The following is a 56,813-nucleotide window of genomic DNA, read 5'->3' as shown; positions in this document are numbered from 1 at the left end:
TCGAGCGATCGCACGGTCTTCGCCGGATGCTCGACCGGCGCCCGCCCGGAGACGATGAGCCGCATCCGCGGATAGATGCTCTGGAACGAGAGATAGATCGCCACCATCCGGCCCACCACCGGCGATCCGCGGTACTGCGCCTCCTCGAACGAGTCGATGACCAGCGCGAACGGCGGATCCTCCGGATGCTCCCGGTCCTTCCGCTCCGCCACCGCCCGCTTCAGCACCTCGGCGAGCCGGCGGATCAGATCGGTCTCCCGTCCGGCGGCCAGCGACTGGAACTGCTGCGAGGAGCGGCGCCCCAGCACGGCCCGGGTAGTGGCGAGTTCCTGTAGCTGGCTCACCCGCTCCTGCCTCTCCCGCTGGCTGCGGGTCGCCTCCTGGCACTCGTGCGCCAGCGCGTCCAGCTCGGCGCGGTGGGCCGGGAACTGGATGCCGAGCTGCCGGGCCACCTCGGCGATCAGCGTGAGCGGTTCCTGGATGGAGAGGGTGGGCCGCTCGAAGTCGATATAGGCGAACGGCAAGCAGCCGGCCGGGTCGTGGAGGGTGTCGAGCACGAACTTGGCGAGGAGGGTGGTCTTGCCCATCCCGCCGGGCCCGTGCACGACCAGCGGAGGGACCGGGCCCGGGTGCTGGGGAGTGCCGTCCGGCCGTGCGGCCGCCGCGGTCCCGCCGGGCGGGACGACATAGTCGCGCAGCTCCGCGAGTTCGCGCGTCCGCCCCTGGAACGGCGACCGTACGAGGCGCTTCAGCGGATCGAGCAGCCTGGCCCGCTCCAGGGTCAGCTGGAGCTCCGCGAGATCCGGAAGCCCGGTCGTGCCCGGGACCCGGGAGAGCCACAGCACCGCCTGGAGGGCGTCGGCCAGCTCGTCGGTGGTCAGCCGGTCCGTCTCCGGCGGGTGGCCGGAGAGATAGGCCAGCGCGAAGCGTTCCGGACCGGGTTCGCCGGGGAGCTGGTCGAGATGGCACGCCAGGACGTGCCGGGCGGCCGCGGGCCCGGCCAGCCCCCGGAGCGTCCGGTCCCTGACATCCGACTTGAGGGACCACCCGGCCTGGTCCTGCATCCCCAGGGTCGTACAGTCGTCGACCAGTTCCAGGACCGCGCCGCCGGTGGCGGCCTCCTCGCCGGGCAGCCGCAGCTGCTGGGGATCGAAACGGCTCAGCAGACAGACCGCCTCCCGGTAGGCGCGCCGGGCGTCGGAGACCTCCTGGGGCCGCTCCTCGCCCGGGTGCAGCTCCGCGCGTAACCGGGCGACGAACAACTCCCGAGCCGCGGCGGGGTCCAGCGGGCGACCGTCAGAGGGACTGGTAGACACGGATCGCCCCCTCCGCTGCCGTGCAGAGCTTGCGCATATAGCTCTCGCGGTCCGCCCCGTTCGCCCCGGTGGCCCGCAGCACCTCGTGCACGGCCGCGTCCACGAGCGTGGCGATGGCGGACTCCCGGAGCTGCCCCGTACCGAGCAGCTCCGGTGGCGACTCATGGAAGGCCTGGTCGAAGAAGCCGCGCAGATCGTCGGGTTCGGCGATCCGCGCGGTGTCCCAGGCCAGATTTCCCCGCAGGTCGTAGGGGAGTTGACGCATCGAGCGCCCGTATCCGAGGAGCACCAGCCGGGGTGCCTGGTCGCCGCGGACGGCGGCGTGTTCGTAGATGGCCATGCCGAGCTGTCCGATGAAGTCCCACACATCGGAGCTGGGATCGAGCTTGTCGCATTCGTCGAGGACCAGCCAGAGCCGCTCCTCGACGGCGGTGGCCCGGCCGGCCACCCAGTGCGCGGCCTCATCGACCGACGGCAGCGGGTCGTTGAGTTCGGTGGGATTCAGCGGTGCGGCGCCCTCCTGCGGATCGGCGACGAAATCGGCCAGCCGCCGTACGACCTTGGCGGCGGTGGCGGTGTGCGAGAGGGTGACCCGCACCGGACGGAATCCGGCGTGCTGGCCGATATGGCGGAGAAAGTTGTAGGTGTACGACCTGCCGCTGCCCGGCTCGCCGTCGACCAGCAGAATGAATTTGTGCGGGTCCGCGACGAACCGGCGCAGGGTCTCCCGCAGATCCTGGCGGTCGATGAAGGCCTCGGCGCCGTTCTTCAGTACGCAGGTACGGAAGTTGTCCCGCGCGGCATGCGCACGGAAGTCCTCCCGCAGCCGGCCCAGGAATTCCTGCGCCTTCACGATGTCCGGAAGCACGGCCAGCCGGTCGATGGCGGTGAGGGCCTCGACGAGCCGCAGCTGCCGCTGGATGTCCGTGCGGGACTGGTGCACGAGGGCGCGGGCGTTGTCCGAGCTGATCTGCGTCAGCCGCAGCCCGCCGATGAATTCCGGCGGGAAACCGTACTGGGCGAGCTGGGTATGCGGATCGGTGGTGTCGAGCAGATAGTTCCGCGCCCAGGTGGTGACCAGGTCCCACTCCGTTTCGGTCAACGGCATACCGCACCTACCCGGTACCGTCGAAGATCCGCTGAACCGGTGCCCTGACCTCGGGCTGCGACAGATATTCGCTGATGCCGTGGTGATTGCCGCTGTCATTCGTGACCAGCAGATCGGTGACCCGTTCCTGCGGGGCGTACTCCGGCCGCAAAGTGTGGTCGAGAGCCACCAGATCCCGCAGGTCCGAGGCGTTGTGCCAGGCCGAGACCCCGGCCGGGACCGCCGGCGGCCGCGCCAGATGGTCCTGCACCTCGGTGATCGCCAGCGGCGACCCGACGGTGACCAGCAGCTCCACCTCCCGCCCCAGCTCCATCAGCACCTCGTAGGCGAGGATCGTGCCCAGGCTGTGGCCGACCACCACCAGCGGGCCGCCGTCCACCCCCGCCAGCGTCTCCTTGACCACTTCCCGCATGGCCGGGCCCGCCCCGCCGAAGAAGTAGGCGTGCACGTCCTTGAAGGAGTGCTTGACCAGCAGCCGGAACACCGCCGTACGGCCGGACCGGGGCAACGGCAGCGTCTCCAGCGGCAGTTCCGCACCGGGCTCCTCGGGCTCACCGGCCTGTGCCAGCGTGTCAGCGAGATACGTCATGTTCCGCAGCCAGTCGACCAGCGCGCTCTCATCGGCCCCGGCCCGCCCCTCCAGCGCGATCTCCCCGGCGTCGAGCCGCGCTTCGCCCAGCGTGCGCGCCACGAAGTCCTCCGGCGGCTCCGTCGCGGCCCGGTCCACGGCGGCCGCGGACTCCTCGATCAGCTCCGTACGGCCGTCCAGCGGATCCGGCCGCAAGTCGGGGAGCGGCTCCGGATAGCGCACCGGGGCCCAGTACGCCATCCGCGACGCCTCGGCCATGTCCCGGCCGAACAGCGCCGTGTCCCACTGGGACTTGAGCAACTCCGCGCGGACCTTGTTCCCGTTCCCGTGGACATAGACGACCCTGGGTCGCATCGCATCGCTCCGCCTCCCGGCTCAGCCGCGCCGCAGCACGATGTCGTCGTGCGAGGCGAGCCGCTTCCAGCGCTCGGCCGGGGCACGGGTGACGGGCATCAGATCGGCGTCGGACAGCGGCCCCAGGTCCAGCGAGGTCAGCTCGGCGACATCCTTCACCGGCACCTGGTACGTCCGGAACGCGCCCAGCGGCGGCGGTGCGCCCGCCTGCGCCCCGGCCAGCGCCCGCTCCGCGTCCCGGGGCAGATCGGGGCTCTGGTCGAGGACATACCCCGTCGCCGCCAGCGCGCCGTCCCGGAGGAACGCCGCCACTTTCCAGAAGCGCAGCGGCACTTGAACGCCCCGGTACGGCGGGTCGGAGTCATGGAGGACCGGCCCGGTCAGCACGGCGAGCTTGCGGTCGAGGCCGGCGGCGTGGTCGAGCAGATGGTTCTCCAGGTCCTGCCACAGCTGCTTGTCCTGGTTGAAGACATCCGCCTGCGGGGCCGCATTCGTGTAGTGAAAGGTGTCCTCGTTGGCCTGTTCCGCCTCCGCGGCCGTACCCCACACGGGGTCCAGGCGGCGCACCAGATGGCCCTTGTCCAGCGAGTTGTCGCGGTACACGTCAGGGCCCGCCTGGTGGGCCTTGTCCAGCCGCGGATCGAACTGCCAGCTGCTCTCCCGTGGCACATGATCCAGCAGACGCCGGCCATCGATACAGACCGCGGTGGCCACGGCCATCCGCCGGTCCGGCCGCAGCACCACCGTGAAGTGGGTGTACGGCAGCACCACCGTCGCCACCTCGGGGCGGCCGGGCATCGGCAGCGGCACCGGAACCCCGAGGAAGTGCTCGTCATAGCCCGCACGGTCCGCCAGCGGCGGCCGGAAGGCGGTCCCGGCCGCCGCGCCGGCGGTCGGCGGGGAGTCTGATGCGATCATGGAACTAGCGCTTCCCGGTGGTGCGGACCGCCGATCGGTGCCCACCTCGAAGCCACTCGAACAGCCGGGCGCACCCCGGCGCCGCTCCGGCCGCGGCGGGTGGACGGGAGAGGCTGACGGGACACGGCGGACGGGACGCGCTCAGGGGGCGCGTCCCGTCCGCCGTCTCTCGGTGTGCTTACGCCCTCGGGCGAGCACGCGGCCTCAGTCGGCGGGGTAGATGTCTCCGCTGGCCATTCCGCTTTCCTGCTCGCTCTGGGACTTGAGCCTGCGCGCCTTCTCCCGGAGCCGCTTCTGCTCCTCCGGGTCGCCGGCCCGCTCCGCGGCCGCCTGGAGTTCCTGGGCCTTGTCGCGCATCTGCTGAATTCGTGCGCGTGATTCTCCTGATGCGCTCATGATCTGTCCTTGAACGGTGTATGGAGAGCTGCATTTACCAGCTAATCAGGGTCGACGGCCCTTGGCACCTCGGTAGTCACGCTCCGTACGGCCGGGTATCCGGGCGTAATTCCCGGAGCGGAACCAGAGCTGCTCATCCCCCTTTTCCGGCGTGTCCGGAACGGAAGCGATCCTGGCCGGTACATGACCGGCAACCGCGGCGCGCCCGGGTATTTCGGCGTGTCTCCACCGGATGGCCTTCCTGAATGGCGAGAGCGGTCAGTAGGGACGTTGGCTGAAGCACAGCACGCTCACAGTCCGCCGAGTGTCAGCGCTTCTGGTGTTTGACGCTCCCCTCGTTCAGTGGAGTCCCTCCATGTCATCCGAACCAGCTCTTTGTGGGGGCGACGCCGAACTGTCCTCGACAGAACCCGGCGAGCACTTTCCGCCCATGACCCCTGAGAAAAACTCGGCCCGCACACTTCTGTGGGAGGCAGTCACCCATCGGCCCTTGGAGGAAGTCGCCGCCCTTGTGGAACGGCTCAAGCGCAGTGGCGACGTCCCCAACCCCGGCGACGAAGCCCTGCGTATGGCGGTCGTTTCCCGGCCGGTGAGCGAGGTCGCCGCGCTCTTCGACATGCTCCGAGCCACCCCGCACACCGCGGAATCGAGCCATGAGGCCCTGCGCGCGGTGGCCGTCGACCGATCCGTGGAGGAGGTCGCCCAGCTGATCGAGCTGTTCGACCGGTCGAGAGACGGCGGCGCCGATGTCCCCGGCCTCGTCGAACAGTTCCCGCCCGGCCCCGGTGGCTTCGACGGCTTCGGTGGCCCAGGCGGTCCCGGCGGCCCCGGCGACCCCTTCGAACCGGAGCGCACCGCGTCCATGCACGTCCTCGACCCCGACGTCCGCCCCCTGGGCCGCGACGGGCAGCCGCTCTACGGCGCGCAGAGCGAGTCCGTGATGAACCAGCCGCCCAGCCGTCCCCCGTGGGCCCAGCGGCCCGCGCACAACATGCCGCAGGGCGGTCCGCGCTGGGCGCCCGCGGACGAGACGCCCCGCCAGCCGGGCTATGCGATGCCCGGTGTGCTGCGGTCCGTCCTGCGCTGGCCCGCGGCCCTGGCGCTGGCGCTGTGCGGGCTGAGCCATCTGCCCGTGAACTCGACGCATCTCCAGGGCGCCCAGGCGACCGCGGGGCTCTCGATGGCCATCGCCATCGTCTACCTGCTGCTGGCCGGCTGGCTGGCGATGCACGACACCGCCCTGGTCTGGACGGTGAGTGCCGCCGCGGCGATGATCATCATCGCCCTGCACGCCCTGTCCCGCGCCGGGGTCTTCGCCCCACTCGGCAGCGGGCTGGGCGACACCGGCATGTGGCCCGAACTGCTCGCGGTGGGGCTGGCGATCGTCAGCGCCGGGTTCGCGGGTGCGGCACTGCTCTACCGCCCGCGCCGTATGGGCGCGGCCGCCGCGGGCGTGTGACCGCCGACCGCACACCGCCGCTCAGGGCGCGGGCCGGGACCCTCACGTGGTCCCGGCCCGCGCCCTTGTCCATGTCGCGGCAGCTCACTCCCGGTCCGAGTACCGGTGCAGCACCCAGGCGGGCAGCGCGAACCAGCAGAGCATGAACCAGGCGACGAGTCCGGTGACGATCCAGGGGACGGCGGTGTCGTCCATGGCGATGCGCAGGATCAGCAGCAGTGCGGAGGCGACGGTCGCCAGGAGCAGCACGATCCCGACCATGGCCAGTCGCCCGGCCCAGACCACCGTCTCCGGCTTCAACCGGTGACCGGTGACCAGCCGGTGGAAGGTCACCGTTCCGATCAGCGCGCCGGTCGTGGACGCCCCCAGCAGGACCGTCACCACGTAGATGGTCCGGTCGGTATGGCTGAGGGTGGGGAAGCGCGAAGTGAAGGCGACGGTGAGCAGAAACCCGAAGAGGATCTGCACCCCGGTCTGCAGGACCCGCACCTCTTGCAGCAGCTCGTTCCACCGCCGGTCGGCACGCTCCTCCGGCGACTCATGGCGTCCCTCGGACGTCTCCCGCGGGCCCAGTGGAGTCACCCGGACTCCTGCTGCCGCTTGCCGGTACGAAACGCCAGCTCACTGGCGTCCACCTCGATGCGCACCTCGTCCCCGTTCGCCAGGGCGCCGTCGAGCAGCAGCCGGGAGAGCACGTTGTCGACCTCGCGCTGGATGGTGCGCCGCAGCGGCCGGGCCCCGTATTCGGGCTGATGGCCGCGGTGCGTGAGCCAGTCCACGGCGCCGGGGGTGAACTCCACGGCGATGTCCTGGGAGTGCAGCCTGCGGCGGGTCCCGTCGAGCAGCAGCTCGGTGATCTGGCGCAGCTGATCGTCGGTGAGCCGGCGGAAGACGATGATCTCGTCGAGCCGGTTCAGGAACTCCGGGCGGAAGTGCTCGCGCAGAGAACTCAGCGCCCGTTCGCGTGCCCCGTCACCGGCCTCCGCCCCCGAGATGTCCGGGCCGAAGCCCAGCACCCCGCGACCGCCGCTGAGCGCATCGGAGCCGAGGTTGCTGGTCATCACGATGACGGTGTTCTTGAAGTCGACCGTGCGGCCCTGGGAGTCGGTCAGATGCCCGTCGTCGAGGACCTGGAGCAGGATGTTGAAGACATCGGGGTGGGCCTTCTCCACCTCGTCGAGCAGCAGCAGCGAATACGGGTGGTGGCGCACCGCTTCGGTCAGCTGCCCCGCGTCCTCGTGGCCGACGTATCCCGGGGGCGCGCCCACCAGCCGGCTGACGGTGTGCCGCTCCTGATACTCACTCATGTCCAGCCGCACCATGCGCTCCTCGCTGCCGAACAGCGCCTCGGCGAGCGCCCGGGCCAGTTCGGTCTTGCCCACGCCGGTCGGGCCGAGGAAGAGGAAGCTGCCGATCGGACGGTCCGGGTCGGCGAGTCCGGCCCGCGAGCGCAGGATCGCGTCGGAGACGGCCGTGACCGCGTCGTCCTGCCCGATCACCCGGGTGTGCAGCCGTTCCTCCAGCTTGAGCAGCCGCTCCTTCTCCTCCTGGGTCAGACTGCTCACGGGCACGCCGGTCTGCCGTGACACGATCTCCGCGATGTCCTCCGCGGTGACCTGCACGATGTGGCAGTCGCTCGGCGGCTCCGCCTGACCGGCCTCGATCCGCGCGGTGAGGTCGGCGATCCGGTCCCGCAGCTCGGTGGCCCGCTCGTACTGCTCCGCGGCGACCGCCTGGTCCTTGTCCCTGACCAGCTGCTCCACCTCGCGTTCCAGATCGCGCACATCGGTGGCCTTGGCGCCCGTACGGAGCCGGACCCGGGCGCCGGCCTGGTCGATCAGGTCGATCGCCTTGTCGGGGAGGAAACGGTGGGCGATGTAGCGGTCCGAGAGCTCGACCGCCGCCACCAGCGCCTCCTTCGTGTAGCGCACCTGGTGGTGGGCCTCGTAGCGGTCCTGAAGGCCGCGCAGGATCTCCACCGTGTCGGAGACGCTGGGCTCGGGCACGAGGATGGGCTGGAAGCGACGGGCCAGCGCGGCGTCCTTCTCGATGTGCCGGCGGTACTCCTCCAGCGTGGTGGCGCCGATGACGTGCAGCTCCCCGCGCGCCAAGGCGGGCTTGAGCATATTGCTCGCTTCCAGGGAGCCGCCGTCCCCGCTGCCGCCGCCGGCCCCGACGACCGTGTGCAGCTCGTCGATGAAGACGATCAGCGATTCGGGGTGTGCCCGGACCTCCTCGATGATGCCGTTCATCCGCTCCTCGAAGTCACCGCGGTAGCGGGTCCCGGCGAGCACCGCCGTCAGGTCCAGGGCGACGACACGACGGCCCGCCAGGGTCTCGGGGACGTCCCCGTCGGCGAGCCGCTGGGCCAGGCCCTCGACGATCGCCGTCTTGCCGACCCCGGCGTCGCCCACCAGCACCGGGTTGTTCTTCCCCCGGCGGGAGAGCACCTCGATGGTCTGCTCGATCTCCTCGCCGCGGCCGATGACCGGGTCGATCCGGCCCGCGCGGGCCAGGTCGGTCAGATCGCGGCTGTATTTGTCGAGCGTCGGGGTGTCGTGCTTCGGTGCGACGCCGTGTTCGGCGCCCGGGTGCGGGGCCCCGTGGGCGCCCTGCGGGGTGCCCTGCGGCTCGAAGTGAGCGAGGTTGAGAATGCGCCCCGCAGCCGAGTCCGGATTGGCCGCCAGGGCGTCCAGCACATGCTCCGGGCCGATGTACGAGGCACCGTTGTCCCGTGCCAGCTCGTGCGCGCTCAGCAGGGCCCGCTTGACCGCGGGCGTCACGGCGACGCTGGACTGCTTCGGGCCCGAACCGGCCGCGCGGTCGATCTCGGCCGCCAGCGCGTCGGGGTCCGCCCCGGCGTGCTGGAGCATGCTGCGGGTCGGTTCGGACGCCAGGGCGGCGCGCAGCAGGTGCTCGGTGCCGAGCTCCGGACTGCCGTGCTCGGCGGCGTAGGCGGCTGCGGAGGTCACCAGATCCCGGGCGGGGGCGCTCATCATGCGCGCGATGTCCGCCTGCCGGGGCATGGCCTTGCCCTGCTCACCGCCGGTGGACTGCGCGGAACCGAAGAAGCGCGCGAGGAAGTCACCGAACGGGTCCGGGCCGTAACCCTCCGGACCCATGAATCCATTGCTCATGTGCGTCCGTTCCGCTGTCACGGCGGTACCGCGACATGCTGCCTTGTCGGGTGCCTTGTGCTGTTGCCGCGTGTTTCTCGCCCTGCCGGGTGCCCGGGAGACGCGATGCGACACGTCGTACGCGGCCCCACTGCTTCAGGATCAGGGCCAGCAACTCCATCCGCACCCGGGCGACGCGAGCCGGGCCCCCGCCCGGTGTCGGACGTCCGGCCCGGCGCGCACCACGCCACCGCACGGCGAGCGGCCGCGGCGGCAGTGCTCCCCGGGCCCGGCGGCAACGGCGTCACATCATCTCCTGGTGGAGATGGGTCAGACCGGCGGTCAGCGCGTCGAGCCAGATCACCGAGTCGAGCAGCAGCGCGGCGGAGACCGCGCGGGTCTCCGTGTCGGGGCCGTGGTGCGGGATGGCCGGAGCGACCGCCAACAGGGCGCGGATATCGAGCGGTTGCGGGCCGTCCCGGGGTGTGCTGCCGTCCGTGCAGAGGTGTTGGGCGAGGGACCGGTAGTCGGCCGCCGTCCGGTCGGCCGCGTGCCGCAGCCAGGCAGCGACCGCCGGTGAGGCGATCCGGCCCGGGCGGCCGGGCAGCAGCCGCTCACCGCGCCGCGCGTCCTTCCCGGCGACCAGCAGCGCCGGCCAGTCCGGTTGCACGGCGTCCTGCCGCGGCTCGGACTGGTACTGGGCCAGGCTCTCCTGCGCGAGGACGAGAGCCCGGTTGAGGGCGAAGAGTTCGGTACTGCCGGAGCGTTGGACGACCCGTGTGGTGGTGTGCCCGATGGTGTCGGCGATGGCCGAACACAGCGCCGCCATACTGCGGCGCACCTCGCCGCTCGCGCCCCGTGGCCAGGCCACCAGCCCGCAGGCCAGCCCGATGAGGCTGCCGACCAGCACATCCACCAGCCGCACCGGCGCCAGCTGCCAGGTGACGGGGGAGACCTGCGCGAACAGCGTGGCGACGACCAGCGTGAAGCCGCCCTGCGCCCAGGCCAGCCCGCGCAACGGCCCCGCGGTGAACGCCACCAGCATGACCACGGGCAGCACGACGGCGTACACCGTGTCCCGGTCGTGCACCAGCGCCAGCATCCCGCCGGCCAGCACCGCGCCGACCAGCGTGCCGGTCAGCGCCTGCCGGACCGCGGACCGGGTCTCCAGGCTGGTGGTACGGGTCAGGGTGAGCGTGGCGAGCAGGACCCAGAAGCCGTGCTGGAGGTCGAGGAGCCCGGCGATGGCCCGCGCCGCGGCCAGCCCGAGCGCGAACCGGCAGGCGTTCTGGAAGATCACCGAGCGGGGCGTGAGGTGCATGGTCAGCCGTTGCCACCACAGTTCGAGGGCACCGGCCCGCGCGTACGCGAAGGTGTGCCCGGCGGGGTCCCGTTCGACGGAACGGTCACCGAGCATCAGCCGGGTGGCCAGGACGAGGACGACGGCACAGTCGGCGGCCTGCACCACCTGCGACCTGCGCCGCAGATAGACCAGCCGGTCGTCGGTGCTGAGCCGTTCCAGGGTGTCCACGGCCCGGTGGGCCCGGACCGGGGCCAGCTCCTCCTGGAGCGCCGTGGCGGACGGTCCCTCGCCGGGCCGCAGCCCCCTCGTCCGCTGCCGCAGCGCGCCTGCCGCCTCGCGGGCCGAGACACTGATGCCCTCCAGCAGCGCCACCGTCTCCGGCTGGTACTCCCGCTGCGGCCCGGCCCCCGTGTGCAGGGCGTCCAGCCGGGCCAGCAGGGTGCGGACGGCCTCGGCGCCGTGCGCCATGGCCTTGTGGGCGACGCTGGGGGAGGCGGGCCGGTCGGCGGGTGGCACACAGGAGGGACGCAGCGCCTCCCCGGCCGTGCGCGCCCCGGCGAGCGCCTGTACGGGAGGGGGCCCGCCGTGGTGGTCCGCCAGGCGCGCGGCGGCGTCCGCGGCGTCGGCCAGCAGCCGGCGGAACGACGAGGTCTCCGGGTCGGGCATCACGAAGCGCTCGCCCAGGGCGAGCAGAATCGCTCCCAGCAGGAAGCCGGACAACCGCTGCCCCAGGGTCTCCGGGGCGTACGGCGGGAAGCACGGCAGGATGTAGAGCAGCTGCATCCCCGGCGCCGCCCCGGCGATCCGCGGGCCGGTGGTGCCCGCGTACGCCACCAGGAAGCCGATGACGAGCATGCCGACGACGGCTGCCCAGGTCTGGACGGCGAGCAGGGTGCCCAGCGTGATCAGTACGAGCCCGGCGGGGAGCGCGGTGAGGACGGTCGTGGCACGCTGCCGCCCCGAGCCCGGAATCCGGGCGAGCGCGCCGAGCGACACCACGGTGAAGGTCGCGTAGACCGACATCACGGTCAGCCCGAGCCCGTAGCGGCAGACATAGAACGCCGCACAGGAGGCGACCGTCACCCGGACCGCGTTGCCCACCACCGTGTGGTGCGCCTGCACTCCGTGTCTGCCGTGCTCCAGCAGGTAGCGCACCCTGCGCACCCCGGCCCTGACGGGCCCACCGGCCGAACGCCGCGGCCCGGACTCCGCAGAATCCTCCTGCTGCGAACTCACCTCTCCACTATTGGCCAGCGCGTCCCGCTCCGCACCGCGTGACGCCCGCCACCCTCACACTCCCGCCCCTCCCGCACCACGGCGCCCGGTACCGCACCGAGCCCACCTCCCCGCCGTATTTCCAACCGACATACCTCTAGCAGGAATGCCAAGAAGCGGAACGGGAGTTGGCGCTGAGCGGTCGGGCGCGGGACGGGTGCGGACCGTAGGATGCCGCACGTGATGGAGAAGAGGGCGGACGCCGCGGACACCGGCGATGCCGAGCGACCGGCGCTGCCGGCGACCAGTTGGGCGGTACTGGGCCTGCTCTCCTTCGGCGAGGAGCTGTCCGGATACGACCTCAAGAAATGGTCCGACTGGTCACTGCGCCTCTTCTACTGGAGCCCGTCCTTCAGCCAGATCTACGGCGAGCTGAAGCGCCTGGAGAAGGTCGGTTACGTCACCTCACGGATGGTCGCCCAGGAAACCGGCAACCGCGACAAGCGGGTCTACGTGATCACCGACGCCGGAATGACCGCAGTACGCCACTGGGCCCGCGAGGCACCCGTGGAGCCCCCCGTCCTCAAACACGGCGTCATGCTGCGCATGTGGCTCGGCCACCTCCTGGAGACCGACCGGATGCGCGACGTACTGGGCCAACACCGCCAGTATGCGGAGTCCATGCGCCAACGCGCCGAGGTAGACGCCGAGGACACCCGCGACGAGGAGCCCTGGACCTACCCCGCCCTCGTCCAGAAGTGGTCGGAACGCTACTACGCCGCCGAACGCGACCTGGCCGACGCGATGCTGGCCGATCTGGAGGAGCGGGAGCGGCGGCGCTTTTAAGGACTGTCCGGCGGCGCTGCCCGCGAAGTCCTGTTGCCCGACATTCTCTGGTATCGCATCGGCACGAGGGCACAGTTCACCGGAGGCCGCCGGAACGGGCGCAACCTGGTCGAGAACGTCGCTGAAGAGATACGACCCCGGAGATGAAGACGACGAGGGGGCGGTGGCGATGGCGGTGACGTGGCTGGTGCCCTCGCGCCGCTACCGGTAGCCGGGGATCAGCTCACCCAGCGGCCCCAAGAGTCAGCCGTCTTGCCAGTCGGCGGTGCCGGCCTCGGCCCATCGCAACATAGCCCTCGGGTGTCCCAACACCATGAGGGGCCGCGCCGGGCGTCTAACGACCACAGCCGGACCAACCTGCTGATGAACGCCGGAGTTGAGTGGGGGACCGCATCGACGTGCGAGACGTGACGAAGGCAGAGGCTGAGAAGTTCGTAGACAACTTCATCGCGAGGCTCACGCGGCGGTAGCGGCGCCGCTCAGCCGCGTTCGTAGTCCTGCGCCTTGATCACCCGGGCCGTGATCCTGCGCGAACCTTCGGGCAAGGAGGCGCGGCGGTGAAGTTGTCCGCGTGATGGCTGGAGGGGAGCATGCGAGGGATGCATCGAATGCTGTGCGGCCCTGCGGCAGGCAACAACTCCAGAGGTGTTCACGCATGCGGCTGAGCATGTGTTGGCTGGCGCCCGCGCGCCGCTACCGGTAGCGATAGGTCAGGCGCGCAGTGACGAAGGGGGCCGTGGCGTAGTTGGCGTGTCAGCAGGCAGGATCGCGTCATGAAGATTCTTGTATTGGGCGGGACATGGTTCCTGGGGCGAGCTGTTGCTCAGGCGGCACTTGAGCGTGGATGGTCAGTTTGGACATTCAACAGGGGCAAATCCGGCGCTGCACTGGAGGGGACACGTGAGGTTCACGGGGACCGCGGGGTGCAGGAAGATTTGGTGGCACTCGCACAGAACGGGCCGTGGGATGCCGTGATCGACACCTCAGCCTCCGAGCTCGCGCCCCGAGACGTGCTGGCTGGGGCGAAGGCGTTGGAGCCCGTAGCAGGTAAGTACGTGTACATCTCTACGGTCAATGCCTATCGGGGCTGGCCGAACGAACCATTGACGGAGTCTTCAGAGATTCTCGATGGGCCAGCTGATGCCGACGTCGACTACGGTCGTCTGCCCGCGAACTGGGATGGTCCGGACTGGTACTACGGGCGGCAGAAGGCGGGGGCTGAACGGGCATCGCTGACAGTCTTTGGCGCAACTCGCGTGTCGATTCTCCGCCCGGGTGTGATCTTGGGGCCTGGGGAGTACGTGGGGCGTCTTCCGTGGTGGTTGCAAAGGGCAGAGAAGGGCGGGGCAGTCCTCGCGCCCGGCGAGGCAGACAAGACGATTCAGCCAGTGGACGTCAGGGACGTGGCCGCTTTCGCACTTGATCAAGCTGCTTCGCCGGGCGGGGACGCATTCAACGTGACGGCGCCCATTGGCCGCGAGACGATGAGCGGACTCCTCACGGCTTGTCTCGAAGTTACTGGGCGGGCCGGTCACCTAGTTTGGGCGCCCGACGACCTTCTGATCGAGCACGGTGTGCAGCAGTGGACTGAGTTGCCGCTTTGGCGCACTAATGCAGGTGTGTGGAGCATCGACTCCTCTGCTGCGCAAGCGGCCGGCCTGCGGTGCCGCCCCTTGGCGGAGACGGTCGCTGCTACGTGGGAGTGGCTGCGGGGTGGTGGTACACCGGTTGAACATCCCCGTTGGGCCGAGCACGGCATCTCGATGGCAAAGGAAGCCGCGATCCTCGCGAAGCTGGGGAGATAGCCGTCAGCTCTCGATAGCCAATGGTGCGGCAGCTCCCAGTTTGTGTGCTGCTGCCGCCGCACTGAACTCCTCGATGCGTTCACCGAGCGTGCTCGCTTCGGCTGCACCAACGAAGTCGGGATGGCAAAGCCCGGAACGCACTGCGGCCAGGCGTTCCAGCGTCCCGGCCCCACGCCATTCGGTAGGCACGGAGAAGACAGGCTCAAGAGCTTCATGAGCGCCGTCGAGTTCGCCGCGAAGCAGCCGGGCGCGGGCGAGATCCACGGAAGCCTGGGTGGAGACAAGCAGTGGTCGCTGGTCTTCTGGCCTGCTGCTCAGAATACGCAGGGCACCGATTGCTGCTGTCTCAGCGCCCTCAGCCTCGCGCATCAGCAGATAGGTAGTGGCGTTGCTCATAGCCACACGGTCGCTCGGGAAGCCGAACTCGCCACCGATGTCATCGTGAAGCTCATCTCGTGCCCCCGTGTTCTGCTCAAGAGCACGGCGTACGGCACACTCTGCCGCCCGACGATCCCCCAAGTGCCCGTAGGCGCGACCTTCGATGACGGACAGGCGTTTGCGAGCAGTGTCGCCGATCCCTCCGAAACTCTGCGCAGTGTGAACGAGCCGGACAGACTCCGAGGGACGACCGCCCCAGTACGCCAGGAAGGCGAGCGCACCGTGAGCGTATGCCTGGAGCGGGCCGTGCTCAATGACCTGACCGTAGAGTGCTGCGGTTCGCGACAGCGACACGGCAGCAGGAAGAGACCCCAGATCGAAGCAGACCGCTGACAGAAGGGCAGCGGACTGTCCTGCTGCGAGGTACCCGCGCGTCCGCTGGCGGGGTACTTGGGTCCTTTCCAGCAAGGACTGGGCAATGTCCAGGAGTTCCTTGGCGCGCCGGTAAACCTCGATCGGCGACGTGCGATTGTAGCCGCGGGCCAGCGCCACGACATCGTCGTTGAGTTGGTCGAGCGTCATGTCCGGAACGCTGAGAGAAGCAGCGTCACCGGCATGTGCGGCAGCATCCCGAGCAGTCATCGCAAGTTCACTTTCGTTGAGCGCAAGTACGTGATTCGCAGGCGCATCCCGGGGCAGCTCGGTCGGCGGGTCCAAGAGCAGGCGTGCGGTGTACCCGAACATGTGCTCCAAAACCTGCGGCGCAGGCTGGTTCGGGAGTCCCTTGACGCGCCCTGAGGTCCATCGACGGAATGTCTGCTCCTCCACCGTCGCGGTAGAAGGGGGCTCACCGGCTGCTGTGGATACTTCTTGGGCGGCCTTCTCGTAAGCCCGCCTGAACACGTCGTACGTCCATCCCCGCTCCTGAACCAGCACTTGGAGCAGTGTCCGCGCGTTCATGGCCGATGTTCCTTTCCAGCCGATCCGTTAGTGGTCGGTCCCCTAGCGGCTGGGGCCCACAGCCACTATTGCCCAACTTGAGGCAGCGATAGAGACCTTGAGGGCAAGTGAGGCCCAGATGACGTGTCGGTGATACCCGTGTCACCCGGTGTTGTACGAGGTGGCATCTGTCGTGACATGGCGGTTCCTTCGCGGCGACGACAATCTTGGTCTCCCCCCGCCGTCCCGGATTCGCGTCTCGAAAGGGCCGGCGCAGGTCCGTCCATTGGGGAATCGGCGTCAGGACGATGGAGGAGCCATGGCCGTCATGGCAGAAGCAAGCACTCAGCAGTACCGACAAGAGCTGACCGTTCAGCCGCAAAACCTCGAACGCATACGCCGGATCGTCGGCGCGTACCTCCGGTACTGGGGCCGGGGCCAATTAGTCGAACGTGCTGCCATGTGCGTTACGGAGCTTCTTTCCAACGTGCACAAGCACACCGGATCAGCTGCTTGCGTTCTCCTCCTCCAGATCACGCCTTCGGGTGTGCGCATCGTCGTCAGCGACGAAAGCCAGGATCTCCCTGTCGTCCGTGAACCGAACTGGTTCGCCGAGAGCGGGCGGGGAATGTTCCTGCTCAGCAAGACGGCCGACGCTTGGGGCGCTGAGCCCACCTCGGACGGCAAGCACGTTTGGTTCGAGATCCGGGCCTCCAACAAAGGGGCCGCATGAACATCACATCGACTCGGGCGTGGCTCTGCCCGCCAGCGAGGCGTACGACTACGAAGGCGTCCGTGCGCGCCTGGCAGACCCGGACCTCGCCGACGCCGGCGTCGTGGTCGCGCTCCTCGCCCTCGTCGGTCGGCGCGCCGCCGGCTCGCCTCGTCAACGGACTCCACAGCCCGGCCCCGTCGCTGACCAACGAGCTCAGCCCATCAACTCCCACCCGCTGAAAGGTGCGTGACGGCCCTGATGGCGGGCGGGCGCACCACCCGCTCAGCAACCACTACCTCTGGAGGCAACGTGCTCACACCGACCACGTTCCGCAGCGTCGAAGGCGCCTACCTGGCGCTGCTCAGGCTGGCGACGAAAGAGCCCGAGCACCAGATCACCGCGCGCGGCAACGACGCGCGTGAGGTGGTCGGAGTCCAGTTCCGGCTTCCCGACCCCCGCCAGCGACTGCCGTACCTGGCGGTGCGCAGGGCCAACCCGGTCTTCCATTTCGCCGAGGCGCTCTGGTACCTGGCCGGCCGCCGGGACCTGGAGATGATCGGCTACTACGCGCCGTCGATGCGCTCCAGCTCCGCGGACGGCGTCAACCTCGGCGGCTCCGCCTACGGCTACACCCTCTTCAACCCGGCCTCCGGCGACACGGTCTCGCCGTTCGACCGGGTGCTGGAGCTGCTGCGCACGGAGACCGACAGCAAAAGGGGTTACCTACCGGTCTTCTCAGCCACTGAGCTGGCCGTCAGCGACAACCCCGATATGGCGTGCTTAGCCGGACTGCATCTGCTTGCCCGCGGTGGAAGCCTCCACATGGTGTGCAATATGCGAGCCAACGACCTGGACTGCGGTCTGCTGTCCGACGTGTTCAGCTTCACGATGATCCAGGAGTACGCGGCCGTACAGCTCGGCCTGGAGCTGGGGACCTACACGCACACCATCGGCTCGGCGCACGTCAACGACCGGAACGCCGAGCGCGTCAAGGAGGTGCTGTACGAGGCCGATGCCCGGCGCCACCCGCAGCACTTCCCGTTCCCGGCGATGTCGGCCGAGACCACGCCGGCCACCATCGCGCGGGTCCTGGAGCACGAGGAACTGCTGCGCACGAACCAGGCCCAGTACACCGCGGAGGACGTCGCGGGCCTGGACGTGGACATCTACTGGCAGCAGGCCGTGCTGCTGTTCGAGATGTACCGGCAGATCGAGCACGAACAGGCCGAATCTGTGCGCCGCGATGTGCTGGATGCGCTGCACCCCGGTCTGCGGTGGCTCGTCGGACGCCGCTGGCCGGCCTGTGTCACCGCCGGGGGCGAGCAGTGAACCGGAAGCCGCCGAGCGGCGGCGTGGTCGAGGGAGTCGACTTCGACCGCTGGTCGGTCGTCCTGTGCAAGCCGGACGCGGTGGGGCGCGGGCTCGTGGACGCCGTGCTCGAACGGATCGCCGCTGCTGGCGTGACCATCAGCAGCCGCCGGGACCTCACCGCGCAGGCGTGGCAGGCCCACGTCCACTACTGGGATCTGCTGGTGGACGCGGACTGGTTCCCTGACCGGGACATCCCGGCATGTCTGGACGCCATGTACGTTGACCGGCCCGTCACGGTCGCGCTCGCCTATGGCGAGCCCGGCTTTCACGGCCGACTGCGGCAGGCCCTCGGGCACTTCGACCCCACCGAGGCCGCGCCCGGCACGATCCGCGGCGACCTCGGCGACGACAGCCTCGAAGCCGCCCTCGCCGAGAAGCGGCTTGTGCGCAACCTCGTGCACACCTCGGACGACGCCCAGGCCGCGCGCCGTGATTTCGGCACCTGGTTCGGTGCCGGCCGCCGCGAACTGCTGGCGCACGTCCCGCTCCAGACCACACCCACTGACGCGTGACTCCCTTCGCCCTGCTCTGGAGGACCATATGAACGTCCCCGTAGCCCCGCACGGCCGCGCTCTGCCGATCTTGTCCCCGCAGAAGATCCGCGGCCTGAAGCCGTCGCTCGCCGACGTGATCGAGTACCGCAAGTCCGGCCTGAGCCTCAACTGGATCGTCGGCTGCCCGCTGGAGTGCGGGTACTGCGTCCGGCACCTCTTCGAAAATTTCGAGATGAAGGTGCCCCGGCGCCTCATGAGCGATGAGGAAGCCGTCGCCAGCCTCGTCCACCACAAGTACTTCGAGCCCCACCGCACTCCGATTCAGCTCCTGAACCGCGCCACGGACCCGATGCTGCCCGTCGTGAAGCCGCACGTGTTCAACGTGCTCCGGCACCTGGACGACCAGGGCCTGACGAATCACTTGTTGATCATCACGCGCTGGCGCATCGAACCCGAGGACTGCGCCGTACTCAACTCCTTCAAGAACCTGCGACTGACCCTCCTGGTCACTCACTCAGGCATCGACAACGAGAAGATCGAGCCGGTCGACTCCAACATCGCCGCGACCAGCCTGCGCACCCTGTTCGACCACGCCGAGCGGTACCGCACCGTGCTGTACTGGCGGCCGATCGTCCCCGGCCTCAACGACAGCGACGCGCACCTGGAGCGAGCCCGCGAGCTGTCCGCCCAGGCGCACGCCACCGTGTTCACCGGGCTGTTCTTCCGCAAGGAGATCGCCGCCTACTACGAGGCGCACGGCCTGCCGCTGCCGTACGAGGACACGGCCCGACGCAAGATCATGCCCCAGGCGGCCGAGAAGCGAATTCTCGACTCCTTCCACACGCCCGAACACGTCACCGCCCCCTGGGGAGCACTTTTCCGCAAGACGAGCTGCGCCGTGGCCTACTCCCACGGCGAGGCCGACTACAACGGCCACTACGGCATCAGGGAACTCTGCAACATCTGCCCCCGAGAGCAGCTAGCCCTCTGCCGACGGGCCTGGCGCAAGCCCGACCTAGCCGAAGTTACCGAGGACGCGCGGGAACTCGGCGCGACGGGCACGGTGGAGGTCACCGAGCGCGCCATCATCGTCGAGGGACTGGACGAACCGCCGCGCTACTTCCTCCAGCACGGCTACGGCTACCAGTGCCACGACCGCGCTAAGCCTCACCACCACCGCCAGCACGGCCGAGCCCCCATCGGCTGGAAGGCGGAGAACGGAACCACGACCGCATGAACTTCTCCTCCTGGCCCGCGCTCTTCGTTGTGGATGTCGAAGGCAACGGCACCAACCCGCCCGACTTGGTTGAGGTCGCCGCCCTTCCCGTATGCGACGGGCAGCCGGACAAGGGCACGGCGGGGGCGTGGCTGACCAGGCCGCGTCGCCCAGTCACCCCGGTGGCTGCTGGTATCCACGGCCTGACCAACGAGCGGTTGGCGAACAAGCCGGGCTGGGAGGAGATCGCTGATCAGGTCCACGGGCTCCTGGGCACGTCGTGGATCTGTGCCCACAACGCGCACGTCGACTACAAGGTCCTCGCCGCGCACCTCCCGCAGTGGCAGCCGGCCGGAGTGCTCGACACGCTCCGGCTGGCCAGGGCCACCTACCGCGGCCTGCCGAAGTACTCCCTCGACGCCCTCATCGAGCACGTCCAGCCGGACCTGGCCCACGCCCCGGCCCAGCGGCACCGGGCCACCTACGACGCCTACGCCACGGCGCAGCTCCTGATCGCCATGGCTGCCCACTACGACACCTGGGACCAGCTTGTCGCCGCGGCCGTGCCGCCCGGCCTGCCTGGTGCCCCCGAACCAGCAAAGGACCCCACGCTGTGGTGACACAGAAGCCCGTCTGCATCGGAGTGCTCGGCACCCACTCCACCGGCAAGACGAAGCTGTTGCGGCGGATCGAGATGGAACTGCGCGGCCACGGGCTCACCGTGGCCCGCACCGGCCGCCTGGCCAAGCGCGCCGCCGGCATCGGTCTGCCCAAGATGCAGCACCACACCGTCCAATCCACGGAGTGGATCATCACCCAGGGCATCGCCGACGAGATCGCCTGCGCTGCGCAGGGCGCCGACGTCGTCCTCGCCGACCGCGCCGCCTTCGACGCGCTGGCCTACCTCCGCGCCGCCCTGGAGCACCGCGGTGAACGCCTTCCCAGGCTAGAGAATGAGCGGCTGTTGCTCCTAGCCTCGACGCAACTCCCAAAGTACGAACTGCTCTTGGCCACCGTGCTGGATGAGAGCGTGCCGGCCGATGCGAGCCACGACTACGACGCTGGATACCGCCGCCTGGTCGACCGCCACACACACGGCCTTCTGGCCGGCGAGCAGATCCCGCATCGGCGGGTCACCAGCGACTCCGGCAGCCAGACAAGCGCCGTCGAGAGTGCCCTTCAGCTCTGCCTCCGGGAGGCCGCCGTATGACCTCCACGCCGCCCGCGGGCACCATCACCATCGCCGGAAAGGCCCTCTCCCGGCTCGGAATCGGCACCATGCGCCTGACCGGCCCCGGCACCTGGGGTGACCCCGAGGACCGAGACACCGCGCTCAGCGTCCTTCGGCAGGCCGTGCGCACCTACGGCATCACGCACATCGACACTGCGGACGCCTACGGTCCCCACACCGTCGAGCACTTGATCAAAGAGGCCCTGTACCCGTACTCGGAAGATGTGCTGATCGCCACGAAGGTCGGCCTGCTCCGCCCCGCCCCGAACGTGTGGGTACCGCACGGCCACCCCGCCTACCTCCGGGCCTGCGTCGAAGCCAGCCTGCGCCGCCTCGGCGCCGAGTCCCTGGATCTCTGCTACCTCCACCGCATCGACCCGCAGGTACCGATTGCCGACCAACTCGCCGTCATGCAGGCCCTACAAGACGAAGGCAAGATCCGGTACATCGGCCTGTCAAAGGTCACCCCCGAGGACATCCGCATGGTGAGCAAGGAACTCACCGTCGCGGCCGTGCAAAACGTCCTGAACATGACCGACCGCTACGACCCCGCGCTGGAGCTCTGCCGGGAGTTGGGTATCCCATACGTTCCCTACCGGCCGTTCAACGCTGGCAGCCTGGCCCGTGACAACGGAGTCCTCACCCCGCTGCACTGGCTGCTCAACCTCGGAGATCATGTCGCCCCGATCCCCAGCACCAGCAAGCCAGCGCATCTCGAACAGATCGTGGCCGCCGCGACGGTCGGGGCCCGCTGATGCCGACGATCACGGCACTCCTCACCTCGACTGAACGCAGCAGCGCACCGTCGCGGAAAACGGCCCCGTACGAGAACTGGCGACCGCCGGTCATCGGGGTTTCCTTACTCGTCCCGGTGGGGCCTGACGCTGTCGTGGTCGCTGACCTCCTCGGCAGCATCACGCTACCCACCGGATTAGTGCAAGACGGGCAGACTCCCGAGCAGGCCGCGCAGGACCTTCTTCGTGGAGGTCCAGGCGAGCTACTCATCCTGCGCCGCGTCGCCCTGGCCTGGCAGCAGACGCGCCGCAGGAAGGTCATCACGCACGTGCTGGCGACTGCGCCTCCGACCCGCGCGGCCGTCGGGCACCTGGCCTACCGCGACCCTCGGGCGAACGTGCGCGTTCTGCCCACCATGCGCGTTCTCAAGGACCTCAACGAAGTCGGAAGGCTACGGGCCTTGGTTGCGCTACAGGCCCTCGCCACCGGCGAAACGGCATATATCGAAGGGGGAGTTGTGCACCCCTCCGTACCGCCAAGCCTCACTCAAAGCACATGACGGCGTCCTCGGAGAGGCACGCAAAGGGGGCCCGCCCCCGTCTCACCCCGTGAGGACGCGGGCGCGGCAGGCGGCCGGGGTGCCCCAGGCGTCGCGCAGGGGGCGGGCCTTGCGTATCCAGAGGGAGAGGTCGAGCTCCTCCGTGTAGCCGATGGCGCCGTGCAGTTGGAGTGCGGTGCGTGCGGCGGCGTACCCGGCCTCGCCTGCCGCGACCTTTGCTGCCGCCACCTCCCGGCCCGCTGACGGGGCGCCGGCCGCCAGCGCCAGGGCCGCCGCATGGACCAGCGGCTGGGCGAATTCCAGACCGATCAGGGTGTCCGCCAGCCGGTGTTTGACCGCTTGGAACGAGCCGATGGGCGAACCGAATTGGGTGCGCTGCTGGACGTAGGAGACCGTCGCCGCCAGCAGGGCGCGGCCGAGGCCGAGGGACTGGGCGGCGGTGAGCAGCCGTGCGACCTCGACGGCGTGTGCGGCGGCCGCGGCCACCACGGGGCCCCGCACCAGCACCGTGCCGTCGAGCGGGCGGGCCAGACGCCGGGCCGGGTCGAGGGAGGACTGGACCGGGCCGTGGGTGTCCGTACGGGAGACCGTGTCGCCCTGTATGACGAGGACGGCATCGGCGGCGTCGGCGTCCAGGGCGTACCGGGCCGGGCCGTTGGCGTCCAGGGCGTAGGTCGGATCGGCGGCGTCCGCGTACGGGGCGTACGGGCCCGCCCCGGCGCACAGGCTGAGGACGGCCCCACCCGAGGCGATCCGCGGCAGCCATTCCTTGGCCTCCGCGTCCGCCCCGAGACGTTCCAGGAACGCGGCCGCCGCCACCGTCTCCACCAGCGGACCGGGAACGGCGTGTCGTCCCAACTCGACATAAGAGAGGGCCAGTTCGACCGGCAACAGCCCCGACCCGCCCTGCTGCTCCGGAACGGCGAGCCCGAACACCCCCGTCCGGGCGATGCGCTTCCACAGTGCCCGGCCCGGCTGGTGGTCGCCGGCCGCCCAGGCGCGGGCGACGGCCGGGGTGCCGGACGTGCTCAGCATGCCGTCCAGCGAGTGCGCGAACTCCCGCTGCTCGTCGGTCAGGAGGAACCGCATCAACGGCGTCCCTTCGGCAGGCCGAGCAGTCGCTCGGCGATGATGTCGCGCTGGATCTCGTTGGTGCCGGCGTAGATCGGACCGGCGAGCGAGAAGGTGTAGCCCTCGGCCCAACTCCCTTGTGAGGGCGCCTCGTCGGCGTCGTCGGCGAGCATTCCGTACGGGCCGAGCAGGTCGAGGGCGGTCTCGTGCAGGGCGAGGTCCAGCTCGGACCAGAAGACCTTGTTCAGGCTCGACTCGGCGCCGAGGCCGCCCGCTTTCGGCTGGGCGCGATCGGGGGCGGTCCCCTCGTCGGCGGCGAGCCGGGAGGCATGGGCGTAGGTGAAGAGCTGGTAGGCGCGGGCGCCGATCAGGGCGTCGGCCACCCGGTCGCCGAGGGCCGGGGCAGTCCCCTCGGGGGCCTCGTGCCACAGGGCGGCCAGTCGCTCGGCGGCCGCGGTGAAGCGGCCCGGACTGCGCAGCGTCAGACCGCGTTCCTTGCCGGTGGTGCTCATCGCGATGCGCCAGCCCTGGCCCGGCTCGCCGATGACGTCCGCGTCGGGCACGAAGACCTCGTCGAGGAAGAGTTCGGCGAAGGCGGGCTTGCCGTCGAGGCGGCCGATGGGGCGTACCGTCACGCCCGGCGCGTCCAGCGGGAACATCAGATAGGTGAGCCCCTGGTGCGGCCGGGCGGTGTCCGGGTCGCTGCGGAACAGCCCGAAGGCGCGGTCGGCGAACGCGGCCCGGGACGACCAGGTCTTCTGCCCGCTCAGCAGCCAGCCACCGTCGGTCCGTACGGCGGCCGAGCGCAGCGAGGCCAGATCCGACCCCGCCTCCGGCTCCGACCAGGCCTGCGCCCAGATGACCTCGCCATGTGCCATGGGGCCCAGCACGCGGGCGCGTTGCTCCTCGGTGCCGTGCTCGAACAGGGTCGGGGCGAGCAGGCTGATGCCGTTCTGGCTGACCCGTCCGGGGGCGCCCGCGGCGTAGTACTCCTCCTCGAAGAGCAGCCACTGCCAGAGCGAGGCGGCCCGGCCGCCGTACTTCTCGGGCCAGGAGACGACCGACCAGCGGTCCGCGGCGAGTTGGCGCTCCCACTCCCGGTGGGCGGCGAACCCTTCCGCGGTCTCCAGTGACGGCAGCGGGGTGGTGGGTACGTGGCCGGCGAGCCAGGCGCGGGCCTCGGCCCGGAACTCCTCCTCGGCGGCGGTGAATTGGAGGTCCATCAGGCGTCCCCCTCCGAGGGTGTCCAGGGGAGCGGCCCGGCGTGCGGGGGTGTCTTGTCGTGGGCAGCGGGCATCGCCATCGCGCTCCTTCTCTAACAAGTGTTTGGTAGGTTAACGTAGCGCCATGAGCAGCGTCGAGGCCCCACCGCTCGCGAGTGCCCGCGCTGCTCCGCGACCGGATCGCCCGGACCCGGACCGGCCTGGAGACCATCCGCTGGAGGCTCGCGTATGACACCGCCCCCGTACGTGCCCGGCCACCATCTGCTCGACGGCCGGACCGCCGTCATCACCGCGGCCGCCGGAGCCGGAATCGGCGGCGCCACCGCCCGCAGGTTCCTGGAGGAGGGCGCCCGTATCGTCATCGGTGACGCCCATGAGCGCCGGCTGAAGGAGAGTGCCGCGGCGCTCGCCGCGGAGTTCGGCGTGGGAAAGGTGGCCGCGCTGCCCTGCGATGTCACCGACGAAGGCCAGGTCAACGCCCTGCTGGAGCTGGCGGAAGAGCAGCATGGGCGGCTCGACATCGTGGTCAACAACGCCGGGCTCGGCGGCACCGCCGACCTCGTCGAGATGACCGATGAGCAATGGAGCAAGGTGCTCGATGTGACGCTGAACGGCACCTTCCGCTGTACCCGGGCCGCCCTGCGCCGGATGCAAGCCACCGGCGCGGGCGGCGTGATCGTCAACAACGCGTCTGTCGTCGGCTGGCGCGCGCAGCGTGGCCAGGCCCACTACGCCGCGGCCAAGGCCGGGGTGATGGCGCTGACCCGCTGTGCCGCCATGGAGGCCGCGGCATTCGGCGTCCGCGTCAACGCGGTCTCGCCCAGCCTCGCCCTGCACCCGCATCTGGTGAAGGTGACCACCCCCGAGCTGCTCGCGGAGCTGACCGAGCGGGAGGCGTTCGGCCGCCATGCCGAACCCTGGGAGGTCGCCAATGTCATCGTCTTCCTGGCCGGCGACTACGCCTCGTACATGACCGGGGAAACGGTGTCCGTCAGCTCGCAGCATGCGTGAGCCACGGTGGCCGGACCCGGACCCGGACCCGGACCCGGACCTGTACGCGCCCCCGCCGGGCTCCCGGGCCCGGCACTGCCCGGGCCCGCCGTACGGCCTCCAGGAGTTCGCCGCCCGCGCCCGCCGGCGGCACCGCCTTGCGGAATCGACCGGCACCTCCGCAGAATCTGACCAGGGAGACCACCATGTCCGAGGCCTACATCGTTGACGCGGTCCGCACCCCGGTCGGCAAGAAGGGCGGCGGGCTCTCCGCCGTCCACCCGGCCGATCTGGGAGCCCATGTACTGACGGCGCTGATGGCACGCACCGGCGCCGATCCCGCGGCCGTCGAGGACGTGGTCTTCGGCTGCCTGGACACGGTGGGACCGCAGGCCGGGGACATCGCCCGGACGTGCTGGCTGGCCGCCGGGCTGCCCGAGGAGGTGCCGGGCGTGACGGTGGACCGCCAGTGCGGCTCCTCCCAGCAGGCCGTCCATTTCGCGGCCCAGGGCGTGCTCTCCGGCACCCAGGACCTGGTGGTCGCGGGCGGCGTACAGAACATGTCGCAGATCCCGATCGCCTTCGCCAGCCGCCAGGCCGCCGCCCCGCTGGGACTGACCGACGGCCCGTTCGCCGGCTCGGAGGGCTGGCGGGCCCGCTACGGCGCGGCGCCCGTCAACCAGTTCCACGGCGCCGAACTCATCGCCGCCAAGTGGCAGATCTCCCGCGAGGAGATGGAGGAGTTCGCGCTCCGTTCGCACCGGCGGGCCGTCCGCGCCATCGACGAGGGCCGTTTCGACCGTGAGCTCGTCGCCTACGGGGACGTCACCACCGACGAGGGGCCCCGGCGCACCACCTCGCTGGAGAAGATGGCCGGGCTGCCGCCGGTCGTCGAGGGCGGCCGGCTGACCGCGGCGGTCTCCTCGCAGGTCTCCGACGGCGCGGCCGCCATGCTGCTGGCCTCCGAGCGGGCGGTGGCCGACCACGGGCTCACCCCGCGCGCCCGTATCCACCATCTGTCGGTGCGCGGCGAGGACCCGATCCGGATGCTGTCCGCACCGATCCCGGCGACGGCGTACGCGCTGAAGAAGGCGGGCATGTCGATCGGCGACATCGATCTGACCGAGATCAATGAGGCGTTCGCGCCCGTGGTGCTGGCCTGGCTGAAGGAGACCGGGGCCGATCCGGAGCGGGTCAATGTCAACGGCGGCGCGATCGCGCTCGGCCATCCGCTCGGCGCGACCGGTGTCCGGCTGATGACGACGCTGCTGCACGAACTGGAGCGCACCGGCGGCCGGTTCGGGCTACAGACCATGTGCGAGGGCGGCGGCCAGGCCAATGTCACGATCATTGAGCGGCTCTGACGGGCCCCGTACGACCACCCGCCGCCTCCGTACGGCGATCCGCCGCCCCCGTACGCCGACCGCTGCCCCGTGCCGTGGCCCGGCCGGAACCCGTTCCAGCCGGGCCGCCGCCACGACCCGCTCAGCCCCCACGATCCCCTCAGTCCGCCGCCCCCATCGGCAGCCCCGCCAGTGCCCGGCCCGCCTCGGCCATGATCCGGTCGACGAGGTCCGCGCAGGACGGCAGATCCTCGATCACCCCGGCGACCTGGCCGGACGCCATCACCCCGAGATCGGTGCGCCCCTCGACCATCGACGCCTTGAGCAGCATGGGGGTGTTGGCCGCCAGCAGGACCTGGCTCCAGGAGAGGTCCTTGCCGTGTTTCATCGCCAGACCGTCGCGGACCATCTGAGCCCAGCTCAGCCCGGACAGCTTCCTGAACGACGCGGCATGGCGCACCGCCCGGAGCAGCGCGGCGGCGCGCCCGGACCGCTCCAGCGTCTCGACCAGCTCGCTGCGCAGCATCCGGTGCGGCAGCCCGTCCACCTTCGTGGTGACGGTGATGTCCTTGGCGGCCGCCGCCAGATAGCGGGCCTGGACGGCCGGCGGCACGGTGCTGTCGGAGGTCAGCAGAAAGCGGGTGCCCATCGCGACCCCGGCGGCACCATAGGCCAGCGCCGCGACCAGACCGCGGCCGTCGAAGAAGCCGCCCGCGGCGATCACCGGGATATCGACGGCGTCCACGACCTGCGGGAGAAGTACGGTCGTGGCGACGTTCCCGGTGTGCCCGCCGCCCTCCCCGCCCTGGACGACGACCGCGTCCGCGCCCCACGCCGCGACCTTCTCGGCATGGCGGCGGGCCCCGACGGACGGGATGACGACGACCCCCGCGTCCTTGAGCCGGGCGATCAGCTCACGGGAGGGGGCCAGGGCGAACGAGGCGACCCGTACGCCCTCCGCCACCACGAGCCGCACCCGCTCCGCGGCGTCCCCCGCGTCCGCCCGCAGATTGACCCCGAAGGGTGCGTCCGTACGGGACTTGACCTCACGGACCGCCGCCCGCAGCTGCTCGACGGTCATGGTGGCCGAGGCGAGGATGCCCAGGGCGCCCGCGTTGGCCGCGGCCGACACCAGCCGGGGCCCGGCCACCCACCCCATGCCGGTCTGCACCAGGGGGTGGCGCACCCCGACGAGCCTGGTCAGCGGCGTCTCGATCCCGGTGGTGGCCGTCATGCCGGCGGCACCTCGCGGTCGCGCAGCCCGTCCGGGTCGAGGACCGTCCGGATCAGGCGCAGTTCGGTGGCGGTGGGCTCCCGGGTGAACGGCAGCGCGTCGGGCCGGGCGAGCGGGAACCCGGTGGCCGTCTCGACCTCCTCGGCCGTCACCCCAGGATGGACGGAGGCGAGCCGCATGGCACGGTCCAGGGTCTCGAAGTCGAGGACCGCGAGGTCGGAGACCACGCGCGGAATGCGGTGGTAGCGGGTCGCGGACGGACCGGCGGCGGCCGCGCTGTCGTAACCGACGCCGCTGATCATGTCGACCTTCTCGACGAAGACCCGCCGGGAATGCTTCGGCACCCAGTAACTCACCGGATTGTTGAGCGTGTTGACGGGCGCGCCGCGTACCCCGAGGAGCTGGCGGGCGGGCTGCTGCCAGTCGCCGATGCAGGAGATGTTCTGGTTGCCGAAGCGGTCGAGCTGGCTCGCGCCCATCATCACATGGCGTCTGCCACCGGTGACCATGGTCAGATGCCGGCGGTACGGCAGCCAGCCCTCGGGCGCCCCGTCGAGGCCCACCAGCGTCGCCTCGCCGTCGGTGAGCAGCAGATCGGGCGCGAAGGTGTGCTTGGCGAGCCGGGCGCCGATCGACGGGATCAGGCCCATCGGGCTGGCGAGCACCTCGCCGTTGTCGCGCCAGGCGTCGGCGCAGGCGATCACGCAGTACTCGGCGCGGGTCGTGGTGGTGGTCCGGCTCACGTCTGCTCCTCGTGCCAGGTCTCGACCGCGGACTGGTAGCTCTTCTCGTCCCCGCGCAGGAACCGCTCGGCGAACTCCGGCCAGGGCGTGGTCGCGTACAGCTTCTGGAAGGCCTCGTCCCGGCCGTAGTCCGGGACACAGGAGGTGAAGTGCGCGCCGTAGGGGGCCTCGACGACCCCGGTGACCGTGTGCCGGTTCACCAGCAGGGTCTGCGGGGCCGCGGCGGCGAAGTCGTCCACCAGCCGCTCGCAGGAGAGATACGCGCGGTCCGCGGCCTCGCAGAACAGATCGTCGAAGTACGGGTCGGGGCCCAGGTACTGGCCGTTGCCCAGGCGGTCGGCACGGTTCAGATGGACCAGCGCGGCGTCCATGCGCAGGGCCGGCACGGCGACCAGGGTTTCGCCGTCCTCGTACGGTGAAGTGACGGTCCGCAGGCCGGGGTTGACGCGCATCACATCCGAACCGAGACCTGCCCGAACGGGCAGGAACGGCAGCCGGTTGGCGGCCGCGTGCAGGCCCCACATGAACATCGCCTCGTCGATCTCCATCAGCTCGAACGCCCCGCGCTGCCGGGCCGCGCGGAAGTGCGGTTCGAGGGGGATCGAGTCCAGCGTCGCGAACGCCGCGACCAGCTTGCGGATCCGGCCCGCGGCGGCGAGCAGGCCGACATCGGGACCGCCGTACGAGATCACGGTGAGATCGGTGATGTCGGAGCGGAGCAGCGCCCGCACCAGCGCCATCGGTTTGCGGCGCGATCCCCAGCCGCCGATACCGAGGGTCATCCCGCTGCGCAGCCGGGCGACGACGTCCTCGGGCGTCATGGTCTTGTCGGTCATCGCTCAGCCCTCCCTGTCCGGTGCGCCGTGCGGCGTACCGAAGGTGTCGCGGACGCGGTCGGCGACCCCGCTGAGGTTCGCCTCGAAGGTGAAGCCCTGCTCGAAGCGGTAACTGCGCCGCACGTCGACGGGGTCGATGCCGTTGAGGGCGGCCTTGGCGAGCCGGAGGAGACTGCCGTCCTTCTGCGCGATCTCGCGCGCCAAGTCCCATGCGGCGTCCAGTAGTTCGGCGCGTGGGACGACCTTCCAGACCGACCCGTGCGCATGCAGTTCGGCGGCGGTGGCGGTGCGCGAGGTGTAGTAGAGCGCGCGCATCAGATGCTGGGGGACCAGGCGCGCCAGATGGGTGGCCGCGCCGAGCGCGCCGCGGTCCAGCTCCGGCAGCCCGAAGGTGGCGTCCTCGCTCGCCACGATCGCGTCCGCGTTGCCGACCAGGCCGATGCCACCGCCCAGACAGAAGCCGTGCACCGCAGCGACCACGGGCACCTCGCAGCCGTACACCGCCGAAAAGGCCTCGGCGCAGCCGTGGTTGGCGCCGATCAGGATGCCGTGGCCGCCGGCCGCGGTGTCCCGCTGCATCTCCTTGATGTCGACGCCCGCGTTGAAGCCGCGGCCGGTGGCCGTCAGGACGACACAGCGGATGCCGGGGTCGTGGCCGGCCGCGCGCACCGCGTCGGCGAGGTCGTACCAGCCCTGTACGGGAAGGGCGTTGACCGGAGGGAAGTCGACGGTGATGACGGCGATGCCCTTGTCCGGTGTGGAGGTGGAGACACCCATGAGGCGATCAGCTACCTTTCCACCAAGCGTTTGTTAGGTAGCGAAGCTAGCAGCGGATCGCGCGCTGCGGGAGGGGTGCCGAATGAGCCTGACCCTCGATCTGACCGGACGGGTGGCCGTCGTCACCGGCGGCACCCGGGGCGTCGGCGCGGGCATCGCCCGGGCGTTCCTGCAGGCCGGCGCGGAGGTTGTGGTCTGCGCCCGACGGCCACCGGACACCCCCGTCACCGCGGCCGGCCGCACCGCGCACTTCCGCCCCCTCGACCTGCGCGACCCGGCCGCCGTACGAGCCTTCTTCCCGCAGGTCGCGGCGGCGCACGGCGGGCTGGACTGCCTGGTCAACAACGCCGGGGGCACGCTGTACCGGCTGCTCGGGCAGACCGCAGCCGAACGGCACACCCGGGTCGTCGAACTGAACCTCCTCGCGCCGCTGACCGCCTCGCTCGCCGCGTACGAGGTGCTGCGCGACCGGCCGGGCGGCGGTTCGGTCATCATGATCGGCAGCGTCAGCGGCACCCGCCCCTCGCCCGGCACCGCCGCCTACGGGGCGGCCAAGGCCGGCCTGGACCACCTGGCCCGCTCCATGGCCGTCGAATGGGCCCCCGGGGTCCGGGTCAACACCCTCGTCCTCGGCATGGTGCGCACCGAACTCGCCGCGCTGCACTACGGAGACGAGGCCGGCATCGCCGCCGTCGGCGCCACCGTCCCGCTCGGCCGGCTCGCCGAACCCGCCGAGATCGGCGACGCCTGCGTCTTCCTCGCCTCCGACCGTGCCGCGTATCTGACCGGCGCCAGCCTGCTCGTCCACGGCGGCGGTGAGCGCCCCGCTTTCCTCGACGCCGCCACCGTCAACCACCCCACCTCGCCCGAAGTCCCCGAGGAGATCCGCCATGACGGAACAGGAGACCTGAGATGACCGGTAACGGAATCTGCACGGGACGCGTCGCCATCGTCACCGGAGCGGGCCGCGGTCTGGGCCGCGCCCATGTCCTGGCCCTCGCCGCGGAAGGAGCGGACGTCGTGGTGAACGACCTCGGGGTGGCTCCCGACGGAGCCGGCGCCTCGGCCGGACCGGCCCAGCAGGTCGCCGACGAGATCCGCGCACGCGGCGGCCGGGCCGTCGCCCACACCGGCGACATCACCACCACCGACGGCGCCGCCTCGCTCATCACCACCGCCCTGGACACCTTCGGCCGCCTCGACGCCCTCGTCAACAACGCCGGGTTCCTGCGCGACCGGATGCTCGTCAACCTCGATGAGGACGACTGGGACGCCGTCATCCGGGTCCATCTCAAGGGCCACTTCCTGCCGTTGCGGCACGCCGCCGCGCACTGGCGCGCCGAGACCAAGGCCGGCCGTACGCCCGACGCCCGGATCATCAACACCGGTTCGGGCGCCGGGCTGCTCGGCAGCGTCGGCCAGGGCAACTACTCCGCCGCGAAGGCCGGCATCATCGGCCTCACCCTCGTCGCCGCCGCCGAAATGGCCCGCTACGGCGTACAGATCAACGCCATCGCACCGGCCGCCCGCACCCGGATGACCGAGCGGACCTTCGCCGCGACGATGGCGGCGCCCGCCGACGGGGAGTTCGACGCGATGGCCCCGGAGAACGTCTCCCCGCTGGTGGTCTGGCTGGCGTCCGCCGGCAGCACCGGCGTCACCGGCCGGGTCTTCGAGGCCGAGGCGGGCCGGATCACCGTGATGGAAGGCTGGCGCCCCGGCCCCACCGCCGACAAGGGCAGCCGCTGGACCCCCGCCGAGGCAGGCGAAACCACCAGGAAGCTGCTGGCCGACGCCGAGGCACCGGAGCCGGTGTACGGGGCACGGTGAGGGGTCGGGTGGTCGCGAACTACCCGAGGAGAACGGGCGGTTGGATTCCTCCCGGCGGATCATGTGCACACTAGGCTGCGCCGACCTGGAGGACTGGGGGCCGACGCTGGCCGAGATGCGGCGCGTGCTCAAGCCAGGCGGCCGGCTGATCATGTCGGTGCAGCACCCGTTCGTGGACTACGCGATCCAGGACCCTCGGCCCGACTACTCCGCGACCACCAGCTATACCTCCGAGTTCATGTTCAGCGGGCAGTCCGTCCAACTGAGACTCTGGCGCAGGCCGTTGCATGCCATGACCGATGCCTTCACCGCCGCCGGCTTCCGCCTCGCCGTCATCAGTGAGCCGCAGCCCGACCCGGCCGGCCGTGAGCTGTTCCGCGACGACTTCGATGCCCTTTCGGGCAAAATCGGCTTCCTGTTCTTCGTCGTCGAGGTGCCGCCGCTGGGTACCGGCTCGGACGAGTAGCCCGTAGCGGGTCACGAGCGGAGTCGGAGCGAGGCGACGGTGCCGTGGAAGATGTGGGCGCGTTTCCGTCAGGCAGCGTCCTCCACCGCCACGGCGTGCGCCCGCAGCCGTGGGCGGCAGATGGCGAAGAGGCCGAAGGCGCCGAGGAAGGCCAGTACGGACGTGCCGCGCAGGACGGCCTCGATGGCGGGGCCGTCGGCGGCCGCGGTGGTGGGGGAGCCGCTGACGGCCTCCAGGACCGTTGCCGCGATCGTTACGCTCACCGCGCCGAACAGCACCAGCGACGTCAGGACCAGGCCCGATGCCGCGCCGGTCCGCTCCGCGGGGACATGTGCCTGGGTCGCCACATTCGTCAGCGCCCACCCCAGTCCGATGCCCACTCCGCAGATCACGAAGACCACCGCGTACCAGCCCAGGGGCCGCACCCAGGTCAGTGCCAGCAACCCGGCGCCGCTGGTGAGCATGCCGCAGGCCATCAGGGTCTCGGCATGCCAGCGCAGCGCCAGGTGCCCGGCCTGGTAACTCGCCGCTCCGACGCCGCAGGAGAGGGCCAGGAAGATCACCCCTGCCTGGGTCGGCGTCAGCCCCCGTGCCTGCTGTAGATAGAGCGCCGAGAGCACTGCGATCAGGCAATAGACCACATTCGACAGCGAGCCCGCGAGGGTGATCACATCGAACTTCACATTGCGGAACAGCGACAGCTCGATCAGCGGCTCCGGCGCCCGCCGCTCCACCGCCACGAACAGCACCAGGAAGGCGACCCCCAGCGCGAAGGTGGCCAGTGTGGGTGCGGAGGCCCACCCCCAGCCCGGCCCCTGGTCGACGGCGAGCATCAGACACGCCAGGCCGAGGGCGACGGTCGCCGCGCCGGGCAGGTCGAGACGGCGGGTCGCCTGTTCGTCGCGGCTCTCGGGGACGAAGCGCAGCACCAGCAGGGTGGCGGCCAGGCACACCGGCACATTCAGCAGGAACACCGCACGCCAGCTGACGTGTTCGGCGAAGACACCCCCCACGAACGGCCCGAGCGCGGTACCGATGGAACTGAACGCGAGCACCGTACCGACCGCGGGCCCCTGCCGCGCGTCCCGGAAGTAGCTGGTCACCACCGCCACGGACACCGGGAAGATCAGCGCCGCACCGGTCCCCTGCACGACACGCGCGCCCACGAGCCAGGGGGCGTTCTGCGCGGCGCTGCACACCACGGACATGACGGCGAACACGATGAGGCCGATCACGATGACCCGCCGTCGCCCGTGCACATCGGCGGTCCGGCCGCCGACGATCATCAAGGCGCCGATGGCCAGCATGTATCCACTGATCAGCCACTGGAGGTCGGTCGATGAGGTCCCGAAGTCCCGGGCGATGACCGGCAGCATCAGATCGAGCGCGAACCAGTCCATCTGCACGATCAGCATGGACAGCGCGGCAGCGGCGATCACTGCCCGGTCCCGGCGCGAGAAGGAGCCGACCGATGCGGACTCCTCGACCTTATTCGCCACGCGCACTCCTCTGCGTTCCGCGAAAGCGCCGAGCGGTCGCGTCTGGGTCTGCGTCTGCGTGTGCGGCTGCGTCGTGGCTGGTCGCGCAGTTCCCCGCGCCCCTTCGGGCGCACCGCTCGCCGGTCCGCGCACCGTTCTGCTCCAGAATAGAAGTGGGTGTCCCGGGCCGCACGGCGGCGGAGTCAGTCCGCTGACGGTGTCAGGCCCGCGGCCTCGGCGGCGTCGGCGAGCAGCTCGATGAGCATGTCGGAGGTGAGCCGGCCGGTGAACGTATTGCGCTGGCTGGGGTGGTAGCTCCCGAGCACCTGGAGTTCCCGCCGCCGGCCGGTGGCGGGCAGGGTCAGCCGCACCCCGTGGCCGAACGCGGGGCGGGGCCGGGGGAGTGGCCACCCCGTTTCGCCGAGTACGGGCAGCAGCGCCTGCCAGCCGAAGGCGCCCAGGGCCACCACCGCGCGCAGGCCCGGGCTGAGGAGTTCCAGCTCCGCCGACAGCCATGGCCGGCAGGTACGGCGCTCGGCGGTCGTCGGCCGGTTCTCCGGCGGAGCGCAGTGCACCGGCGCGGTGATCCGTACCCCGTACAGCTCCAGGCCGTCGTCCCGGTCCGTCGCGGTGGGCTGCGAAGCGAGGCCGACCGCGTGCAGTGCGGCGAACAGGAAGTCGCCGGAGGCGTCCCCGGTGAACATCCGGCCGGTGCGATTGCCGCCGTGTGCGGCCGGTGCCAGGCCGACGATGGCCAGCGCCGCGTCCGACGGCCCGAATCCCGGGACGGGGCGGGCCCAGTACTCCTGGCCCCGGAAAGCCGCGCGCGGCTGTGCGGCGGTCTCCTCGCGCCAGGCCACCAGCCGGGGGCAGGCCCGGCAGCGGACCAGCTCTGCGTCCAGCTCCGCGAGCCCGCCGCAGCGCCCCGCGTGATAGGCGGGAAAGCCGCTCTCGTCCGTGCCCGGCGGTGATCCCTCGGCCCCGGTGTCCTCCATCCCTCCACGCTAGAGGACCCGAGACCCGCAGCCGGTGTCTCCTCGCCATGACTGCCCGGACGGTACGGCGTCACCACGGGCGCGACCTGCGCCACTCCACTTCTTCCGGCGTCATCGGGGCGAGGATGTGGTAGACGTCGCCGACCCGCAGATCGTCCGGTGTGGCGTACTTTCCATGGGCCCGGATGACGGTGATGGATACCTGCGAGGTGGGCTGCCAGTAGACGCGGTAATAGGGCGCCTGCGAGGGAAAATCCGGAACCTCCACGAGGGGGGTGCCGCGCTTCTCCAGAAGCCTGCGGAGTTTCTCGAAGCGCAGCCGGCGGTCGAACCGCCCGTACCGGGAGCGGAGCGTTTCCCCGACGGCCTTTCGGCCCTGCGTGAGCCGGTGCACCTGGAGGGTGAAGTGGTGGCCGGTCCAGGGCGCGTCGGCGGATGCGCGCTGCCAGGAGAACTCCGCCAGACCGTAGTCGCGCCACATATGGGGATCGTCGGAGTCGGTCGGGGGGTTCTCCGCGTAATCAGTTCCGAGGGCTTGGGTGACCTCGTCGGGCGAGGCGGTAGGCGGCGCGCCGAGCAGCGTTCCGCTGGTGACCACCTCCAGATAGAACGCGAGGGAATAGGGGGTCAACTGCCGCTCCTGGAAACGGGAAAGGGGAAATGGGAGCCATCATGACCGGCTGCGGAAAGTGCGCTGCCCCCGGCTCGCTCAGGCGCGTTACGGAGGCGGGGTGGATCGCTGCCATCAGGCAATTGTCGCAACGTGACATTGTACGCTGGCAGTTCGCGGCCACTCGGAGGAGTGCGAGAGGAGCACGATGGGTGAATTCAAGCATCGCAGCCTGATCACCGCTCAGGCGCGGCTCCGTGATCAGGTCGCCCATCAGCTGCGCGCGGCCCTGGTCGCGGGGGAACTCCGCCCGGGATCGGTCTACTCGGCCCCGGGTCTCGCCGCGGACTTCGGGGTCTCCGCCACTCCGGTGCGCGAGGCGATGCTCGATCTGGCCCGGGAGGGGCTGGTCGAACCGGTCCGCAACAAGGGCTTCCGGATCACCGAGGTGAGCGAGCGCGACCTCGACCAGTACACCGAGATCCGGGCACTGATCGAGGTGCCGGTCGTCGGTCTGGTCACCCGCACCGCAGGACGCGCACAGCTGGAGGCACTCCGCCCGGCCGCGCTGGAGATCGTCGCGGCGGCCCGGGCGCATGACCTCATCGGCTACCTGGAGGCCGACCGCCGCTTCCATCTCGAACTGCTCGGCCTCGGAGGCAATGAGCGCCTCGTCGAGACCGTCGGTGATCTGCGCAAACGCTCCCGCCTCTACGGCCTCACCCGGCTCGACGAGCGCGATCAGCTGCTGCCCTCCGCCGAGGAGCACGGGGAGCTGCTCGATGTGATGCTGACGGGCGATGCCGCGGCGGCCGAGTCGTGTATGGCTCGCCACCTCGGTCATGTCCGCTCACTGTGGGCCGGGGACGGGGACGGGGACGAGGACGAGCCGCTGGTGCTGCGGCCCCACCTGCCGGGCGCGCGCCGGGCCTGAGGGCCGCCGGCTCAGGCGCCTGAGCCTCAATCCCCTCAGTCTCAAGCCCCGCCCGCGAGGAGTCCGGCCATCCACTCCTCCACGCCGTCGGCGGTACGCGGCAGCGCCGAGGACATCAGCCGTGCCCCGTCCGCCGTGATCACCAGATCGTCCTCGATACGGATGCCGATACCGCGCAGTTCGCGTGGCAGCGTCTCGTCGTCGGGCTGGAGATAGAGCCCCGGTTCGACCGTGAGGACCTGGCCCTCCGTCAGCACACCGTCCAGATACTGTTCCGCGCGGGCCCGGCCGCAGTCGTGCACATCGAGCCCGAGCATATGTCCCGAACTGCACAGCGTGTAACGCCGATACAGACCGCTGTCGGGGGCGAGCACCTCCGCCGCCGGGACCGGCAGCACACCCCAGTCGGCCAGGCCCTCGGCCAGGACGGTCGTACAGGCCCGGTGGAAGTCGCGGAAGCTCGCCCCCGGCTTGAGGGCGGCGATGCCCGCGTCCTGTGCGGCGAGCACCAGCTCGTAGACCCGGCGCTGGACCGGGGAGAAGCGGCCGGACAGCGGCAGGGTACGGGTGAGGTCGGCGGTGTAGAGCGAGTCGGTCTCCACGCCCGCGTCGAGCAGCAGCAACTGGTCCGGGTCGAGCGGCCCGTCGTTGCGGATCCAGTGGAGCACACAGGCGTGGGCACCGGCGGCGGCGATGGTCTCGTACCCCGTGCCATTGCCTTCGGCGCGGGCGCGCAACTGGAAGGCCCCCTCGATCCAGCGTTCCCCACGGGGATGGCGCAGCGCGGCGGGGAGGGCCCGTACGACATCCTCGAAACCGGTGACGGTGTGATCGACGGCCTGCTGGAGCTGCCCGACTTCCCAGGCGTCCTTCACCAGTCGCAACTCGCTGAGTGCACAGCCCAGTTCGGGATCGCGGGAGGCGTCCCGGTCGGCTGTGTGGCGTACCAGGTCGTCCAGGTGGGCGCAGCGGATGCCGGTGAACCGGGCGGCCTCGGTGAGATCGGGGCGGCGGCCCACCCAGAACTCGCCGTATTTGCGGTCCCGGTAGAACTCCCCGCCGACGTCCCGTGGTGAGCGCGGCCGTATGTAGAGCACCGCCTCGCCGTCCGGCTCCAGTACCAGCACATGTCCCGGCTGGTCCTCGCCCGTCAGCCCGGTCAGCCAGGCGTAGGCGCTGTGCGGCCGGAAGCGGTGATCGCAGTCGTGGGAGCGCACCGACAACTCGCCTGCGGGGACGAGCAGTCGCTCGCCGGGGAAGCGGGCGGCGAGCCGGGACCGGCGGTCGGCGAAGAGCGCGAAGCCGGGGACGCGGGAGCCGGCGGGGAGCGGGGTGGCGGCCCACTGGCCGGTCATGAAGTCGGCGAGAGCGTCCGGGACCGGCAAGTCATGGCTACCGGTGTGGAGTTGATCGGTACGCGTGGTCATGACGACGCCTCCGGGAAAGGTGGGTTCTGAAGCCTTGTCAGTGCAATTTCACATTACTATGTTATAGGTCACACCTCGTGGAGTGAAGGCCAACACCCCACCCCCACCCCCCACACAACCCCCCACCCCCTCCCGGAGGTTCAGGTGTCACATTCGCCCACGCCGCGCAGGATCCTGCTGGCCGCGACACTCGTCACGGCCCTCGCCCTGCCGGTCGTCCAGTCGGCCCAGGCCGCGCCCCAAGCGCCGGCCACCCCCGCCCAGCAGCTCGGACAGCGGGCCGCCGCGCCCACCCCCAATCCCTTCGACCAGGTCCAACGCCGCGCCAGAACGCCGAAGTTCGCCCCGCAGCCGGCGCCGGCACCCCGCTCGCTCACCGAGCGGGGCCGGATACCGGGCCCGCAGACCAGACCCACCGCCGTGCCACCCGGCTCCAGACCCGCCGTCGCCCCCTGCACCCTCGACGGCATCACGGGGCTGAGCCCCGAACAGTTCGCGGACTTCCTGGCCGACCCGGCCGTCACCGCCGACGACTGTCTGCGCAAGCTCGTGTGGACCTGGGACGCCCGGCTCATCCCCGTCATGTCCGACGCCCATGTCCAGGCCGTGGCCCGTCGCATCACCGGGCTGGCCGCCGCCCACGACGGCAAGAACTCCAGCCATCTGTACGAGATGTTCACCTATCTGCACGCGGTGGCCTACCAGGACTTCTCGCACGACGAGATCGACACCACCGACGGGCCCACCGTCGACACCATCCGCCGCGCGGTCGACGCCTTCGCCGGCGCGGCCCGCACCTTCGACGTCACCCGGACCAACGCCGACACCCTGCGCGAGGCCCTGAACGCCGCCAGCGCCCCCGGGCTGCGCCAGCACCAACTCGGCCTGATCCGCAAGGTCCTGGCGACCATGGACGCGTCCCACCCCGCCACCCACAAGGACCCCGCATGGGGGAACGCCGCCCTCGCCGCGCTCTCCGTCAACTACCTGGGCGTCTACCCCGGCAACAAGGACACCGCGTTCCAGGCCGCGGTCACCGCCGACCCCGGCTACCGCGCCGTCTTCAAGGGCTTCGTCGGGTACACCCACCTCAAGGGCACCCCCAACGCCTGGGTCGTCCGCGACGCCCTCAGTGAGTACGGCCGCTTCGGCGAGATCGCCTCGCTCAAGCAGGGCATCATCACCGACCTCGGCGCGCTGCTCCCCACCACCGTGCAGAACTACGGGGAGGGCAGCGAGCCCTGGGCCAAGATCGCCACTTGGCTCAACTACTTCGAGGCCTGCGCCCCGTACGGGGTGTGCAAGGCGGACATCGAAAAGCGGATCTTCCCGCGCACCTACTCCTACGACAACGGCGCCATCAAGGTCCGCACCGCCCTGGACCGCGCCACCGTCGACCAGCTCTACTATGCGTCCAAGCAGGTCAGGGCGCAGTTCCACCGGGTGGTCGGCACCACCGAACCGCTGGCCGGGGACCCCAACACCACCCTGACCATCGTGCTCTACGCCTCGCGCGCCGACTACGAGATCTACCACCCGCTGCTCACCGGCATGGGCACCAACAACGGCGGTGTCTACATCGAGCGCGGCGCCACCTTCTACACGTACCAGCGCCGCGTCCCCCAGGACTCCAGCCTCACCCTCGAAGAACTCTTCCGGCACGAGTACGTCCACTACCTCAACGGCCGCTTCGCCGTCCCCGGCTTCTTCGGCGAAGGCCCCTGGTACCAGGGCGACCGCACCACCGCGATGGATGAGGGCAGCGCCGAATTCTTCGACGGCTCGACCCGTGACGACGGGATCGCCGTACGACGCTCCCTCGTCAAGGGCATCATCGCTGACACCGCGGGCGGCGGACCGCGGATGAGCATCAACCAGCTGCTCCACGCGACCTACGACGGTGACGGCTTCCGCTTCTACAACTACGCCGGGACGTTCTTCGAGTTCCTGTGGCGCGATTACCCGGGGAAGCTCCAGGAGATGTACCGGTATCTGCGCGCCGACGATCCGTCCGGGTTCGACTCCTGGCGCAACCGCATGGGGTCCGACCCGGGGCTCCAGCAGCAGTACGACGCGTTCCTCAGCGCCCAGATCGCCATCGTCGACGACCTCTTCGTGCCGAAGACGAGCTTCGTGCCCAACGGCTCCCTGAAACTCTCCCGCCCCGCCGACGTCCAGAGCGCCATCACCGCCGCCACCGCCAGCCATCCCACCTGCAAGGACAGCGGCGACCCGGCCTACGGCCGATTCATCTGCACCGGCCGGATCACCGCCAACCTCAGCAACTCCGGCAGCCCCGACCAGGTCTTCAAGGACATGGCGGAAACGGTCGACTACTTCATCCTCGACCGTGCCGAGCCCGCGGCGAACAACTTCGCCGATATGAACTGCTCCTTCGGCCCCACCGAGGTCTGGTCCTCGGGCAAGGCCGGCACCGCGGACTTCAGTTGTGAGGGGCCGCTGCGGAGGTGATGGACCCGCCGCCTCCGGTGGTCCACGGCCCGTCGTCCACCGGGCGGGCCGTGTCCGGAAGGGCACCGAGGATGTCGAAGCTGCCGGTGAGACCGACGGCGTCCAGCGTGCGCAGGAAGCGCGGGTCGGTGATCACCAGGGAGAGCCGGCCGCCGTGCGCACGGGCGCGGCGGCGGGCGCGGCACAGTACCCCGATGCCCCCGCAGTCGAGGAAGTCCACCCGGGTCAGATCCAGGATCATGTGCGGACGGTGCCCGGCCGTCACCGGGTCGAGGCGCCTGTTGGTGCGCGCCGCGCTGGGGTAGTCCAGTTCTCCGAAGAGCGTGACGACGATCGGCGCGCCCATGGGGTGCTCGCGCCTGGGTGCCGTCGACTGCCGCATGGTTCTCACCTGTCCGCACGATTCCGGCCTCCGGGCCGCTGTCACCATGAAAGGCGGCGGACGCGCCCGGCAGGAGGGCCGGGCGGGCCATGACCGATAGGGCCCTTCGGCCCCCTCAGTCCCCGGGCAGGTCCAGCCGCCGGGACGTACCGGGCGCGAGGGTGAACGAGCGGTCGCGCAGGTTCACCCGTACCGCGGCGTTCTCCGAGGCCGGTACCGCGATTCGTACCTGCTCGGCGCGGATGCGCAGATCGATGTCCCAGTGGCGCCGGTAGCGGATGCGTACCCCGAACTTGGAGAGCTCGCGCAGCGGCGCGGGATCGAGCCAGAGTGCCTGCTCACGGGTCTCCAGCCCGGTCATCCCGCGCTGGACGAAGTCCAGGGTGCCGGCCATCGCGCCCAGGTGGATGCCCTCCGCGGTGGTACCGCCCTGGACGTCCGCCACGTCCCCGGTCAGGGCCTCCTCGCAGTACGTCCAGGCGTCCGGCCGGTGCACCCGGGCCAGGACCCAGGCGTGGACCAGGGCGCTGAGCGTCGAACCGTGACTGGTGCGGTGCAGGTAGTAGTCGACGGTGGCGTGCCAGGTGTCCTCGTCGAGGGGGTAGCCGAGCCGGCGGAACACCGTGGCGAGCTCCGACGGGGCGAAGAGATAGCCCAGCATCAGGACATCGGCCTGTTTGGAGGCCTGGTAGCGGTTGACCGTGTCGCCCTCCGCCTCCAGGATCCGGTCCAGCCGCCGGATGTCGCCGTAGCGCTGCCGGTATCCGTGCCAGTCGAGCTCGGCGAGCTCCCCGTACCCGGCGAACTGGCTGATCACCCCGCGGTGGTAGGGCACATGGAGCCGGTGCGCGATGTCCTCCCAGCGCTCGGGCTCCTCCGGGGCGAGCTGGAGCTGTTCGAAGAGCTGCCGCTGATGGGGCTCGGGCAGCGTGCGGCAGAGGTCGAGCGCGCGCATCAGCACCCAGGCCGCCGTGACATTGGTGTAGGCGTTGTCGTCCACCCCCGGTTCGGCGGCGTCCGGATAGCCGTCGTGGTACTCGTCGGGACCGACCACCCCGCGGATGCGATAGCGGCCGAGGGCGGCGTCCCAGTCCGCGGCCGAGGCCCAGAAACGGGCGATCTCCAGCAGCATCTCCGCACCCCTGGAGTGCAGGAACTCGGTGTCGCCGCTGGCCTGTCCGTACTGCCACACGTTGTAGGCGACTGCCGACCCGACGTGGTGCTGGAGCCGGGAGTGATCGGGCAGCCAGCGCCCCGAGCGCGGATTGAGATGGAGCTGCTGGGTCTCCTCGCGGCCGTCGCCCGCGCTCTGCCACGGGTACATCGCCCCGGTACGGCCCGCCTCCCGTGCCGCGTGGCAGGCCGCGGGCAGCCGCCGGTAGCGGTAGTCGAGCAGGGCCCGGGAGACCTGCGGGAGGTGCAGGTTCAGGAACGGCAGGACGAACAGCTCGTCCCAGAAGACATGCCCGCGGTACGCCTCGCCGTGCAGGCCCCGGGCCGGCACCCCGACATCCAGCTCGGTGGTGTGCGGCGAGAGGGTCTGGAGCACATGGAAGAGGTGCAGCCGCAGGATCCGGCCCGACTCCCCGGGGACCTCCAGCTTGGCCTGCCGCCACAGGTTCTCCCAGGCGCGGCGGTGGGCGGCGCGCAGCTGCCGGAAGTGCGGGGCGAGGGCCACCGCGTCCACGGCGGTGTGCCGCGGGCTCTCGATCGCCGGGTCGCGGGAGGTGTACAGCGCGACCGTTTTGTCGACGACCGCGGGGGAGTCGGGGGTGAGCGGCAGTATCAGGGTGTGGAACGCCCGCAGGGCGGTCAGCTGCGGCCGGGCCACCCCGTTGTGGCCGCCCGGGACCCGGGTCCGTGCGGCCAGCGCGAGACGGATGTCCGAGTCGAGGGTGCGGCAGCTCAGCCACACCGTGTCCGGCTGCTCGGCGCCGGTCTCCCAGCCCGTCAGATGCTGGTCCGCCAGACCGCGGTAGCGCGCGACGCCGGCATTGCGGACCGCCCCGTCGATCCCGGACTCCACCTCCACCGCGCCCGTCCACCCGTCGCACGCGAAACAGGTGCGCAGCGCGGCCAGATGCGGCTCGCCCATGTGCACGAGGCGGCACTGCTCCACGGTCAGCCGCCGTCCCGCCTCGTCCTCGTAGACAGACCAGCGGGTCAGGGTGCCGTGCCCCAGGTCCAGGGTTTGCCGGTGCTCCGTCAGATGCGGGTGGTCGGGGGAGAGCCAGGGGCCGGGGGCCGCGTCGGCGGGGCAGATCCGGTAGCGCAGCGGGAGCCAGTTGGGGAGGTTGACCATGTCCTCGTTCTCGACGGAGCGGCCCGCAACGGTGGACAGGAGCCGGTTGTAGCAGCCGGCGGCGTAGGTGCCCGGATAGTGCACGGGCCCGGCGGGCACCTCGGACGCCGCGCCGCGGGTGGCGAAGTAGCCGTTGCCGAGGGTGCACAGGGTTTCCCGCAGCCGCTCCGTATCCGGGTCGTACCCCTCGTACGACCAGGTCCAGGAGTGGGTCATCCGCCCGCTCCCGCCGTGAGCAGCTCGCCGGGGTCGGCCACGACCACATCGGCGCCGCGGCGGCGCAGGGCGGTCGCGCTGTACGGGCCGGCCGTCCGGTCCACGCCCACCACCAGGCCGAATCCGCCGCGGCGGCCGGCCTCGACCCCGGCCAGCGCGTCCTCCACCACGGCGGTGTCCGCGGGCGGGATCCCGAGCCGCCGGGCCGCTTCCACGAAGAGCGCCGGGTCCGGTTTTCCCGTCAGGTGCAGCCGGTTCGCCTCGTTGCCGTCCACCACTGCCTGGAAGAGCGGGCGCACCCCGGCCGCGGACAGCAGCTCGGTCGCATGGCGTGAGGCCGAGACGGCGGCACACGGCACCCCCTGGCGCCGCAGTTCCTCCAGCAGGCGCACGGTGCCGGGGAAGGGGGCGACGGGGTCGTTCCGCAGGTGTGCGCTGAACAGCTCTTCCTTGCGGGCCGCGACGGCGCCGACGGTGTCCGTGCCCGGTGCGTCGTCCGGGGTGCCGGGCGGCAGGTCAAGGCCCCGGGAGCGCAGGAAAGCGGCCGCGCCGTCCTGCCGGGACCGGCCGTCGACATGGCGCAGATAGTCGTCCACCGGGTCGAAGGGGCGCTGCCCGCCCACGGCCGCGAGGCAGGCGTCGAAGGCGTCCTTCCAGGCCGCGGCGTGTACCGCGGCGGAGTCGGTGATGACCCCGTCGGTGTCGAAGATGACGGCCCGCAGGGAGTGCAGGCACGCTGCCAAAGACGGCGCGCCGGTCATGGTGACGGTTCCGTTCGTCGGTGTCCCTTCCATGGCACCACGGCTGCCGTCCCTGGGCGCGCCGCACGGACCGCCGCCCCGGCGGCAGCCCGCCGTGTCACGTCGCCCGCTGCCCCCAGTGGGGGTCCGCCGCCGCCCACTCCCGCTCCCACTGGGCGTAGCGGTGGCGGTTCAGCAGGGCGCGGCCGGAGCGCTGGGCGCCGAGGAGCAGCAGCCCGGCCGAGGTGCCGGCCACGGTGCCGACGGCGATGCTCTCGCCCGTCGCCTGCCTGGGGGTGACCGGGTCGCGCACCAGCGCCCCGTGGCGGTCGAGCCAGGCGGTGGTGTGGTCACCGGCCCGCAGGTCCGGCGACACCGTCGTGACGCCCGTCCGGGCGGCGCCGTCGGCGGCCGTCCAGCGCACCGTCGCGTGCACCCGCGTGCCGACGCCACCGGAGACGTCCACCCCTATCCGGGGCGGGGGATTCTCGGTCAGTACGGCCGATACGCTCTGCCGGCCCTGCCGTTCCTGGCCGGTGCCGTCGTCCACCGCATGCGCGGCGGCCAGCCCGGCGGCCGGTGCGCCCAGGGCGATCAGCACGGCGGTCACCAGCACCAGCCAGCCCTCCGCGACATCCGAACGCCGCCGGAGCGGGCTGCGCCGCCACGGCCGGAGGAACTCGCTGCGAGCCATCACACACCCCCTGCGCCTTGGCCCCGACCGTCGCACGCGGCACGAGGCCGGCAGGAGGGGCCGAACGGCCCTCGCGGGGGGCCGGTCGGGGTCGGCCCGGCGGGGGCGGCGGCCCCGTTCGGCCCTGGTGTGCGCACCGTGGCAGGACGACGATGAGAAGCACCGCCGCACCGCACGAGGAGAGCGTGGAGGACGCCATGGGCGACGTACGCGAGTTCTCACCGCAGCGGCCGATCCGGGTGTTCCTGCTCGACGACCATGAAGTGGTGCGCCGTGGTGTGCGGGACCTGCTCGACGCGGAGCCCGATATCGAGGTGGTCGGCGACGCCGGCACCGCCGAACGGGCGCTGGCCCGCGGTCCGGCGCTCGGCCCGGACGTCGCCGTGCTCGATGTGCGGCTGCCGGACGGCGACGGGATCAGCGTCTGCCGGGAGTTGCGGTCGCGGCTGCCCGGACTCGTATGTCTGATGCTCACCTCGTTCGACGACGACGAGGCGCTGCTGGACGCGATCATGGCGGGCGCGGCGGGCTACGTCCTCAAGGAGATCAAGGGGACCGACCTGGTCGCCGCCGTCCGTACGGTCGCCGCCGGCCGCTCGATGCTGGACCCGGCGACCACCGCGCGGCTGATGCGCAGCCTGCGCGGCGTGGACACCGGCGAGGCACCCGCGGCGGACGCGCTGTCCGGGCTGTCGCCGCGGGAGCGGGAGATCCTCGGGCTGATCGGGGCAGGATTGACGAACCGTCAGATAGGGCAGCGGCTCTACCTCTCCGAGAAGACGGTCAAGAACCACATCTCGCGGCTGCTGGCCAAGCTCGGTGTGGAACGCCGTATCCAGGCGGCCGTCCTCGCCGCCCAGGGACCGCCGCCGGCCGCCGGGGACTCCGGACCGTACCGGCTCTGACCCCGGGAGCGGCTCAGGCCGACGGGAGCGGCGCCTGCCACAGCAGGAGGGTGCCACCCTGCGACGGTGCCGCCAGCGTCATCTCGCCGCCCACGCTCTCCGCCCGCTTGGCGAGATTGCTCAGCCCGCTCCGCCGGCCGTCGCGCGGCAGGCCCACCCCGTTGTCCGTGACGCTCAGGCTCAGCGCACCGCCGCCGACGGCCAGCGAGACCTCGACCGTGGTGGCGTGCGCATGCCGCGCGGCATTGCTCAGCGCCTCGCCCAGCACCGCCACCACATGCTCCGCGAGTTCGGCCGGCACATCGGTGTCGATGAGGCCCTGCATCCGGAGTGACGGGGTGAACCCCAGGGCGCGGGCGGCCTGTTCGACCACCGTGACGGTGCGGGCCCGCAGCCCGTGGCCGGACCGGCCCGGCGTATGGGCGCGCAGCCCGAAGATGGTGGACCTGATGATTTTGATGGTCTCGTCCAGATCGTCCACCGCGCGCAGCAGCCGCTCGCTCGCCTCCGGATGGTCCACGAAACGGACCGCGCTCTGGAGCGTCATGCCCGTCGCGAACAGCCGCTGGATCGCCAGATCGTGCAGATCACGGGCGATCCGGTCGCGGTCCTGAAGGAGGGTGAGCTGCTCGGCGGACCGGCGCTGGTCGGCCAGTTCCATGGCGAGGGCCGCCTGCCCCGCGAAGGTCAGCAGCGGGCCGGTCTCCAGCTCGGTGAACGGGGGCCGCTCCAGCACCCGCGCCACCAGCAGCACGCCACGCGGCCGGCCACCGGTGATCATCGGCACGGCGACCGCGGGCCCCAGCCCCATCCAGCGTGGCGGCCCCGCGGTGATCCGCGGATCCTGCTCGACTTGGGTGCTGATCATCGGCTCCCGCAGGTCGAGCGCCGCCCCCATGAACGACCCCTGCCGGGGGAGGACCAGCCCGCGGTGCGCCTCGGCGTCGACCCCGGAGGCCAGGGCGACATGCAGTGCCCTGCCGTCCTGCTCGGGGAACGCGACCACACCGAGATCCGCGGTGAGAATCTCCCGGGCCTTGTCCACGATCAGCCCCAGGGCCGCCATCTCGTCCGTCCCCGGCAGCAGCAGCCTGGCGACGATCTCACCGTTGGCCTGCTGCCACCGCTGCCGGTAGCGGGCCTCCTCGTACAGCCGCGCGTTCTCGATGGCGACCCCCGCCGCCACCGCCAGCGTCGAGAGCACCGTCTCGTCCTCGGCGTCGAAGCCGCCGCCGCCCCGCTTCTCGGTCAGATAGAGATTCCCGAACACCTCGTCGCCGACCCGGATGGGCACCCCGAGGAAGGAGTGCATGGGCGGGTGGTGCGGCGGAAAGCCGTACGACGACGGGTGCTCGGACAGCTCCGGGAGCCGCAGCGGCCGGGGATGACGGATCAGCTCACCCAGGATGCCGTGTCCCGCCGGCAGCCGGCCGATCGCCTGCTGCTGTGCGTCGGTGACCCCGACCGGCAGGAACTGGGTGAGCCGGGTGCCCTCCGAGACCACGCCCAGCGCCCCGTACTCGGCGTCCACGACCACCACCGCCGCTTCCACGATGCGGCGCAGCACCTGCGGCAGATCCAGCCCCCGGCCCACCGACAGCACGGCTTCCAGCAGCAGATTCACCGGGTCACCGGGACCCTGCCGCAGGGCGTCGAGGCGCCGTTGCAGCTCGTCCGGCAGCGCATCGAGCCGGCGCCGGGCGGTCTCGCGCCGGCCGCTTCCGTGGTCGCCCACCATGGCCTCCGCTGGATGGCCCCGCACGCGGGCGGGGGCCGTACCTCCACGGTAGCCGCGGTGCCCCCGCGGGGCCTGGCGCGGCGGCGCGGGCCCGCCGCCGCGCCGACTCAGGACCGGGCGGCCCACCACCCGGTGTCCGTCCGGACCTGCACGCCCCCCGGACCGGGTGCGACGGTGGCAGTAGGGACATGTCCGCGCCGATGCGAGGAAGGACGTGGGGGCGATGGAGCATCCGCTGGTCGTGGGGACCGATGGATCGGATTCCGCCTTCCGGGCGCTCGACTGGGCGGCGGACGAAGCGGCGCGCCACGGCCTTCCGCTGCGGGTCGTCTACGCCTCCCGATGGGAGCGTTTCGAGGGCGAGGTATCGCCGGAGGGCGGGGAACGGCCCAGCGAGCAGGTACTCGCCGAGTCCGTCGTCGCCTCCGCCGCGGACGTCGCCCGCCGCCGGCAGCCGGACGTCCAGGTCTCGGGCGAGGTGCTCGCCACCGACGCGGTCACCGCCCTGCTGAACGAGGGGCTCCATGCGACGGCGCTGATCCTGGGGTCCCGGGGGCGCGGCGAGATCGCCGGGCTGCTGATGGGCTCGGTCAGCCTGGCGGTGTCGGCCCGCGCCCGCTGCCCGGTCATCGTGGTGCGGGGTGACGTGGCCGGACTGGCGGGCACACACGGCCGCGTCCTCCTCGGCGTCGCCGACCCGGCCGGGGAGACGGCGGCCGTCCGCTTCGCCTTCCACGAGGCGGCGGTCCGCCAGTGCACGCTGGAGGCGGTATGCGCCTGGCCCCTCCCGGTACGCGATGCCACCGAGGCCCCGCTGCTCGCCGCGGACGCCCGGCGCTACCACGAGAAGCAGGCCTCCGCGCTGCTGGACGAGGCGCTGGACGGGGTGGCCGGGGCGTATCCGGCGGTGCGGGTGCGGCGGGTCACGGTCGAGGGGCCGGCCCACAAGGTCCTGGTGCACCGTACGGCCGCCGCGGATCTGCTGGTGACCGGCGCACAGCACCGCCAGGGCCACTTCGGCCTCCAGCTCGGGCGGGTGGCGCACACCGCGCTGTGCCACGCCACCTGCCCCGTGGCCGTGGTGCCGCAGCAGGTCTGACGCGGGGCCGCGGCCCCGCCGTCACTGCTCCAGCCCGGCCGCGTGATCGGGAACGTAGGACTGAAGGTCCCGGGGCGGCCGCTGATAGCCGGTGGCGGACGGCCGCGGCGGGAGTTCCAGCGAGGGCGGGGTGATGTCGCGATAGGGGACCGTCGACAGCAGATGGGCGATCATGTTCAGCCGGGCCCGGCGTTTGTCATCGCTCTCGACGACGAACCACGGTGACTCCGCGATATCCGTGTGGACGAACATGTCGTCCTTCGCCCGCGAGTACTCCTCCCAGCGGGTCAGCGACTCAAGGTCCATGGGGGAGAGCTTCCAGCGCCGCGTCGGGTCCTTCAGCCGGCGCCGGAACCGCTGCTCCTGCACCTCGTCACTCACCGAGAACCAGTATTTGCGCAGCAGGATCCCGTCCTCCACCAGCATCCGCTCGAAGACCGGGCACTGCCGCAGAAACCGCTGGTGCTCGGCCGGCGTGCAGAAGCCCATGACCCGCTCGACACCGGCCCGGTTGTACCAACTGCGGTCGAACAGCACCATCTCGCCCGCCGCGGGAAGGTGCTCCGTATAACGCTGGAAATACCACTGGGTGCGCTCGCGCTCGGTGGGCCGGGGCAGTGCCACGATCCGCGCCACCCGGGGGTTGAGGTACTCGGTGACGCGCTTGATCGTGCTTCCCTTGCCGGCCGCGTCGCGCCCCTCGAAGACCACCACCAGCCGGGCGCCCTCGGTCCGCACCCACTCCTGGAGCTTGACCAGCTCCGTCTGGAGCCGGTACAGCTCCGGCTCGTACAGCGACCGCGGCAGCTTCCCGTGGCCGTTGCCGCCCTGTTTCTCCGCCATACGACGACGGTACGGAGAAATGCCCCGGCGGGCCTCCCGGCCTCAGGTGTGCGAGCCGAACGGGGCCAGGACCTCGCGCTCGATCCGCCGCCGGACGTGGTCGGTCAGGGCGGAAAGCCGCTTCGACACCCGCGGCCGCACCGCGTGCGGCGAACGGATGTACCGGGCCGTCGCGGGCAGCTCCGCGACATCCGCCACGACCCGCCGCCGGGCATCCGCGAGCCGGCCGCGCGGAGTGCCGCGCACGCCCCCGCTCATCAGCGTCTCCAGCAGCGGCGCACTGCCCGCCGGGAGCGGCTCGTCGGCCAGGCCGATCACATCGTGGCACCCGGGCCGGCGGAAGACCTGCTTACGCCCCGGGGCGGTCATCTTCGCCGACGACAGCTTCATCACCGGCCGGCCGTCGTAGGCGACGAGCTTGTACGCCGAGTCCAGGGAGGGCGCGTCGGCGCTCACCCCGACGCGGGTACCCACGGCGTAGACGTCGATCGGCGCGCCCGTCCGCGCCAGGTCGTGCACGGCGCACTCGTCCAGTCCGCCGCTGGCGACGATCCGCACCTGCGGCAGCCCCGCGTTGTCCAGGATCGAGCGGGCCCGTACGGCCAGTTCCGCCAGGTCGCCGCTGTCCAGCCGGATGGCCGAACCGTCGCCGCGGCCCAGCCCGTTGAGCACCCGGGCCGCGGCCGCCACACCCGACTCGGTGTCGTAGGTGTCCACCAGCAGGGTCACCGGCCCGGGGTGGCAGAGCGCGAACGCGGTGAACGCCGCCTCCTCGTCCTCGAACGCCTCGATGTACGAGTGCGCCATTGTGCCGACGGCCGGCAGATCCTCGGCATGCGCGGCCGCCACATTGCTGGTGCCCGCGAAACCGGTCATGGCGCCGAGCCGGGCCACCTGGAGGGCGGCCGCGGTGCCGTGGGTGCGCCGCAGCGAGAAGTCCACGACGGAGCGGCCCCGCGCGGCGAGCACACAGCGGATGCACTTGGAGGCGATGGTCGTCTGATGGGTGAGGTGGTTGAGCACGAAGGACTCCACCAGCTGCGCCTGGGGCAGCGGCGCGGTGATCTCCAGCAGCGGCTCACCCGCCAGCACCACCCGCCCCTCCGGTACCGCCCGGACCTCGCCGGTGAACCGCATCCCCAGCAGCGGGGCCAGGTCGCGCGCGGGCCGTTGCAACGCCTCGGCGAACACCTCGACATCGTCGTGTCCGACCGTGAAACCGGACAGGAAATCGAGGACGGTTTCGGCCCCCGCGGCGATCAGGAAGCCCCGTTCCGGCGGCAGCGCCCGCACAAAGCAGCTGAAGGTCGCCGGTTGCGTCATGCCCTCGTGGAGATACGAGAGGGCCATGGTGACTTCGTACAGATCGGTGGTCGTCGCATCCGACATGGCCGACTCCTTCCACGGGACGGCGAGGCCGCCGGCCGGCGCCGCCGCCCGCACCGGGCTCACGCCATGGCGTCCGTCCAGCCGTAGGCGACGCGATGCTCACGCCGGGGCGGTGCGGCACCGACACCTTCGAGGTCGCTGTCGGCCACCCGCAGCAGCTGCCCGGCCAGATCCCGCACCGCACGCCCGGCCGCGATCTCGTCGCCGATCTCCGGTACATCCCGGTCCTCGGGGCTGCACCGTGCCGTGCCGTGCCCGGTGAGGGTCGTGGTTCCGGTACGGAGCTCCACGCGCGCCTTGGTCGTGCCGTCCTCCTCGACGAGGTACAGACGGACGGGCCACTCGACTGTCTTTGCCATGGCTTGCCTCCGCTTCCTTGCCGGGGGCCGCCGCAGGACGCGACCCGGACGAACGACCGGGGCCGCCGGGCCGTCGGCGGCTGAACCCGCTGGATGAGCCCTTACCGTCATCATCCGCCTTCTGCCGTGGCGCGTCCTGGCACGGCCCCTGCGCCGTCACCGACCGTGGCGCGTGCTGCCGTGCGGTCATTCATGGGGGACCACGGCCACCGGACACGGAGCGTGGTGGACGACTGCCTGCACGACATGGCCGATCTTGGGCCCCGGCAACCGGTGCCGGTGCCGGTCCCGGTGGCGGCGGCCGACGACCAGCAGCCCCGCTTCCGCGGCACTGTGCAGCAGCGCCGGCGCCGGACTCTCCAGCACCACCCGGTCGTCCACCCGCACATCCGGGAACTTCTCGCGCCAGGTCTCCAGGGCTTCGGCCATGTCCTCCCGCGCGTCCTGCGCCGCCTGCTCGGCGGCGATCGGCTCCACACCGCCCCCGCGGTTGTAGGCGTACGAGGGAAGGTGCCTGCCGTGGATGGCACGCAGGGGGACGCCCCGCCGGGCGGCGCTGGCGAAGGCGAAGGCGAGCAGCGCCTCGCACGGCTCGTGGAGGCTCAGCGCCACCATCACCTCGCCGGCGCCCTCGTTCGCCGTGGAGTCCTCGCGGGCGCGTACCAGGACGGTGGGGGCGGCGGTGTGCGCCACCAGTTGCATGCCGAGCTCACCGAGCGCGAAGCGGGCCACCGGGCCCAGATCCCGTGAGCCGAGGACCAGCAGATCCGACTGTTCCGCGGCTTCGTGCAGGGCGTCCAGCGGGTCCTTGGCCACCAGCACCTCGTCCACCGGCAGGTCAGGGAAGCGCGCGCGGGCCGTCGTGGCGGCCTCGTCCATCATCCGGTGGGTCCAGTGGTTCTGGTCCTGTCCGTCCTCGGGGTGGGACGCGGGCTCCGGCGCGAGCAGCACCCAGGCGTGCAGCAGCCGCAGCCGCGCACGCCGCAGCTGCGCTTCCTCGGCCGCCCACCGGATCGCGGACAAGGACTCGGGCGTACCGTCCACACCGGCGGTGATGACATCCTTCATGGCTCGCTCCGTTCCTTGCGCGCTCGGGGCGTTCGCGCCCACATCTCAAGGGTGCTCGGCCTCGTCCGCCGCGGCATGAGCCACTCGGCCCCCATCGCGCCGCCAGAGGTCCGCGCGGCCGCTGCCCGGCGCGCTCCGTTCCGGACCGCGGCCCGAACGCCCGCCGTCGCGGCGCCGCGTCAGACCCGCCCATGCGCCCGTTGAGCCCGCCGCGACAGCGAGTCGATGACCACGGCGATCAGCAGCACACCACCCGTGATCATGAACTGCACGGCCGTCTGGATACCCATGAGGGCCACGCCGGAGGCGATCGACTGGATCACCAGCACGCCGAGCAGGGCCGACCAGGTCCGGCCCCGTCCGCCGAACAGACTGGTACCGCCGATGACCGCCGCGGCGATGACGTCCATCAGCAGCAGGCCCGCCCCCGAGGTCTGGCTGGCCGAGGTGACGCGCGAGGCCAGGAAGAGACCGCCGACCGCCGCCATCGTGGCGGACATCATGAAGACCGAGATGCGGACCAGGTCCACGTTGAGGCCGGTGCGGCGGGACGCCTCGACGCTGCCGCCGAGCGCGAAGATCATGCGTCCGTAGCGCGTGCGGCGCAGCACGTAGTCGAGGCCGACCAGCACCACGAGGAAGATCAACAGGGCCAGGGGGAGCCCCAGGAACTGGTTGAGGACGAACGCCGAGGCCATCGCGATCGCCGCCAGCACGCCGGTGCGCAGCAGGATCTCGCTCAGCGGCCGGGCGGGCACACCGGCGGCCCGGCGCCGCCGCGCGTCATGGTACGAAGCGAGGAAGTACCCGGCGGTGCCCAGCGCCGCCAGGCCGTACGCGGCGGCCACATTGTGGAAGTAGTAGCCGGTCAGCATCGCGAGCAGGCCCTTGTCGTCGATGTTGATCGTGCCGTTGGCGCCCAGGATGTAGAGCATCAGGCCGTTCCAGCCCAGCAGTCCCGCGAGGGTGACCACGAACGCCGGTACCCCGACCTTGGCGAGGAAGAAGCCCTGCACGGCTCCGATCGCCGCGCCGCCGAGCACCGCGATCAGCAGCGCGAGCCCCTCCGGCACCCCGTGGCTCACGTTCAGCACCGCGAACGCGGCCGCCGCCAGACCGCTCACCGAGCCGACCGAGAGATCGATCTCGCCCAGCAGCAGTACGAAGACGACGCCCACCGAGATCATGCCGGTGCCGACGATGTCCACGCTCAGATTGGACAGGTTGCGCGGCGAGAGGAAGTTCTCGTTGAGGCTCTCGAAGATGATCCACACCACGATCAGGCCGAGGGCGACCGGCACCGAGCCGAGCTCACCGCTGTGGAATCTGCGCTTGAGGATCTCCAGGGGGTTCTGTGCGCCGAACTCGGGCGTGAGCCGGCGGCGGTCGGCAGCGGTGACCGCTCCGCCGGCCGCCTTGTGCTTCCGGAGCGCCCAGGTCCGGCTCATGGCTCCGCGTCCCAATCCGGGGCCTTGCGGCGGGTCACGGCGTTGTCCGTGGCGCCGGTGATCGAGGAGATGATCTGCTCGTGGGAGGTGGTCGTGACATCGAAGAACCCGTTGTTCCGGCCGAGCCGCAGGACCGCGATCCAGTCCGCGACGGCCTTGATGTCTCCCATGTTGTGGCTGATCAGGAGCACCCCGAGCCCGCGCTCACGCAGCTGGTCGACGAGGTCGAGGACCTGGGCGGTCTGTTCGATGCCCAGGGAAGCGGTGGGCTCGTCGAGGAGGACGAGCCGGGGTTCGCCGAGGAGCGAGCGGGAGATCGCGACGGTCTGGCGCTGGCCGCCGGAGAGCGAGGCGACCGGGAGACGGACGTCGGGCATCCGGATGGCCAGCATGTCCAGCAGGTCGAGGGTGAGGCGCTCCATCTCCACCTCGTCGAGGACACCGGCCCGGTGGATCTCGCGGCCGAGGAAGAGATTGCCGACCACATCGAGGTTGTCGCACAGCGCGAGGTCCTGGTAGACGGTGGCGATGCCCAGGTCCTGGGCGTCGTGCGGGCGGGTGATCGGGGCGGGCCGGCCGTCCCACTCGATCTCGCCGCCGTCGGCGGGGTCGACCCCGGCGATCACCTTGATCAGGGTGGACTTGCCGGCGCCGTTGTCGCCCACGAGAGCGACGACCTGACCGGCGCGGATCTCCAGATCGACATCGGCCAGGGCCTGGACGGCGCCGTACCGCTTGAAGATGCCGTGCAGAGCCAGCAGGGGCGGGGCCGGCCCCGGCCGCCGGAGGGTTGCGCCGGACTCCATGGATGCCTGCCTTACCTGAGGAGTCCCGCCCTCTTGCAGGCGGACTCGAACTTGGGGGTGCAGATCTGATCGATCGTGTACATACCGTCCTTGACCACGGTTTTCTTGATGTTGTGCACGTTCACGGAGATCGGGGTGAGCAGCACGGCCGGGATGCCGCGGTGGGTGGGGCTGTTGACCGTGTGCGTCGTGATGCCGTTGAGCTTCTCGCCGCGCCCCAGCGCGACGGCCATGGCGGCTGCGGTGCCGGCCTCGGGCGCGAAGGGCTTGTAGACGGTCATGGTCTGATCGCCCTTGACGAGGCGTTGAATGGCGGCGAGTTCGGCGTCCTGGCCGGTGATGGGCGGCAACGGAGAGACCTTGGCGGCCTGAAGGGCGGCGATGATGCCGGCGGCCAGCCCGTCATTGGCGGAGTAGACGCCGTCGATGTGGTCCGCGCCGAGGGCCGAAATGGCGGCGGCCATATTGCGGTTCGCATTCTCCGGCCGCCAGTCGCCGGTCTCGTACGCCTTCCCGATCTTCACCTTGCCCTTGAGCGCGGCGAGCGCACCCTGCTTGAACCAGGCGGAGTTGGGGTCCGTCGCCCCACCGTTCATCATCACGATCTGGGCGTCGCGCGCCTTGGGACCGAGCGCCTTGAGCAGCGCCTCCCCCTGCAGCCTGCCGACCGTCGCGCCATTGAAGGAGACATACGCGGACACCGGCCCCTCGACGAGGCGGTCATAGGCGACCACCGGAATCCCGGCCCGCCGCGCGCTCTCGACCGACGAACGGAGCGACTTGGAGTCGACGGCGTCCAGGATCAGCACCTGCACCCGCTTGGTGATCATCGCGTCCACCTGCTGCTGCTGCGTGGCCACATCGTGCTGCGCGCTGACGGTCTCCACCGTGCACTTGGGGCACAGCCGATGAATCTTCTGCTCGATCAGCGGCTTGTCGAAGTGGTAGAGGCGCGAGGTGTTGTCCGGGAGCAGCACCCCGATCTTCGGGGCACCGCCGGCCGCGGACCCGTTCGGCTCCCGTGCCCCGCCGGCCTCCCCGCAGGCGACCGGCCCGGCCACCAGACACACTCCCACCAGGACGGCAGCGGCACCCCGCAGACGAGCACGCACCTCAGCGCACCTCCTCACCGCTCGGCCGGCCGTCCGCGGCGGCCGGAGCCGCCGCGCCGAGCCGCTCGCCCGGCTCCACGGCGATCTCGCTCCACACCTGCTTGCCGCCGCTCAGCGGCACCGAGCCCCAGGACGCCGACATCGCCTCGACGAGCAGCAGCCCGCGGCCACCGGTCGACTCCCAGTCCACGCTGGTCGGCTTGACGGGGGCCCGCGGCGAAGCATCGTTCACCCCGATCCGCAGCCGGTCCGCGGCCAGCGTCAGATCCAGCCGTACTTCGCCCTGGGTGTGCGCGATGGCATTGGTGACCAGCTCGGACACCACCAGCAGGGCCACATCCTGCTCCGCCGTCACACCCCAGGACCGCAGGGTGCGCCCGGTGAAGCGCCGGGCGTGCATGACGGCGTCCGGCAGCCGCCACACCGTCCAGCGGACCCGGGTCGGGCGGACCCGCATCCCGTCGTAGCGCAGCACCAGCAGGGCCACATCGTCGTCGCGCCGCTTCGCGCCCCCGAGCAGCGCATCGGCGAGCTGCCCGGCATCGGCCGGATCGGCCGCGGCCAGCGCCGCACGCACCCGGCGGATGCCGTCCTCCAGCGGGAGGGTGGCCGACTCGGCCAGGCCGTCGGTGAGCAGGGCGAGCACGGTGCCGGGGGCCAGGCCCACCTCGGTCAGCGGGAACTCCCCGTCCTCGGCCACCCCCAGCGGAGGGCCGCCCTCGACCGGCACCTCCTCGGTGCTGCCGTCGGGCAGCCGCAGCAGCGGCGGCAGATGCCCGGCCCGGACGAACCAGGCGATGCCCTCCTCCATGTCCAGGTCCACATAGCAGCAGGTGGCGAACAGATCGGTCTCCATACCGAGGAGCAGCCGGTTGGCGTGGGCGATCACCACATCGGGCGGGTGGCCCTCCACGGCGTAGGCCCTGATGGCCGTGCGCATCTGCCCCATGATCGTGGCCGCGCCGGCGCTGTGCCCCTCCACATCGCCGATGACGAGCGCGACATGGCCGTCGGAGAGCGGAATGACGTCGTACCAGTCGCCGCCCACTTCGAGCCCCATCGTGGCGGGCAGATAGCGGGCGACGGCCACCCCGCCGGGCAGCGACGGCAGCTTGCGGGGCAGCAGACTGCGCTGGAGCATCGTGGCGAGCTCGTGCCCGGCGTCCAGCGCATGGGCGCGCACCAGGGCCTGCCCCACCAGACCCGCGGTCGCGGTCAGC

General features: G+C 71.1%; 52 protein-coding genes and 1 pseudogene (2 of these 53 only partly in view). 21 read left to right on the top strand and 32 right to left on the bottom strand.

Annotation, left to right across the window (positions count from 1 at the left end):
* The 5 genes from QT196_RS04120 to QT196_RS04100 all read right to left on the bottom strand — a co-directional run.
* A protein-coding gene (locus tag QT196_RS04120) for an AAA family ATPase (protein ID WP_290354355.1) crosses the window boundary here: on the bottom strand, positions 1-1,316 show its beginning. Its footprint begins 1,696 nt before the window's first position; 1,316 of the gene's 3,012 nt are visible here — the first part of the coding sequence; it begins with the start codon at positions 1,314-1,316; the stop codon falls past the left edge of the window.
* Entirely contained in the window at positions 1,297-2,424 is a 1,128-nt protein-coding gene (locus QT196_RS04115; protein WP_248001017.1) for an ATP-binding protein, read from the bottom strand. The genes QT196_RS04120 and QT196_RS04115 overlap by 20 nt, the downstream gene beginning before the upstream one ends.
* 7 nt (positions 2,425-2,431) lie before the next feature.
* Positions 2,432-3,367, bottom strand: coding sequence for a hypothetical protein (locus QT196_RS04110; protein ID WP_168477613.1), 936 nt, complete (start codon positions 3,365-3,367; stop codon positions 2,432-2,434).
* Between the two features lie 21 nt (positions 3,368-3,388).
* The gene (locus QT196_RS04105) at positions 3,389-4,285 is read right to left on the bottom strand and encodes a DNA/RNA non-specific endonuclease (RefSeq protein WP_168477612.1); all 897 of its coding nucleotides are present in this window, start codon (positions 4,283-4,285) and stop codon (positions 3,389-3,391) included.
* Between the two features lie 204 nt (positions 4,286-4,489).
* The gene (locus tag QT196_RS04100; protein WP_085923563.1) at positions 4,490-4,681 is read right to left on the bottom strand and encodes a DUF6381 family protein; all 192 of its coding nucleotides are present in this window, start codon (positions 4,679-4,681) and stop codon (positions 4,490-4,492) included.
* Between the two features lie 430 nt (positions 4,682-5,111).
* Here QT196_RS04100 and QT196_RS04095 point away from each other — a divergent pair, with 430 nt between their 5' ends.
* Entirely contained in the window at positions 5,112-6,140 is a 1,029-nt protein-coding gene (locus tag QT196_RS04095) for a hypothetical protein (protein ID WP_290354354.1), read from the top strand.
* An 84-nt stretch (positions 6,141-6,224) separates the two neighbouring features.
* Here the strand turns inward: QT196_RS04095 and QT196_RS04090 are convergent, their stop codons facing one another.
* The 3 genes from QT196_RS04090 to QT196_RS04080 all read right to left on the bottom strand — a co-directional run bounded on the left by QT196_RS04090 (position 6,225) and on the right by QT196_RS04080 (position 11,795).
* Positions 6,225-6,722 (bottom strand): DUF6328 family protein, encoded by a 498-nt coding sequence (locus QT196_RS04090; protein ID WP_266734874.1) that lies wholly within the window; start codon positions 6,720-6,722, stop codon positions 6,225-6,227.
* A complete protein-coding gene (locus tag QT196_RS04085) occupies positions 6,719-9,277 on the bottom strand; it encodes an ATP-dependent Clp protease ATP-binding subunit (RefSeq protein WP_168477609.1) in 2,559 nt (852 codons plus the stop codon). Before QT196_RS04085 ends, QT196_RS04090 begins: the two co-directional genes overlap by 4 nt.
* Positions 9,278-9,560: 283 nt before the next feature.
* A complete protein-coding gene (locus tag QT196_RS04080; protein WP_290354353.1) occupies positions 9,561-11,795 on the bottom strand; it encodes an FUSC family protein in 2,235 nt (744 codons plus the stop codon).
* 222 nt (positions 11,796-12,017) lie between these two features.
* Between QT196_RS04080 and QT196_RS04075 the strand changes: the two genes are divergently transcribed.
* Both QT196_RS04075 and QT196_RS04070 read left to right on the top strand, forming a co-directional pair.
* Complete coding sequence (locus tag QT196_RS04075) at positions 12,018-12,620, top strand: PadR family transcriptional regulator (protein WP_290356603.1); 603 nt, start codon at positions 12,018-12,020, stop codon at positions 12,618-12,620.
* 773 nt (positions 12,621-13,393) lie between these two features.
* Positions 13,394-14,425 (top strand): NAD-dependent epimerase/dehydratase family protein, encoded by a 1,032-nt coding sequence (locus QT196_RS04070; protein ID WP_168477603.1) that lies wholly within the window; start codon positions 13,394-13,396, stop codon positions 14,423-14,425.
* Between the two features lie 3 nt (positions 14,426-14,428).
* Here the strand turns inward: QT196_RS04070 and QT196_RS04065 are convergent, their stop codons facing one another.
* Positions 14,429-15,763: a hypothetical protein gene (locus QT196_RS04065; protein ID WP_266734878.1), complete on the bottom strand. Its 1,335-nt coding sequence runs from the start codon at positions 15,761-15,763 to the stop codon at positions 14,429-14,431.
* A gap of 298 nt (positions 15,764-16,061) precedes the next feature.
* Here QT196_RS04065 and QT196_RS04060 point away from each other — a divergent pair, with 298 nt between their 5' ends.
* Genes QT196_RS04060 through QT196_RS04020 form a run of 9 tightly spaced genes read left to right on the top strand, consistent with a single transcriptional unit; the run spans position 16,062 to position 22,063 of the window.
* Positions 16,062-16,475, top strand: coding sequence for an ATP-binding protein (locus QT196_RS04060; RefSeq protein WP_248001016.1), 414 nt, complete (start codon positions 16,062-16,064; stop codon positions 16,473-16,475).
* A 19-nt stretch (positions 16,476-16,494) separates the two neighbouring features.
* A complete protein-coding gene (locus tag QT196_RS04055; RefSeq protein WP_168477599.1) occupies positions 16,495-16,707 on the top strand; it encodes a hypothetical protein in 213 nt (70 codons plus the stop codon).
* Between the two features lie 59 nt (positions 16,708-16,766).
* Positions 16,767-17,786 carry a thymidylate synthase gene (locus QT196_RS04050; RefSeq protein WP_168477597.1) on the top strand — a complete coding sequence of 340 codons (1,020 nt, stop codon included), beginning with the start codon at positions 16,767-16,769 and terminating at the stop codon, positions 17,784-17,786.
* A complete protein-coding gene (locus QT196_RS04045; protein WP_248001015.1) occupies positions 17,783-18,340 on the top strand; it encodes a nucleoside-diphosphate kinase in 558 nt (185 codons plus the stop codon). The genes QT196_RS04050 and QT196_RS04045 overlap by 4 nt, the downstream gene beginning before the upstream one ends.
* Positions 18,341-18,368: 28 nt before the next feature.
* A complete protein-coding gene (locus QT196_RS04040; RefSeq protein WP_168477595.1) occupies positions 18,369-19,559 on the top strand; it encodes a radical SAM protein in 1,191 nt (396 codons plus the stop codon).
* A complete protein-coding gene (locus QT196_RS04035) occupies positions 19,556-20,158 on the top strand; it encodes a 3'-5' exonuclease (protein WP_168477593.1) in 603 nt (200 codons plus the stop codon). The genes QT196_RS04040 and QT196_RS04035 overlap by 4 nt, the downstream gene beginning before the upstream one ends.
* The gene (locus tag QT196_RS04030; RefSeq protein WP_290354352.1) at positions 20,155-20,748 is read left to right on the top strand and encodes an AAA family ATPase; all 594 of its coding nucleotides are present in this window, start codon (positions 20,155-20,157) and stop codon (positions 20,746-20,748) included. Before QT196_RS04035 ends, QT196_RS04030 begins: the two co-directional genes overlap by 4 nt.
* Entirely contained in the window at positions 20,745-21,524 is a 780-nt protein-coding gene (locus tag QT196_RS04025) for an aldo/keto reductase (protein ID WP_266734888.1), read from the top strand. The genes QT196_RS04030 and QT196_RS04025 overlap by 4 nt, the downstream gene beginning before the upstream one ends.
* Positions 21,524-22,063: a hypothetical protein gene (locus tag QT196_RS04020; protein WP_266734890.1), complete on the top strand. Its 540-nt coding sequence runs from the start codon at positions 21,524-21,526 to the stop codon at positions 22,061-22,063. Before QT196_RS04025 ends, QT196_RS04020 begins: the two co-directional genes overlap by 1 nt.
* A gap of 42 nt (positions 22,064-22,105) precedes the next feature.
* Here the strand turns inward: QT196_RS04020 and QT196_RS04015 are convergent, their stop codons facing one another.
* Together QT196_RS04015 and QT196_RS04010 are read right to left on the bottom strand one after the other, a co-directional pair.
* The gene (locus QT196_RS04015) at positions 22,106-23,152 is read right to left on the bottom strand and encodes an acyl-CoA dehydrogenase family protein (protein ID WP_290354351.1); all 1,047 of its coding nucleotides are present in this window, start codon (positions 23,150-23,152) and stop codon (positions 22,106-22,108) included.
* Positions 23,152-24,357 carry an acyl-CoA dehydrogenase family protein gene (locus tag QT196_RS04010; protein ID WP_290354350.1) on the bottom strand — a complete coding sequence of 402 codons (1,206 nt, stop codon included), beginning with the start codon at positions 24,355-24,357 and terminating at the stop codon, positions 23,152-23,154. Before QT196_RS04010 ends, QT196_RS04015 begins: the two co-directional genes overlap by 1 nt.
* A gap of 228 nt (positions 24,358-24,585) precedes the next feature.
* Here QT196_RS04010 and QT196_RS04005 point away from each other — a divergent pair, with 228 nt between their 5' ends.
* Both QT196_RS04005 and QT196_RS04000 read left to right on the top strand, forming a co-directional pair.
* Positions 24,586-25,368 (top strand): SDR family oxidoreductase, encoded by a 783-nt coding sequence (locus tag QT196_RS04005; protein WP_168477587.1) that lies wholly within the window; start codon positions 24,586-24,588, stop codon positions 25,366-25,368.
* Positions 25,369-25,553: 185 nt separating this feature from the next.
* Positions 25,554-26,711: an acetyl-CoA C-acetyltransferase gene (locus tag QT196_RS04000; protein WP_168477585.1), complete on the top strand. Its 1,158-nt coding sequence runs from the start codon at positions 25,554-25,556 to the stop codon at positions 26,709-26,711.
* A 139-nt stretch (positions 26,712-26,850) separates the two neighbouring features.
* On the opposite strand, the gene QT196_RS03995 is transcribed toward QT196_RS04000, so the two are convergent.
* Genes QT196_RS03995 through QT196_RS03980 form a run of 4 tightly spaced genes read right to left on the bottom strand, consistent with a single transcriptional unit; the run spans position 26,851 to position 30,280 of the window.
* Positions 26,851-27,924, bottom strand: coding sequence for a nitronate monooxygenase (locus QT196_RS03995; RefSeq protein ID WP_290354349.1), 1,074 nt, complete (start codon positions 27,922-27,924; stop codon positions 26,851-26,853).
* Positions 27,921-28,667 carry a CoA-transferase gene (locus tag QT196_RS03990; protein ID WP_168477581.1) on the bottom strand — a complete coding sequence of 249 codons (747 nt, stop codon included), beginning with the start codon at positions 28,665-28,667 and terminating at the stop codon, positions 27,921-27,923. The genes QT196_RS03995 and QT196_RS03990 overlap by 4 nt, the downstream gene beginning before the upstream one ends.
* A complete protein-coding gene (locus QT196_RS03985; RefSeq protein WP_290354348.1) occupies positions 28,664-29,503 on the bottom strand; it encodes a CoA-transferase in 840 nt (279 codons plus the stop codon). The genes QT196_RS03990 and QT196_RS03985 overlap by 4 nt, the downstream gene beginning before the upstream one ends.
* A 3-nt stretch (positions 29,504-29,506) precedes the next feature.
* A complete protein-coding gene (locus QT196_RS03980; protein WP_168477577.1) occupies positions 29,507-30,280 on the bottom strand; it encodes an enoyl-CoA hydratase family protein in 774 nt (257 codons plus the stop codon).
* Positions 30,281-30,362: 82 nt separating this feature from the next.
* Between QT196_RS03980 and QT196_RS03975 the strand changes: the two genes are divergently transcribed.
* The 3 genes and pseudogenes from QT196_RS03975 to QT196_RS03965 form a co-directional block, all read left to right on the top strand.
* Complete coding sequence (locus QT196_RS03975) at positions 30,363-31,196, top strand: SDR family oxidoreductase (RefSeq protein WP_168477575.1); 834 nt, start codon at positions 30,363-30,365, stop codon at positions 31,194-31,196.
* Positions 31,193-32,110 carry an SDR family oxidoreductase gene (locus QT196_RS03970; RefSeq protein WP_168477573.1) on the top strand — a complete coding sequence of 306 codons (918 nt, stop codon included), beginning with the start codon at positions 31,193-31,195 and terminating at the stop codon, positions 32,108-32,110. Before QT196_RS03975 ends, QT196_RS03970 begins: the two co-directional genes overlap by 4 nt.
* An 85-nt stretch (positions 32,111-32,195) precedes the next feature.
* Positions 32,196-32,576, top strand: a pseudogene (locus QT196_RS03965) (SAM-dependent methyltransferase); the annotation flags it as partial.
* Positions 32,577-32,644: 68 nt separating this feature from the next.
* Here the strand turns inward: QT196_RS03965 and QT196_RS03960 are convergent.
* From QT196_RS03960 to QT196_RS03950, 3 genes are all read right to left on the bottom strand, one after another.
* Positions 32,645-34,075 carry an MFS transporter gene (locus QT196_RS03960; protein ID WP_266734906.1) on the bottom strand — a complete coding sequence of 477 codons (1,431 nt, stop codon included), beginning with the start codon at positions 34,073-34,075 and terminating at the stop codon, positions 32,645-32,647.
* Between the two features lie 182 nt (positions 34,076-34,257).
* Positions 34,258-35,049 (bottom strand): uracil-DNA glycosylase, encoded by a 792-nt coding sequence (locus tag QT196_RS03955; protein WP_290354347.1) that lies wholly within the window; start codon positions 35,047-35,049, stop codon positions 34,258-34,260.
* A gap of 70 nt (positions 35,050-35,119) precedes the next feature.
* Positions 35,120-35,680 carry a hypothetical protein gene (locus QT196_RS03950; RefSeq protein ID WP_168477568.1) on the bottom strand — a complete coding sequence of 187 codons (561 nt, stop codon included), beginning with the start codon at positions 35,678-35,680 and terminating at the stop codon, positions 35,120-35,122.
* Between the two features lie 187 nt (positions 35,681-35,867).
* Between QT196_RS03950 and QT196_RS03945 the strand changes: the two genes are divergently transcribed.
* Positions 35,868-36,593, top strand: coding sequence for a GntR family transcriptional regulator (locus QT196_RS03945; RefSeq protein WP_168477566.1), 726 nt, complete (start codon positions 35,868-35,870; stop codon positions 36,591-36,593).
* 41 nt (positions 36,594-36,634) lie between these two features.
* Here the strand turns inward: QT196_RS03945 and QT196_RS03940 are convergent, their stop codons facing one another.
* Positions 36,635-38,020: an aminopeptidase P family protein gene (locus QT196_RS03940; protein ID WP_266734911.1), complete on the bottom strand. Its 1,386-nt coding sequence runs from the start codon at positions 38,018-38,020 to the stop codon at positions 36,635-36,637.
* A gap of 144 nt (positions 38,021-38,164) precedes the next feature.
* Between QT196_RS03940 and QT196_RS03935 the strand changes: the two genes are divergently transcribed.
* Positions 38,165-40,492: a collagenase gene (locus QT196_RS03935; protein ID WP_290354346.1), complete on the top strand. Its 2,328-nt coding sequence runs from the start codon at positions 38,165-38,167 to the stop codon at positions 40,490-40,492.
* Here QT196_RS03935 and QT196_RS03930 read toward each other — a convergent pair.
* The 4 genes from QT196_RS03930 to QT196_RS03915 all read right to left on the bottom strand — a co-directional run bounded on the left by QT196_RS03930 (position 40,464) and on the right by QT196_RS03915 (position 44,826).
* Complete coding sequence (locus tag QT196_RS03930; protein ID WP_168477560.1) at positions 40,464-40,874, bottom strand: STAS domain-containing protein; 411 nt, start codon at positions 40,872-40,874, stop codon at positions 40,464-40,466. The genes QT196_RS03935 and QT196_RS03930 overlap by 29 nt on opposite strands.
* A gap of 115 nt (positions 40,875-40,989) precedes the next feature.
* On the bottom strand, positions 40,990-43,392 hold the full coding sequence (locus tag QT196_RS03925; RefSeq protein WP_290354345.1) for a glycosyl hydrolase family 65 protein: 2,403 nt from the start codon (positions 43,390-43,392) through the stop codon (positions 40,990-40,992).
* A complete protein-coding gene (locus tag QT196_RS03920; RefSeq protein ID WP_168477557.1) occupies positions 43,389-44,153 on the bottom strand; it encodes an HAD-IA family hydrolase in 765 nt (254 codons plus the stop codon). The genes QT196_RS03925 and QT196_RS03920 overlap by 4 nt, the downstream gene beginning before the upstream one ends.
* 97 nt (positions 44,154-44,250) lie before the next feature.
* Complete coding sequence (locus tag QT196_RS03915) at positions 44,251-44,826, bottom strand: hypothetical protein (protein ID WP_290354344.1); 576 nt, start codon at positions 44,824-44,826, stop codon at positions 44,251-44,253.
* A 197-nt stretch (positions 44,827-45,023) separates the two neighbouring features.
* On the opposite strand from QT196_RS03915, the gene QT196_RS03910 reads away from it, so the two are divergent.
* Complete coding sequence (locus QT196_RS03910; protein ID WP_168483543.1) at positions 45,024-45,731, top strand: response regulator transcription factor; 708 nt, start codon at positions 45,024-45,026, stop codon at positions 45,729-45,731.
* Positions 45,732-45,744: 13 nt separating this feature from the next.
* Here QT196_RS03910 and QT196_RS03905 read toward each other — a convergent pair whose 3' ends face one another.
* A complete protein-coding gene (locus QT196_RS03905) occupies positions 45,745-47,466 on the bottom strand; it encodes a GAF domain-containing protein (RefSeq protein WP_290354343.1) in 1,722 nt (573 codons plus the stop codon).
* A 226-nt stretch (positions 47,467-47,692) separates the two neighbouring features.
* On the opposite strand from QT196_RS03905, the gene QT196_RS03900 reads away from it, so the two are divergent.
* Complete coding sequence (locus QT196_RS03900) at positions 47,693-48,568, top strand: universal stress protein (RefSeq protein ID WP_290354342.1); 876 nt, start codon at positions 47,693-47,695, stop codon at positions 48,566-48,568.
* 21 nt (positions 48,569-48,589) lie between these two features.
* Here QT196_RS03900 and ppk2 read toward each other — a convergent pair whose 3' ends face one another.
* From ppk2 to QT196_RS03860, 8 genes are all read right to left on the bottom strand, one after another.
* Positions 48,590-49,411: a polyphosphate kinase 2 gene (gene ppk2, locus QT196_RS03895; RefSeq protein WP_168477551.1), complete on the bottom strand. Its 822-nt coding sequence runs from the start codon at positions 49,409-49,411 to the stop codon at positions 48,590-48,592.
* A 42-nt stretch (positions 49,412-49,453) separates the two neighbouring features.
* A complete protein-coding gene (locus QT196_RS03890; protein WP_290354341.1) occupies positions 49,454-50,800 on the bottom strand; it encodes a nicotinate phosphoribosyltransferase in 1,347 nt (448 codons plus the stop codon).
* Between the two features lie 59 nt (positions 50,801-50,859).
* Positions 50,860-51,159: a dsRBD fold-containing protein gene (locus tag QT196_RS03885; protein ID WP_085923535.1), complete on the bottom strand. Its 300-nt coding sequence runs from the start codon at positions 51,157-51,159 to the stop codon at positions 50,860-50,862.
* 186 nt (positions 51,160-51,345) lie between these two features.
* Entirely contained in the window at positions 51,346-52,227 is an 882-nt protein-coding gene (locus QT196_RS03880) for a universal stress protein (RefSeq protein WP_290354340.1), read from the bottom strand.
* 179 nt (positions 52,228-52,406) lie between these two features.
* Positions 52,407-53,675, bottom strand: coding sequence for a sugar ABC transporter permease (locus QT196_RS03875; RefSeq protein WP_290354339.1), 1,269 nt, complete (start codon positions 53,673-53,675; stop codon positions 52,407-52,409).
* The gene (locus tag QT196_RS03870) at positions 53,672-54,481 is read right to left on the bottom strand and encodes an ATP-binding cassette domain-containing protein (RefSeq protein ID WP_168477543.1); all 810 of its coding nucleotides are present in this window, start codon (positions 54,479-54,481) and stop codon (positions 53,672-53,674) included. Before QT196_RS03870 ends, QT196_RS03875 begins: the two co-directional genes overlap by 4 nt.
* Before the next feature lie 11 nt (positions 54,482-54,492).
* Complete coding sequence (locus tag QT196_RS03865; RefSeq protein WP_290354338.1) at positions 54,493-55,593, bottom strand: substrate-binding domain-containing protein; 1,101 nt, start codon at positions 55,591-55,593, stop codon at positions 54,493-54,495.
* Between the two features lies 1 nt (position 55,594).
* A protein-coding gene (locus QT196_RS03860; protein WP_248001568.1) for a SpoIIE family protein phosphatase crosses the window boundary here: on the bottom strand, positions 55,595-56,813 show its 3' portion. Its footprint extends 1,184 nt past the window's final position; 1,219 of the gene's 2,403 nt are visible here — the last part of the coding sequence; its start codon lies beyond the right edge, outside the window; its stop codon occupies positions 55,595-55,597.

This window comes from Streptomyces sp. P9-2B-2 (assembly GCF_030406865.1).
In the GTDB taxonomy this organism is placed as follows: Bacteria; Actinomycetota; Actinomycetes; order Streptomycetales; family Streptomycetaceae; genus Streptomyces; species Streptomyces platensis.
Note: the sequence above shows the minus strand (reverse complement) of the source record. Positions and strands in the feature narration are given on the sequence as shown.

Coding starts and splice junctions, on each gene's coding strand:
- QT196_RS04085 (WP_168477609.1), bottom strand. CDS start 9,277: ATGAGCAATGGATTCATGGGTCCGGAGGGTTACGGCCCGGACCCGTTC.
- QT196_RS03875 (WP_290354339.1), bottom strand. CDS start 53,675: ATGAGCCGGACCTGGGCGCTCCGGAAGCACAAGGCGGCCGGCGGAGCG.
- QT196_RS03975 (WP_168477575.1), top strand. CDS start 30,363: ATGAGCCTGACCCTCGATCTGACCGGACGGGTGGCCGTCGTCACCGGC.
- QT196_RS04095 (WP_290354354.1), top strand. CDS start 5,112: ATGACCCCTGAGAAAAACTCGGCCCGCACACTTCTGTGGGAGGCAGTC.
- QT196_RS03920 (WP_168477557.1), bottom strand. CDS start 44,153: ATGACCGGCGCGCCGTCTTTGGCAGCGTGCCTGCACTCCCTGCGGGCC.
- QT196_RS03890 (WP_290354341.1), bottom strand. CDS start 50,800: ATGTCGGATGCGACGACCACCGATCTGTACGAAGTCACCATGGCCCTC.
- QT196_RS03925 (WP_290354345.1), bottom strand. CDS start 43,392: ATGACCCACTCCTGGACCTGGTCGTACGAGGGGTACGACCCGGATACG.
- QT196_RS04110 (WP_168477613.1), bottom strand. CDS start 3,367: ATGCGACCCAGGGTCGTCTATGTCCACGGGAACGGGAACAAGGTCCGC.
- QT196_RS04015 (WP_290354351.1), bottom strand. CDS start 23,152: ATGCGGTTCCTCCTGACCGACGAGCAGCGGGAGTTCGCGCACTCGCTG.
- QT196_RS04070 (WP_168477603.1), top strand. CDS start 13,394: ATGAAGATTCTTGTATTGGGCGGGACATGGTTCCTGGGGCGAGCTGTT.
- QT196_RS03995 (WP_290354349.1), bottom strand. CDS start 27,924: ATGACGGCCACCACCGGGATCGAGACGCCGCTGACCAGGCTCGTCGGG.
- QT196_RS04065 (WP_266734878.1), bottom strand. CDS start 15,763: ATGAACGCGCGGACACTGCTCCAAGTGCTGGTTCAGGAGCGGGGATGG.
- QT196_RS04000 (WP_168477585.1), top strand. CDS start 25,554: ATGTCCGAGGCCTACATCGTTGACGCGGTCCGCACCCCGGTCGGCAAG.
- ppk2 (WP_168477551.1), bottom strand. CDS start 49,411: ATGGCGGAGAAACAGGGCGGCAACGGCCACGGGAAGCTGCCGCGGTCG.
- QT196_RS04010 (WP_290354350.1), bottom strand. CDS start 24,357: ATGGACCTCCAATTCACCGCCGCCGAGGAGGAGTTCCGGGCCGAGGCC.
- QT196_RS03880 (WP_290354340.1), bottom strand. CDS start 52,227: ATGAAGGATGTCATCACCGCCGGTGTGGACGGTACGCCCGAGTCCTTG.
- QT196_RS04005 (WP_168477587.1), top strand. CDS start 24,586: ATGACACCGCCCCCGTACGTGCCCGGCCACCATCTGCTCGACGGCCGG.
- QT196_RS03930 (WP_168477560.1), bottom strand. CDS start 40,874: ATGCGGCAGTCGACGGCACCCAGGCGCGAGCACCCCATGGGCGCGCCG.
- QT196_RS04060 (WP_248001016.1), top strand. CDS start 16,062: ATGGCCGTCATGGCAGAAGCAAGCACTCAGCAGTACCGACAAGAGCTG.
- QT196_RS04035 (WP_168477593.1), top strand. CDS start 19,556: ATGAACTTCTCCTCCTGGCCCGCGCTCTTCGTTGTGGATGTCGAAGGC.
- QT196_RS03955 (WP_290354347.1), bottom strand. CDS start 35,049: ATGGAGGACACCGGGGCCGAGGGATCACCGCCGGGCACGGACGAGAGC.
- QT196_RS03970 (WP_168477573.1), top strand. CDS start 31,193: ATGACCGGTAACGGAATCTGCACGGGACGCGTCGCCATCGTCACCGGA.
- QT196_RS03900 (WP_290354342.1), top strand. CDS start 47,693: ATGGAGCATCCGCTGGTCGTGGGGACCGATGGATCGGATTCCGCCTTC.
- QT196_RS04115 (WP_248001017.1), bottom strand. CDS start 2,424: ATGCCGTTGACCGAAACGGAGTGGGACCTGGTCACCACCTGGGCGCGG.
- QT196_RS04105 (WP_168477612.1), bottom strand. CDS start 4,285: ATGATCGCATCAGACTCCCCGCCGACCGCCGGCGCGGCGGCCGGGACC.
- QT196_RS04025 (WP_266734888.1), top strand. CDS start 20,745: ATGACCTCCACGCCGCCCGCGGGCACCATCACCATCGCCGGAAAGGCC.
- QT196_RS03915 (WP_290354344.1), bottom strand. CDS start 44,826: ATGGCTCGCAGCGAGTTCCTCCGGCCGTGGCGGCGCAGCCCGCTCCGG.
- QT196_RS03985 (WP_290354348.1), bottom strand. CDS start 29,503: ATGACCGACAAGACCATGACGCCCGAGGACGTCGTCGCCCGGCTGCGC.
- QT196_RS03980 (WP_168477577.1), bottom strand. CDS start 30,280: ATGGGTGTCTCCACCTCCACACCGGACAAGGGCATCGCCGTCATCACC.
- QT196_RS03885 (WP_085923535.1), bottom strand. CDS start 51,159: ATGGCAAAGACAGTCGAGTGGCCCGTCCGTCTGTACCTCGTCGAGGAG.
- QT196_RS03940 (WP_266734911.1), bottom strand. CDS start 38,020: ATGACCACGCGTACCGATCAACTCCACACCGGTAGCCATGACTTGCCG.
- QT196_RS04075 (WP_290356603.1), top strand. CDS start 12,018: ATGGAGAAGAGGGCGGACGCCGCGGACACCGGCGATGCCGAGCGACCG.
- QT196_RS04040 (WP_168477595.1), top strand. CDS start 18,369: ATGAACGTCCCCGTAGCCCCGCACGGCCGCGCTCTGCCGATCTTGTCC.
- QT196_RS04020 (WP_266734890.1), top strand. CDS start 21,524: ATGCCGACGATCACGGCACTCCTCACCTCGACTGAACGCAGCAGCGCA.
- QT196_RS03945 (WP_168477566.1), top strand. CDS start 35,868: ATGGGTGAATTCAAGCATCGCAGCCTGATCACCGCTCAGGCGCGGCTC.
- QT196_RS03910 (WP_168483543.1), top strand. CDS start 45,024: ATGGGCGACGTACGCGAGTTCTCACCGCAGCGGCCGATCCGGGTGTTC.
- QT196_RS04100 (WP_085923563.1), bottom strand. CDS start 4,681: ATGAGCGCATCAGGAGAATCACGCGCACGAATTCAGCAGATGCGCGAC.
- QT196_RS03870 (WP_168477543.1), bottom strand. CDS start 54,481: ATGGAGTCCGGCGCAACCCTCCGGCGGCCGGGGCCGGCCCCGCCCCTG.